At 32.1% G+C, this 41133-nt stretch carries 34 protein-coding genes; 11 read left to right on the top strand and 23 right to left on the bottom strand.

Annotation, left to right across the window (positions count from 1 at the left end; genetic code table 11):
• The 19 genes from KHA98_RS22385 to KHA98_RS22295 form a co-directional block, all read right to left on the bottom strand.
• Positions 1-468: DUF6443 domain-containing protein (locus KHA98_RS22385; protein WP_246522497.1), on the bottom strand; the 468-nt coding region annotated here is incomplete at its 3' end.
• Between the two features lie 12 nt (positions 469-480).
• Positions 481-3882 (bottom strand): RHS repeat domain-containing protein, encoded by a 3402-nt coding sequence (locus KHA98_RS22380; RefSeq protein ID WP_213260220.1) that lies wholly within the window; start codon positions 3880-3882, stop codon positions 481-483.
• Between the two features lie 83 nt (positions 3883-3965).
• Positions 3966-5102: a type II secretion system F family protein gene (locus tag KHA98_RS22375; RefSeq protein WP_213260219.1), complete on the bottom strand. Its 1137-nt coding sequence runs from the start codon at positions 5100-5102 to the stop codon at positions 3966-3968.
• On the bottom strand, positions 5092-5568 hold the full coding sequence (locus KHA98_RS22370) for a PulJ/GspJ family protein (RefSeq protein ID WP_213260218.1): 477 nt from the start codon (positions 5566-5568) through the stop codon (positions 5092-5094). The genes KHA98_RS22375 and KHA98_RS22370 overlap by 11 nt, the downstream gene beginning before the upstream one ends.
• Complete coding sequence (locus KHA98_RS22365; RefSeq protein WP_213260217.1) at positions 5550-5894, bottom strand: hypothetical protein; 345 nt, start codon at positions 5892-5894, stop codon at positions 5550-5552. Before KHA98_RS22365 ends, KHA98_RS22370 begins: the two co-directional genes overlap by 19 nt.
• A complete protein-coding gene (locus tag KHA98_RS22360; RefSeq protein ID WP_213260216.1) occupies positions 5882-7171 on the bottom strand; it encodes a hypothetical protein in 1290 nt (429 codons plus the stop codon). The genes KHA98_RS22365 and KHA98_RS22360 overlap by 13 nt, the downstream gene beginning before the upstream one ends.
• Positions 7168-7653, bottom strand: a complete 486-nt coding sequence (locus KHA98_RS22355; protein ID WP_213260215.1) for a hypothetical protein — start codon at positions 7651-7653, stop codon at positions 7168-7170. The genes KHA98_RS22360 and KHA98_RS22355 overlap by 4 nt, the downstream gene beginning before the upstream one ends.
• A gap of 7 nt (positions 7654-7660) precedes the next feature.
• On the bottom strand, positions 7661-8704 hold the full coding sequence (locus KHA98_RS22350) for a hypothetical protein (RefSeq protein ID WP_246522496.1): 1044 nt from the start codon (positions 8702-8704) through the stop codon (positions 7661-7663).
• A complete protein-coding gene (locus tag KHA98_RS22345; protein WP_213260214.1) occupies positions 8705-9772 on the bottom strand; it encodes a hypothetical protein in 1068 nt (355 codons plus the stop codon).
• A gap of 4 nt (positions 9773-9776) precedes the next feature.
• Complete coding sequence (locus KHA98_RS22340; protein WP_246522494.1) at positions 9777-10484, bottom strand: hypothetical protein; 708 nt, start codon at positions 10482-10484, stop codon at positions 9777-9779.
• Between the two features lie 2 nt (positions 10485-10486).
• Positions 10487-11470 (bottom strand): hypothetical protein, encoded by a 984-nt coding sequence (locus KHA98_RS22335; protein WP_213260213.1) that lies wholly within the window; start codon positions 11468-11470, stop codon positions 10487-10489.
• A gap of 7 nt (positions 11471-11477) precedes the next feature.
• Positions 11478-12446: a hypothetical protein gene (locus KHA98_RS22330; RefSeq protein WP_213260212.1), complete on the bottom strand. Its 969-nt coding sequence runs from the start codon at positions 12444-12446 to the stop codon at positions 11478-11480.
• Positions 12447-12454: 8 nt separating this feature from the next.
• Positions 12455-13516 carry a hypothetical protein gene (locus KHA98_RS22325; RefSeq protein ID WP_213260211.1) on the bottom strand — a complete coding sequence of 354 codons (1062 nt, stop codon included), beginning with the start codon at positions 13514-13516 and terminating at the stop codon, positions 12455-12457.
• A 6-nt stretch (positions 13517-13522) separates the two neighbouring features.
• Positions 13523-14533: a hypothetical protein gene (locus KHA98_RS22320; RefSeq protein WP_213260210.1), complete on the bottom strand. Its 1011-nt coding sequence runs from the start codon at positions 14531-14533 to the stop codon at positions 13523-13525.
• Positions 14534-14541: 8 nt separating this feature from the next.
• Positions 14542-15453 (bottom strand): hypothetical protein, encoded by a 912-nt coding sequence (locus KHA98_RS22315; protein ID WP_213260209.1) that lies wholly within the window; start codon positions 15451-15453, stop codon positions 14542-14544.
• 5 nt (positions 15454-15458) lie between these two features.
• Positions 15459-16412: a hypothetical protein gene (locus KHA98_RS22310; protein ID WP_213260208.1), complete on the bottom strand. Its 954-nt coding sequence runs from the start codon at positions 16410-16412 to the stop codon at positions 15459-15461.
• Between the two features lie 34 nt (positions 16413-16446).
• Positions 16447-17361, bottom strand: coding sequence for a tail fiber protein (locus tag KHA98_RS22305; protein WP_213260207.1), 915 nt, complete (start codon positions 17359-17361; stop codon positions 16447-16449).
• Between the two features lie 49 nt (positions 17362-17410).
• Positions 17411-18346: a hypothetical protein gene (locus tag KHA98_RS22300; protein WP_213260206.1), complete on the bottom strand. Its 936-nt coding sequence runs from the start codon at positions 18344-18346 to the stop codon at positions 17411-17413.
• A 51-nt stretch (positions 18347-18397) separates the two neighbouring features.
• A complete protein-coding gene (locus KHA98_RS22295; protein ID WP_213260205.1) occupies positions 18398-19126 on the bottom strand; it encodes a hypothetical protein in 729 nt (242 codons plus the stop codon).
• Between the two features lie 491 nt (positions 19127-19617).
• On the opposite strand from KHA98_RS22295, the gene KHA98_RS22290 reads away from it, so the two are divergent.
• Positions 19618-20028, top strand: a complete 411-nt coding sequence (locus tag KHA98_RS22290) for a helix-turn-helix domain-containing protein (protein ID WP_213260204.1) — start codon at positions 19618-19620, stop codon at positions 20026-20028.
• Positions 20029-20317: 289 nt separating this feature from the next.
• Here KHA98_RS22290 and KHA98_RS22285 read toward each other — a convergent pair whose 3' ends face one another.
• The 4 genes from KHA98_RS22285 to KHA98_RS22270 form a co-directional block, all read right to left on the bottom strand.
• Entirely contained in the window at positions 20318-20842 is a 525-nt protein-coding gene (locus tag KHA98_RS22285; RefSeq protein ID WP_213260203.1) for an STM3941 family protein, read from the bottom strand.
• Positions 20843-21177: 335 nt separating this feature from the next.
• The gene (locus KHA98_RS22280) at positions 21178-21522 is read right to left on the bottom strand and encodes a hypothetical protein (protein WP_213260202.1); all 345 of its coding nucleotides are present in this window, start codon (positions 21520-21522) and stop codon (positions 21178-21180) included.
• Positions 21523-21524: 2 nt separating this feature from the next.
• The gene (locus KHA98_RS22275) at positions 21525-25472 is read right to left on the bottom strand and encodes a DUF6443 domain-containing protein (RefSeq protein WP_213260201.1); all 3948 of its coding nucleotides are present in this window, start codon (positions 25470-25472) and stop codon (positions 21525-21527) included.
• Positions 25473-25479: 7 nt separating this feature from the next.
• Positions 25480-28386, bottom strand: coding sequence for an RHS repeat protein (locus KHA98_RS22270; RefSeq protein WP_213260200.1), 2907 nt, complete (start codon positions 28384-28386; stop codon positions 25480-25482).
• A 597-nt stretch (positions 28387-28983) separates the two neighbouring features.
• Between KHA98_RS22270 and KHA98_RS22265 the strand changes: the two genes are divergently transcribed.
• The 10 genes from KHA98_RS22265 to KHA98_RS22220 all read left to right on the top strand — a co-directional run.
• Positions 28984-29394 (top strand): type IV pilin protein, encoded by a 411-nt coding sequence (locus KHA98_RS22265; RefSeq protein ID WP_379732470.1) that lies wholly within the window; start codon positions 28984-28986, stop codon positions 29392-29394.
• Positions 29395-29871: a general secretion pathway protein gene (locus KHA98_RS22260; RefSeq protein WP_213260198.1), complete on the top strand. Its 477-nt coding sequence runs from the start codon at positions 29395-29397 to the stop codon at positions 29869-29871.
• Positions 29872-31272 (top strand): GspE/PulE family protein, encoded by a 1401-nt coding sequence (locus tag KHA98_RS22255; protein WP_213260197.1) that lies wholly within the window; start codon positions 29872-29874, stop codon positions 31270-31272.
• A 37-nt stretch (positions 31273-31309) separates the two neighbouring features.
• Positions 31310-33502, top strand: a complete 2193-nt coding sequence (locus KHA98_RS22250; protein WP_213260196.1) for a type II secretion system protein GspD — start codon at positions 31310-31312, stop codon at positions 33500-33502.
• Positions 33502-34695 carry a general secretion pathway protein gene (locus KHA98_RS22245; RefSeq protein WP_213260195.1) on the top strand — a complete coding sequence of 398 codons (1194 nt, stop codon included), beginning with the start codon at positions 33502-33504 and terminating at the stop codon, positions 34693-34695. The genes KHA98_RS22250 and KHA98_RS22245 overlap by 1 nt, the downstream gene beginning before the upstream one ends.
• Position 34696: 1 nt before the next feature.
• A complete protein-coding gene (locus tag KHA98_RS22240; RefSeq protein WP_213260194.1) occupies positions 34697-35218 on the top strand; it encodes a general secretion pathway protein in 522 nt (173 codons plus the stop codon).
• Between the two features lie 337 nt (positions 35219-35555).
• Entirely contained in the window at positions 35556-36419 is an 864-nt protein-coding gene (locus KHA98_RS22235) for a hypothetical protein (RefSeq protein ID WP_213260193.1), read from the top strand.
• 21 nt (positions 36420-36440) lie between these two features.
• Positions 36441-37346, top strand: coding sequence for a hypothetical protein (locus KHA98_RS22230; RefSeq protein WP_213260192.1), 906 nt, complete (start codon positions 36441-36443; stop codon positions 37344-37346).
• 13 nt (positions 37347-37359) lie between these two features.
• Positions 37360-40653, top strand: coding sequence for an RHS repeat domain-containing protein (locus KHA98_RS22225; RefSeq protein WP_213260191.1), 3294 nt, complete (start codon positions 37360-37362; stop codon positions 40651-40653).
• Between the two features lie 12 nt (positions 40654-40665).
• Positions 40666-41133, top strand: a 468-nt coding sequence (locus KHA98_RS22220) for a DUF6443 domain-containing protein (protein ID WP_246522492.1), incomplete at its 3' end; no start/stop codon positions are given.

The following is a 41133-nucleotide window of genomic DNA, read 5'->3' as shown; positions in this document are numbered from 1 at the left end:
ATTTCCCGGTGCTGCCTGTTTAAGGACACGGTTAAGAGGGGAGGCTTCGAGTTCTTTTTTGCTGTAGGGATAGCTAGTGGCCTCCAGGGCAGGATTTCCGTTTAAAGCGGGATTAGGACTGCCATAGTAGGAGGTAACATTCGCCTCGGCTGCAGGATCAAATGTCATCGTGGAGGTTTCTGCCTTAAAAGGAAGATATTCCTGGGTCTGTCTTCCAAACCCATCGTATTTGATATGGGTGATGATATCCTTGCCCGAATTTGACTGCTGACCGGCAATTTGCTGAATGGGTCTTCCCAGTCCGTCAAAGTAAGTGATGTTCTGAGAGGCCTGCAAAATACTAGGCGTCGTTATTTTTACCAAACTTGCTTTTTTGTAGGTAACGGTATTGATATAGTTCTGGGTTTGTGTCTGGCCAATAGCCAATACAGGACATAAAACCAAAAGGATTTTGATTAGTTTTTTCATGCTGCTTCTGGTTTATTGTTTGTAGTTGTACTGGTTCTCTGAAAGGATATTTTCGTCTTTGTCTTTTACAAATTCAAGTCTGCCAGCAGGATCATAAGTGTATATAATTTTATCTCCTTTTGGATCTGTAATGGTACTTACCCCTACAAGTGGCAGATAAGTATAAGTTGTTACCATCGCATTAGGAAATGATGTTCTCAAAGAGTTAAGGGCAGTTAATAAAGAAGCTTCATTTCCTGTATTGGAAATATTTTGCAAATTTGCCACTGTAGAAGCAACCTGACTGTAAGTTGCATTTTCAATTTTGGCAATTGGTTGGGTTTTATTGTAGCCCCAGATAATAGCCACAGGGATACCATTTTCAAGAGAATATTCTAATACATTTCCATTCCCGACTGTAGTTCCATTAATTAAATCTGTGTCGTATAAAGTAAAGTTTATTTTACGGTTCGCATCATTAAATGGAAACGTTTCTACCAGTCCTTTTGAGGAATGAATTTCTTTAGGTAAAAGAACATTTCCTGTTACAGCACTTTCTTCGTATTTTGTCATAGATTCAGAAGTTTGTACATTATTTACAAAAGTCTCTGTTTTTACAGGTTTGTCAATTTTATTTTGGGCTATCAGTTTTTGCATCTCAGTAGTCTGACCAGTTGAAACTAAGTCTTGGGGATAACTCAATTGGGTTCTTAAAACTTCTTTTTTGCTGTTTGTAATCTCGGTTTTTGTTAGCTGATAATGAGCAGGGTTTTCGTAAGCGTAGGTAGTTGTTTTTTGAGTAGTAGGTATTTCATTAGCATCATAATCGGTTTCTATAGTATTTGTTAATACTTTTTTGCCAAATGAAACACTTCCTGTGAAAAAGAAAAATTGATAACTATAAAAATCACCACCCTGATTATAGGGCGTTGTTGGAAAAACAGCACCGAAATCGTATGGTGCATCGTAAATATTAAAGACCACATTATTTGGCATCTTTTTCTCAACTAGTTTCTGATAAGTATTGGTAACACTTTTAACCATTTTGAAAGTGGTTGGTGTATCATTTTTATAGTATTTGGTATTTAAAAGAGATCCATAGTTCCATAAATCATTTTTATAATAAGCAAAATCGGAGATCTTTGATGCAAAAGGAACTAAACCATTCGAAAATTGTGTGGACGTATCATTATATTGTGGATGTTTGAATATCGTTGGAAAAAAATCGATTTCTCTATATGCCGGAATATTTTCATAATAATACTCTATTTTTCCATTTTTTATAGTGGTATCTTTATTTATATCTATTTCAGTCACCTTACCATAAGTCATACTGGGTCCGCCACCAATATTATTGTTGTAAATAGTCGAAGAAGAACAGATTGGCCTCACTATACTTTGATTTTGGACTGAGATTATTTTTCTTTTGTAGGTTCCCATTCCTTCCTGATTAATTAGATTTTCCTGCTCATAAACATATTGTTTTTGAGTTTCTGGTAAAGAGGCTCCAGGCAAATAATTGTTAATTGATTTTATTCTTAGTCCACCTACAAATATTGTAGTTGGTGTAACTATAGTTCCTGTCAGTTCTTTCCAAGATGCCGTAATATTTAAAAAAGGACAACCACTAGGTCCCGTAACACCACTTCTGTAATCTGCTGCTTTCAAAACAAGCCCTGAAACATTTATATTATTAATTGTTCCTGATGAAGTAGGGTATTGTTGCAAATTTGAATCATAAGTAAGTCTGGGTATAGTTGTATATCCCCACTGTGCATTACCATATTGAACATAAGAATTAGGACCGTTTTCATTTTTAGCTGAAGAAAAGTAATATGATATTTTACCACTACCTTGTATATAATTAGGTCCTACTACGACGGTACCTTCACCATAATGGGTTGTACAGGTACCCCCAGTTCCATCTGCTCTTACAGTAAACGATTTATTATCTGTTGTGGTAGATGTTATGTTTTTTACATATCTATGTGGTTCATATTCAAAGACTGAATAACCACCCTCAGGGTAAGTAATTCTCTCAAGAATTCCTGATTTCATAATATTTTCATCCCCAGATCTATTTCCGTTACCAAAAGTTACATCAATAGTAGGCATAGTGCTGTGCTCGATTGACATTGAGGTCTGTGGTATTAATGTCCCGGTGTTACCATTCATATATCCCCAATAATCCTGACTTGTAGTTCCTCTTCTTAGTATAGGAGAAGAATTATACTGAAAACTATATTTTGTATTTGTTTTATTGTTTACAATTTCTTTTAACCTCAAGGCATAGGCTTTACTGCTTTGCACTTTTGCATTGTTGCCTAAAGGATCAGTATAGCTTCCTGAAAAGGCTCCACCACCACTTCGGGAATAATAGTCATAATTAAAACTAGATTTTTGAACCAGAGTGACCTGATTGTTTAATACTGAGTTAACTTCTATAGCATTTAATTTATAGTCATCTACCAGGTCCTGTCGGTCAAGAGTTGATATAAAATCAATTTTTCCGTTAGGGAAAGTAATAGTTTGTAAAAACTGTTTTTTGATCGGAGCAAGGTAACCATTGCCTAAAGGATAATTTGGCCGAATTACAGGGTTTGTTGGGCTATCAAAATCTACGCTTTCACTTGTTATTACTGGATAATCTACACTATCAATAGATTTGTATGTAAATGAAATTATTTCTTTTCCGTTTGGTGAAATTATTTCTGTCAGAGACCATGCAGAAATAAAAGTAAGTCCCCAAGATTGAACTAACTCCGATGGATTTGAGGTTATTTCCAAAACTTCAACACCTTGCAGGTTTTTTCCAAATTTGTAGATTGTTCCATCATCTTTAGTGATTTCAATTTCAGTATTAGAAATGATTCTAACTTTAGTATTCTGAAAGTCTCTAAAATAGGCTTTAGCGGAGTCATTCTGGTCAAAATAGAATGAACCTGATAATCCCGGAGCATTAACAACATACTCATCAGGAGCAGTATCCTTTTCTCCTTTTTGCATTTTAAATAATGCCTTATAATTTTCTTGAGTAAAAGCAAAACTAGCTGATAATTCTGGAATAGACCAATTAATACTACCTAAGAGTGTATCTGGCATTCCTTTTGTATTTCTTACAATTGCTCCGCCTGCGTTTAAATTCCAGCCAAGACCAACCCATGAAGCTGTTTCGTTTAGTTGTATTCCGGAGGTATTATAACTTACAGAAATTGGGACAGTAAGTTCTTTGGTTTTGATAGTGTATATTGGGATACTGATATTTAGTTTTCCTGTCGAATAATCAACAGGATACAAGCCTTGTTTTGCAAAGGAAGCAGCATTAGGGCTTACCGGGAAATAGTTTGGTAAATCTTTTGTTACCTGAGAAAAAACTGCAGATGGAATTACTACCAACAGATACAGCATTAATTTTGAGTTTAAAGTTTTTAGCATAAAGTAATTATTGATTTTTTTTAGAAAATATGGGTTAATATAAAATATAAGTAGATTCTTTTAAAATTGTTTGTATATAGACTTTACCCAATCGCACTACTAAGCTGAAACATTGGTAAATACATCGCCACCAGTAATACCGCAACCAAAACGCCGACAAAAAGTATAATAAAGGGTTCTAAAACGGTTGTCATTACTTTAGACTGTTGTACAACTTCCTGATTGTATTGCTCGCTGAGTTGTTTAAAAACGTATTCGGTTTGGTTGGTTTCTTCTGCAACTTTTACCAATGATATAATTCGGTTGTCGAATAAAGGAGTGTTTTTTAAACTGGAACTCAAACTGTTTCCCTTTAGAATGCTGATTTCAACTTGTTCCAGTGCTTCTTGAAGCGGTACAAACTGAATCATTTTTTTTACCATTTGTATACTGTTTAATAAAGGAACTTTTGCAGTTGTAAGCAGTGTTACTGCCTGAGTAAATTGCGCAAGATAAACCTTAGTCATAAAAGCCCCCAGAATAGGAATTTTGACTAAAAAGTAGTGCAGGGCCCTTTTGTATTTAAGATTATCCTTAAAAAACTGTGTTGAGAATACGAAAGCAATGATGGCTAGAAAAAAGTAAAATCCGTAGGTTTTGGTCCAAACAGATAATTTTACAATAAACTGCGTTAAAAGAGGCAGTTCCATATGATTTTGCTTAAAAATATCCTGAAACATTGGGACTACATAGCTCAACATAAAAATGACGACCAAAACTGCGGTACTTAATACGATAGAAGGGTAGGTAAGTGCTGCAATTATGATTCTTTTTTGTTCATTTTTGCGTTCAAAAAAATGTCCAAGTTCGTGACAAACCTGTGCAGTTGTTCCGGTCTCTTCACCTATCTGAATAGAATAATACTCATATTCTGTAAACGATTTTGAAACCCGAAGCGCATCTGAAAATGGTTTTCCGTTAACAACGTCATTCAGGATATTCTGAATTAAATTTTTATCAGCACTTTTTTTTAGTGATTCAATGATTAAAGATAAACCTTCTTTAAAACTAACACCAGCTTTTAGTAAAACAGCTAGTTCCATATAAAATGCCTGTTTCTTTTTGTTATTAAAACTATCCCCAAAAAGCGTGATTTCTTTTTTTAGGAGTGTTTCTATACTATTTGTGCTTTTTGGCTGATTAGTTTTTTTGTTTGGGGTATTTTCTATTTTAAAAGCCATTTTCCTGATTCATAAGTGTGGTTAAGTCATTTTTTTTTGAAACAAAAATTTGATAATCGGGCAATTCGGTTTCTGCAAATAGGGATAAAGCATCGATAGATCCGGAGTTTATTTCTTTTCCTCCAAAAAAGGCTCGCCCAGGTGTAATTTTTAATTTAATAGTATCCCGGTTTCTCATACTGAATTTTTCCTGAAAAGAATAGGTTACAGTATCAATGTCGGAGGTCATTATTACTATTTGTTTGGTGCGATCATAGATTATTTCATGAGGTTCGTTAAAATCCTGCCAGAGTTTCTGTTCAAAAAGTGCCAGCGTACTGCTTTTTTCAAAATTATTTTGAATGGTATGAATTTGTTTTTGAACAATTCTTAAAACACTAAATGCCATGCCAACTACGATAGCTGTTATAATCATAACTATAAGCAGCTCTGACAATGTAAAAGATTTTATTTTTCCTGCTGCCATATTACCTGTTGTTTTGTGAATTCTTTCTTTGAAACACGATTTACCGCTACCACTGAAATGATTTTTTTTGTTAAAATGGTTTCATAAGCGATAGTAATATTCCAGTCCTTAAAATCTTCTTGATACGGTAGTTTTATAGCATTGTTTTGTACCTCGTATTCCAGTTCGTTTATTCTGGTTTCGACTGCATGAGTATTTTTAGAAAAAGTATTTAAAACTAAATTATTAAGTATTAGACTTGCTATTATAAAGATGATAACAATCAATACTGTGGCTACAACCGCTTCAATTAAAGTCGCTGACTTTATTTTTTTTAGTATAACCATTTTATAACTGTTTTAGGTTGTTGTTCAAATAGTATACCGCCATATAGCTGCGGAATATTTTCATTTTCAATAATAGCATTGTATATATGATTCACAAAAATTGACCCCGCCTGATTGGCTATAAATTGTTTGGTATAGACAGAGCCTGAAACTGTTCCTTTTATTTCAAAATTTCCATTGCAGTATACCTGGCCTTTGATCCTGGAATCTTTTTCTAATATAATTTGAGTTTGAAAATCTGAAGTTTCCTTAGTTTGCAGGTATGTCACACTACCTCTAAAGTTGGAGCCAGTATCGATAAAGATTTTATTATCTGATAAATCACCGGAATTATAATTATCTGAGGGTATATTTTTATTGTCCTGAAATAATACTAAAGCAGAAGGATAGTTAAGATTGCATTTTTTGCCTAATATTATTTTTTTTGAGGCAATAGCCTGAAAATTTCCTGTAGTTTCGTCTTCAATTTCGATTATTGGAGCAATTAGAATAAGATCATTTAATAAAGCATTTCTTTTGACTCTGATCGCTGTTTCAGATTTAATAATGATATTGCCGGAAATTATAATATTTTCTAATGTAATGGCATTTCCAGTATAAAAGCCTTTTGTTTTTTCTTTGAAAGAATTTGTAATTTTTGTTCCAGAATTTAAATTGATATAATCTTCCTGATGATCAATTTTAAATTCTTTAAGGTAAAAATTTATACCATCAAGAGTTGTTTTTTCAAGTTTAGGAAGTTCAGAAGTACTTTTTTCACTTTTACCATAAATTAATTGAGAACCGTAGTAACTATTTCCCGCGATATACCCTGAGTTAACCCCTTGAGTTGGTAAATAGGCAATACCCTGAATTTTCGTGTTTCCAACAAGAGTCAAGGCATTATGCGTTTCCTGAACGTAAAGAGTAGGGGATTTATCTGCTAGTAATACAGAACCAATTATTGCAGTTTTGGTAAACTTCTTTTTGCGAAATTGTGTTATAGTAATGCCTTTTTGGAATATACCCCATTGAGACAGATGGGTTTTTATAATTTGATTTTCTTTTTTAAGGAAATCAGTTTGAAGCGTATCCGTATTTATTTCTTTTTGTTCTAAAAGAGATTGAATTCCAATATCGGCTATTTGAATATTTTCGATGGCTCCTTTTGATTGCTCTTTCATATATAGAAAAGTATAGGCATACAAAATGAGCCCCGCTAAAAGCAAAGCAATCAATACAGAAATGAAAACTGTAAATTGTAAAGCGCCAGACTTAATTTTTAGTTTTAGTTTCAATCCTGAAGCATTATAATATTAAGGTTTCCTTTGTACTTGACATATATAGACTCTTTATCACCTGATTTTAGAAATACGTCATTTTCGGTATCACCAATTTTCATATAGTAATTTTTGCTGTCTATTATGAGCATGTAAATTTTATTTTTCTCTTTCGAGTCAGAAATCAAGCCTTTGTATATGATATTTGGCCAAATTAATGTTTCAGGCTGCTTAACAATTTTCGCTGTTTTAGCTGGTGTTGCTTTAGTTTTTAAATTTGCCTCCGGCGCATACATCTTTCCCAGAAAAGGATCTCTATAGTCTGTGTTTATTGCAAAGGTTTCCCGTTTGTTAATCTTAAGAGGTTTAAAACTAAATTCCGGATTACTTGTTGTTAATGGTGCATCAGTGCTGGTGAATGAAAAAATTTGAAACAAAACTGCACCCCAAACTAATAGAACAAGAGGCATTAAAATATAGATGTTTTTTTTATTCTTCATTTAATTATTATTTCTGTTTTAATTCATCCTCTATCTTTGTAATTCTCAAAGCTAAATTTTTTAATAATTCTATTTCTTTTGATTGTTCTTCAATTTTTTTATTTTGCTGAATAGAGTATAGTGTCAATTCCTCGATTTTCTGTAAAAGTTTAGCATTCATTTCTCCCAGATTTATTCCGTTTTTCAGCACTTCTTCTTCATTAGGAATATTTTTCAAATGACCTTTTTCAGTGATATGTTTTTCAACTTCTGCAAGTGTTGGCAGAATATATTCCTTTTTGAATACAAAATCAGACCAATCCTTCATATCTACCTTTACTTCCTGAGCGTGTACAGTTCCTTTTACATCCAATTTATTTTTTGGGTTAATTGTTCCAATTCCTAAATTGCCATCACTATTCAATGTCATTTTTACTGAAGACCAATCAGTTGAACCTTTTTTTGAAGTATACCAATTGTGGCTATGATCTTCAGTAGCAGGAATACCTTTAGTTTTCCAGTGTCCTGCGTAATAATTTATATTATTACCAAAGCTTCTTATCATTCCATCATAATCACCATCGATTCCTAATTCCAAACTTGAATAGTTTGACAGTCCACCTACTCTTATCCCGGCAATACCATCTAAACCTCCAGAACCGATATTAACATTTAACAAGGTTTCTGGTGCGTTTGTTCCTATTCCTACAAATCCATTTATGATTTGATTTCCTGTAAAAGTATTAGTTCCTCTGATTGCTAATTCATTCCAAGGATTCCAAGTATTGTTATCACCATTTCTGGTTCTATAAGAAATATGATTTCCGCCATTAGGCCCATAATCTGAACTTATTTGCGTATCATAATTATTATATGCAAAGCCTCCATAACTAATCAATGATCCATTCCAAGGTGTTCCTGAAGTTGTATACGCAAATGTATACCCACCTTTAAAAGTTTCTGCCGAACCAGCAGCAGAAATATTGAAAGTGGGATTTAGGCTTTGTCCAATGACATTAGCAACAATAAATAAGCCTAAAATTATTGTAAGCAATAGTTTTTTAATTTCCATTTATTTTGATTTTGATTCAACTTTTTTCAAACGCTTTTCCATTTCAATTATTTTTTTATTTTGCTGAATAGAGTATAGTGTCAATTCCTCGATTTTCTGCAAAAGCTTAGCATTCATTTCTCCCAGATTTATTCCATTTTTTACTACTTCCTCTTCGCTTGGGATATTCTCTAAATGACCTTTTTCAGTAATATGTTTTTCAACTTGTTCGAGTGTTGGTAAATTGTATTCTTTTTTGAATACAAAATCTGACCAGCCAGTTGCCTGCACCTTTATTTCCCTGGCACCTATAGAGCCTTCCACCGCGAGTTTATGTACACCTGTTGTTACAGTACCAATACCTAAACTTCCGTTTGAATTTAAAGTCATTTTTCTGGCCCCGTAAGAATCCCAGCCGAAAAGAGGTCTTGTAATCACAGCCGCATCCATAGTTCTGGCATCAAAGATTGTGATTGGATTAGACCCATTATCACTAGTAACATCAATAGTTCCTGTTAAATACAGAGCCGCCCTATTATCACTCGTATGATAACCTGTTATAGTTGGTATAAATTGTCCACTTGTAAGAGTACCATTAGCAATTTTTAAATAATCCTTAGACGCATCACTAATACTTAATTCTAATAATGCTTCTGCTCCTACAAAAGCAGGGCTCACTATATCCAGATCAGCAGAAGGATTTACTGTACCAATACCAATTTTTCCAGTAGGCGTAATTCTCATTCTAATTTCGGGTGACAAACCAGAACCGTCCCAGGTCAAAAAACTAATTCCTTTATTATAATCAACGCCGTGCGACGTTCCCTGAATCATTAATTCTCCATAATTATTAAAAGGAAAAGCTCCTGAAGCATTATCAGGAAATCTTCTTGCTCTATAAATAAGAGGAGCCGCCCAATATGCGTTTGTTGCCGACCATGTTGCAGTACCAGCATCCGCTTTAGGGATAGTACCTGACGATGCAAAAATTGCATTTACGCTATTATCAGCCGATGTTACAATTCCTTGCGATTTTGCAGCCTGACCGATTAAAAACACCACTAAAACCACTATATTTTTTTTCTTCATTTTATTATTTTTTGGATAAAGACATTTCTTTTTTTAATTCTTCATTCTCTTTTTCAATTTTATCCAGGCGTTTGTTTTGAGCTATAAGATACAAAGTCAGTTCTTCAATTTTCTGAAGCAGTTTAACATTCATCTCTCCCAGATTTATTCCGTTTTTTAAGACTTCTTCTTCATTAGGAATATTTTCTAAATGGCCTTTTTCAGTAATATGTTTTTCGACTTGTTCTAATGTTGGTAAATTGTAATTTCTTTTAAATACAAAATCAGACCAGGTTGTTAGTTGAACTTTAATTTCTCTTGCGCCAATAGAACCTTCTACAGCTAGTTTGTGACTTCCAGTTGCGGTTGTGCCAAGTCCGATACTACCATTTTCATTAGTCATTAATATTTGTCGCCAATTTCCCCATTTAGGATCATTGCGGTAGGCATTTCTGTAAAATAGTCCACCATCATTTAAATTAAGTTGATGGTTTTTGCCTCCAGTATTGTCGGACCATGGAGAAAAAGTCAAGTTTGTGCAGTAAATTCCTGAGCCAGGTACCCCGATAAGTTCTCTTTGTTTAAAATCGGCTTTGATGCTATTTGTAATAGAATTTGGTAGATCATTTATATTTCGTGTATCACTTATAGTAAGTGAAGATGCTGCTTGAGCAGAAAGATTGTGATTGACAAAAAATGTAACAAGCGATATTATGATTATTGTTTTTTTCATTCTTATTTATTTTGCTTCAAGTTTAAAATATCTTTTTTCATATTCTCATTCTCCTTTTTCATCTCAATCATATACAAGGTCAATTCTTCTATTTTCTGCAAAAGCTTAGCATTCATCTCTCCCAGATTTATTCCGTTTTTTAACACCTCTTCTTCGCTTGGAATATTTTCCAAATGACCTTTTTCAGTAATATGTTTTTCAACTTGTTCCAGTGTTGGTAAATTGTATTCTTTTTTGAATACAAAATCTGACCAGCCAAACATATCGACTTTTACTTCCTGAGCATGTACAGTTCCTTTTACGTCCAGTTTATTTTTTGGATTTGATACTCCAATACCTATGTTGCCACTCATCCCAGCAATTGAAAAATAAGGAGTTAAATTTGTTCCAGATGTGTTTTTTGCGCTAATTGTGAATAATCCCGGAAAGTTTTCTGATTCTGGAAAAACTAAATTCAGATTATTAGGTGTAAAATTGTCCATATAGAAACCACATTTAGTTCCCGATAATTCAGAAGTTGCATCGTCGTTATATATAAGGAATTTTGCGCCATTAATTCCGTAACCTTTTCCCAAATCTAATCGCGAATTTGGTGATACTGTTCCTATCCCTACATTTCCAGTGATAATTTGGTTTCCTGTAAAGGTATTAGTTCCTCTTGATGCTAACTCAATCCAATCCGGGTTATTTGATTCAAGAGCACCAGCAATTTTTCTAAAAAATAAACGGTCATTTTGTGAATATGATGATGATAATTGCAGTTGATAATTATTAGTATCATTTGAGTGTCTTATCACAAACAAATGTTGCCATCCAAATATTTGGTCAGGATTCATTCCGTTAGGCAGATACCCTTGATATATACCAGATCTTAATGGAGTAGAAAAATTATTAATTTCCAAAGAACGACCATCGCCAATTTGTTGTGCAGATAAAAACGAAGTAATTAAAATAGAAACTATTATAAAATTTATTTTGATTCTCATTTTAGTTTTATTTAGAAATTAATTTAGTTTGAAGCCTCTCTATTTCTTCATTCTGCTTTTTATTTTGCTTTTCATTCTCCTTTTTCATCTCAATCATATACAAGGTCAATTCCTCAATTTTCTGCAAAAGCTTTGCATTCATTTCTCCCACATTGATTCCATTTTTTAAGACTTCTTCTTCATTAGGAATATTTTCTAAATGGCCTTTTTCAGTAATATGTTTTTCAACTTGTTCTAATGTTGGCAGATTATATTCTTTTTTAAAGACAAAATCTGACCAGTTTTCGACAGAAACTTTTACTTCTTGAGACCGTATAGTTCCTTTTACATCCAGTTTATTTTTAGGATTTGTAGTGCCAATACCAACATTACCGTTTTGTATGTAGTGATCGCCATTTCCTGTAATATTTAAACTAGTACTTAAAGCATTTGAGGCAGAAAAATCACTAATGTTTGTTGCAATAGGATTGTCATCAATTTTAATTTGATTTAAATCTGTTAGGGTATCTACTTTTTGCTGTAGGTAAGTAATTTTAATCCTATAACGGGCGTAGTATCTTACATCAAAATAAATAGATAATTTTTTATTTATATATCCACCGGTGCTTGTAGATAAATCTGCTGGAGTTCCTAATACGATTTTACCAGAATGAATTAATCCGTATGATTCTGTTAATTTAAGTACAGGTGATGTCGTGGTTGTACCTTGTCCGGAGCCAATCTCTAAAATATATTTTTCGTATCCGGTCGCAAAATACTCACTATACAATTCTATCATAACTAAACCCCCTGCTTGCCAATGATAAGAGTTATAACCTATTGATACGATTTCATATCTTTTTGCCTGCTCAGCATTTGCAGATAATGGGCCAATAACAGTTGATTTTATACCATTTAAATCTGCGTTTGTTTGTGCTATAACGGTAAAAGATATAAAGAAAAATAGTACTGCAATTATATTTTTATGAATTGTCATTGTTTAAATTATTTTGATTTTTTTAATAACTGGATTTCCTGGTTTTGTAAGTTAATTTGATCGTTTTGTGCTTTTAATTGGTTATTCTGCTCAATCATATAAAGGGTAAGCTCTTCTATTTTCTGCAAAAGCTTAATATTCATTTCAGATAAATTGATCCCATCCTTCTTCATTTCTTCAGCTGAAGCAATTTCAGGTAAATGTTTATTTTCTTTTATGAAATTATCTATAGATTCTAAGGAGGGTAAATCATAATCTTTATTAAATACAAAATCTGCACCGGCATCTACACTTACTTTTACTTCGCGTGAAGCTATATTTCCTGCCACTGTAAGCATCGAAGTTGCATTAGATGTTCCAATCCCGACATTTCCACTAACTCCATTTATTACCAAAGCATTATTACTTACTAAACCTCCAGACGTGTTGTAAATTTGAAAATGAAGATTTTTATCATAATCATTATTTCCATTATTAATTTGAAAAGCATAAGCATTGTTATCAAATATTTCACCAGTAGCACTTTCTCTATTAAAAGCAATTGTGCCATAGTAAGAGTGAGATCCGGGGGTGCCAGGATGAATGCTTACACCTTTTGTTCCCACTTTAATTGATAGCCTCGAATTTGGACTTGCAGTACCAATACCTACATTTGCATTCGAGATATAACTATTACTACTTCCTTTAATCTGTAAATTTCCAGAAGTTTCAACATCACTTTTCGAGTCTAAAAGATTGCGCCAATCATTCCAGGTGCTATCACCATAAAATGCACTTCTGTACATAATTTGTCCGCCCTCCCAAGTAGCTTTAAAATATAATTGAGATACTAGATGATCTGCCATTCCATATAATTCTAATAATGAGCCATATTGTGATGGGGCATTCACCCCATTATAATTATTCCATAATTTTATAGACATTGGAGTTATTCCAGCTCTTGGAAGACTATTGAAATCTTTTTGTTCAGTACTCCATTTTAAGCTATTAGCTCCTAAGTCACCATTGAAAGTTTGGCCGTAAATCACTGAACAAAATAGATGTAAGGTAAAAAGTATTGTTTTTTTCATTTAATTTTATTTTTGTTCAATATGTGGTAATCCATTAAAAAGAGATTTAAAAGTGTCATTTTCCTTCTTTAATAATTCAATCTGGCTGTATAACTTTTCTATTTTATTCTCTTGTGTATTACTGTTTTTTTTCTGCTCAATCATATACAAGGTCAACTCTTCTATTTTCTGTAATAGCTTAATATTCATTTCAGATAAATTCATTCCGTCTTTCTTCATTTCATTTGCAGAAGCAATTTCTGGAAGATGTTTATTTTCTTTAATGAATTTATCCACAGATTCTAAGGAAGGTAAATTATAATCTTTATCAAAAACAAAATCAGCGCCTGCATCTACGCTTACTTTTACTTCGCGTGAAGCAATGTTTCCTGCAACGGTGAGTTTTGAAGTAGGATTTGCAGTTCCAATACCCACATTTCCATTTTGAATAGCTTTTATTGCAAGAGAGGTGCCATTTGGGGTAAAAACGTTACCAACATATAAATCCCAATCAGATGTCATTGGCAGGAATTGTGTAGTGGTTAGATCATTACCAGTTGAATTCAACGCTGTAAAAGTTCCATTCTGGTTTATAGAGGTAACTTTTATATAAGCTGTTATTGGTGTGTTTATACCTAAAGTATTTATGGCTCTAATTCTAAAACGAGGATTAGTGGATTGAGTATTACAATCTATTGTAAAATTGGTTCCTACACCAGTATACGGATTGTTATTTACACGACCTGTTTCTCTCCATAGTGCCGGATTTGAGTGACTGATAGATGCTATATGTGTAGCGGCGGATGCTACATTTCCTCTGGTGTAACTTATAGATATCTGATAATAGCCGCTTGCACCAGCAGATATTGGATCGACTCTTAAAAATTCAACATAATCACCAATTGAATATCCTGCCGGAAAAGTGACACTGGTTTCATATTCTGTTGTATATATTAAAGCGTTTTTATTAGTATGCGCAGCTGCAATTTTTGTAGTAAATAAAATAATTAATACACTTAAGGACAATATTTTTTTCATAGATTTTTTTATTTTTCGGAGGTAAGAGTTTCAACTTTTTTCTCCAGATTTTTGATTTTCTGATTTTGCTCAATCATATATAAAGTCATTTCCTCTATTTTTTGTAAAAGCTTAATGTTCATTTCAGATAAATTGATTCCCTCTTTCTTCATTTCTTCTGCTGAAGCAATTTCAGGTAAATGTTTATTTTCTTTCACAAATTTATCTACAGATTCTAAGGAAGGTAAATTATAATCTTTATCAAATACAAAATCTGCACCTGCATCTACGCTTACTTTTACTTCGCGTGAAGCAATGTTTCCTGCAACGGTGAGTTTTGAGGTTGGGTTCGTAGTCCCAATACCAACATTGTTAGCTAAAACCAGAAAATTATTTACCTGATGAGTTTCATCCATATTGGGAGCAAAGTCTTGAATATTTGACAGAATATCAGTATTAACGGGCTGACCGTTTATTTCATAATTTACTGATTTCATATTTTCTCCAGTAGATTTTGTCCAGCCTGCAAATCGATAACCTACATTATGGTAAGCAGGACTGTAAGGGACATCTACAGCTAGATATTTTTTTCCGCTATAGATACATGTTTTTAAGGACCAGTTAGAATAGTTATCATTTGTTCTAATTGCTCCATTGATGTTGGAATAGGCTGATGATGTGTTAACTTCTACAATGTTTATTCTATTATAGCCTGCAGAACTACCTCTAAAAGCAGTAATGGTTCCTACTGCATTGTTCATTTCTATTAAAGTACCATTATAGATTTCGTGTAATAAAATTAAATTACGAGTATAATCTCCTTTGTTGTTATCGCCAATATTTATGATTTTGTATTCTTCTGTTACTAGAGTAACTTGTGCATGTGTAAAAAACGGAAGTGATAATACTATAAAATATAATAAAACTGATTTTTTTATCATTGGTTTTACTTTTGTAATTTATTTTCTAGTGACTTTATTTTTTTATCTTGTTTTTCATTCTCTTTTTTCATTTCGATCATGTACAAAGTGAGCTCTTCTATTTTTTGTAAAAGCTTAGCATTTATCTCTCCCAGGTTAATTCCATTTTTTAAAACTTCTTCTTCACTTGGGATATTCTCTAAATGTCCTTTTTCTGTTATGTGTTTTTCAACTTGTTCCAGTGTTGGCAGATTATATTCTTTTTTAAAAACAAAATCAGACCAATTATCTAATGTTACTTTAACTTCTTTAGAACGTATTGTACCATTTACATCTAGTTTGTTTTTTGGGCTTGTAGTTCCAATACCCACATTACCGTTTTGTATATAATGATTGCCAATTCCAGTAATCGTTAAATTAGTATTTAAAGCATTAGTAACTGAAAAGTCTGGGATATTAATTCCTACAGGAGTTTGATTTATTTTAACCTGATTAGGGCCGGTTATAACATCTACTTTTTCCTGTAAATAAGTTATTTTTATAAGATAGTTGGCATAATATCTTACATCAAATAAAATAGGCAATTCCCTATTTACTTTATCTCCTATACTTGTAGTTAAGTCAGTTGGGGTTCCTAGTACTATTTTTCCAGAGTGAAATATACCTTGCGATTCTACAAGTTTAATAGCGGGAGAACCTGAATTTGCACCCTGAAAAAATCCGTTTTCAAGAATGTACTTTTCATATCCGGTTCCATAAGAGATCTGAAATAATTCTATGATAAGAAGTCCTCCAGCTTGCCAGTGATGTGAGTTGTAACCTATAGAAGCTATTTCATATCTTTTTGCCTGCGTATCGGGTGCAATTAAATTGTTAATAACGCTCGTTTTTAGGCCGTTTTGCGTTATGTGATTTTGAGAGTAAGAGCATAACGTTGTAAATAGCAAAAAAAGAAATATTAAATAGTTTTTCTTTATCATAGGATATGTAAGTTTTAAAGGGAATAATTCTGAATTATTTGATATGATTTTTTAGTTTCTTTATTTCATTATTTTGCAACAATAATTGTTGTTTTACATTCGTTAGTTCTTTACTTTGTTCAATCATATAAAGTGTCATTTCTTCCATTTTTTTAAGCAAAGACATGTTCATTTCTGCCAGCATCAAACCATTTTTTTCAATTTCCTGAGCAGATGGAATTTCTGGTAGATGTTTGTTTTCGTTAATATACTTTTCAACTTCTTCTAAGGATTGTAATTTATAATCGTTTGCAAAAACGTAATCAGGAACTAATGGTCCGGCCATATCTACACGAACTTCCTGGGTGTGAATTTTTCCTTTTACGGTTAGTTTTTCGTCTGGAGCGAATGTTCCGATTCCGATATTTCCGCTATTGTTTATATGAAAGAAAGGATTAGTTTGATTATCTGACCAGTTATAGATTGAAAAACTTGATTCAGTGACCATATTTGCTCCCGAACTTATTGCCCAGGTTTTCCCGTAAGGATTACGAAGGAAGATTTTGGTAGTATTGGCATTTACACTTTCACTGCCCACACATAATGCACCAAAAAGATCTAGTTTGTATTGTGGGCTGGGGGTGCCAATACCAATATTTCCATTTGGTAAAAATGTCATGTACCTGGTATCAAAGTCTTTTCCAATAAAATTATTTGTAACTGTTGAAACACCATTTACACTAGAACCTGTAGAAGCAAATGTAAAAAAAGTCTGATTGCCCGATTCATTGGTGATATTATAACCACGAACCCATGTTCCGTTATAACCAATGAAGTTCGTTTTTATTTGTGTTCCGTATACTGGAGTATCAAGGCCTATTGCTACATTATTGAATGTTGTATTTTGTGCAGATAAAAAAGAAAGATTTATGCAAAATAATATGAGAATTAATGAAATTGATTTATTCATGTTAGGTTGAGAATTTTAGTGAATTTAATACAATCTTAAGCTGTTGATTTTAATTTATAGTAAAGTTAAAAACAGTACTTCTGGCACTTTGGTTTCCGGCATCGTCGAATGATTTTACAAACCAATAATAAGTACCCTTAGTTAAGGTCTTACTATACGGGCTATTTCCTAGATCCTTGAAGTTTAAATTGGTCAAGGCACTTTCTGTATAAACATAAATACTGTCTTTCTCTGTAGTTCCTGCAATAGGAGTTCTGTTCCATTGAAAGTTTATACTTGTATTTGTCGTAGTGCTTGCATTAACCGGATTAGATAGGGTAGGAGTATTTGGTGCTTTTGTATCAACGATAATTGTTCTTGATGTATAAAGAGTTTGAGCAGTTCCGTTACTGGCTCTTATCTTCCATGTATATTTACCTTCATCAAAAGTGAAGTTAAGAAATGTTGCTTCTGTATTTTGTTCTTTTACCAAAGTGCTATTCTCATCTAAAACCTGAAGTTGGTAATTTGTTGCTCCAATAATGGCATCCCATGAGAGTTTTTGCAAAGCAGTTTTGGTTGTTAGGTTATTAGTTGGGGTTAATAAGATAACAGTATTATTTTGAAAATCATCATTATTTAAAATTTCGAAGTTTCTTTTGGTATAAACTGTTTCATAAGCACTATTTAACGCCTTAACACGCCATTCATATTTTCCTATATTGAGTTGTTGTGTAAAAGAATTTTTGGCCACTATGGTATCGAGAACTAATTGTTGTGCCGCTTCAAAACTTGGTATTGCAATTTGAATGTGATATTTTTCTGCATTTTCGACAGCCTCCCAGGATAAAGTTACGCCAGTCGATGAGAGTAAACTGTTATTTGCAGGTGCTATAAGAATAACTTCATTTTTAGAGATATTTGGTACGGTAAGTATTTCTTCGCAAGAAAAAAAACAAAGGATAAACAACAGTAAAAATGATTTGTATAAGGTGATTTTATTCATGATAAAAAGGAATAGGCATTTTAATTTTAATAGGATTCTAAAAGTTGAAAATTACATATCAAATAAACTTTTAGATTTTTTCTTTTCGGTTATCTTGTTTTGTGTGATACCGGCACAGTTGCTTTTTTCGTTTACAATATCAGCCAGATACCAGTTTCCGGTATTTGTTGTTGCCCAGCAAAATTTACTTACCTGATAGGCTACAATTGTTTCTGGATTAATATCAATTATATCTACTTTTTTTCCGGACTTAAACAAGGCAATTGTATATTTTTTTAATTGCGAATTGGTTAAGTAATAAGCATCAGATTGGCGAATTTTTGCAATTTCGTCAGTCGATAAGCTGCATGCCAGACTAGAAACTATTTTGGAGTTTTCGGTATTTATTAAAAACTTTAAAATATTGGCATTATAATCGGCATTGATTTCCTGAACCAAACCTGAAACATCAAGAATTTGAATGGTAACCAATTCCGGTTTAATAGGAAGACTGTCTATAAAAGCTACTTTTGTCTGGTTCTGATTGTACTTAGCTTTTGATTTGTAAATTTTGTTTAATTTTTTGTTGTAGGGTACAACTCCAATTTCCACTCTGATATTGTTTTCGAGTTTAGCCAGCGCTTTAGCTTCAAAAGTATTTTGGTTGTAAGATAATTTAGATTCGCCAATGCTTCCTAATTCTATCACTGACGTTGAAAATTTATAGTCTTCATTTTTAATTTTTGTTGTTTGACAAGCAGAACATATTAGTACAGCCAACACAACTATTTTTTTTATCATAACGTTGATTTTTAATTATATAGACTATGCTTTGTTTCAACGAAATAAAGCACAATTACTTATTTAATTTTATTAATATTTTTTTAACAAATCTAATGAAATTGATATAACTTCATGTTAAAAGAATATCTTTATTTTTAAGATATTACTTTCGTTTTGTGATTTGTAAAAATTTGATTTTCCTACTTTTTATTTTGTAAATAGTTTATGCCCTTGTTCGGTTTATTTTCTCTGACAAAGTTGTTTTTTATCGCATATTTACTTTTTGTCATAATTGAAAAGAAAGAGAGCTTTTTGTATAAACTTTTGGATAGCAGTTAGAAAATTTGAATAGCTTCTATAAATTAGATTTTTTAATTGTTCGCTGTCCGAAAAATTGTATTTTTGTTTTACATTGCAGGAAAAAAAATGTATTGAAGTCTATCAAATTGTTTTAAGCTTTGCGATGCATATTTCTTAATTTTTTTAGTTGTAATTATTATCTTTTAGCTATGAGTACATTTACCAAACCAAGCCATATTGGACGAAAAATTAGCAGGATTCGTGAACTTCGCAATATGAAACAAGATGCCCTGGCACTAGCTTTGGGAACCAATCAACAAGCTATATCTGCAATGGAAAATAGTGAAACTATAGACGAAGAAAAACTTATAGAGGTAGCGAAAGCTTTGGGAGTAAATGTAGAAGCGATTAAAAATTTCTCTGAAGAAGCAGTTTTGAATATTATTGGTAATACAGTCAATAATCATGATAATGCCTCTTCTTTTAATTATGGGTGCACTTTTAATCCTATAGATAAATTAGTTCAGGTTTTTGAAGAAAAAGAAAAACTTTATGAACGTTTGCTGGAAGCTGAAAAAGAAAAAAATAGTTATTTAGAAAAATTACTTAAAGACAAGTAATCTGTTATTGTAAGGATTTATATATAAACAAAAAAAGAGACTTTAGTCTCTTTTTTGTTTTTATGGAAGTTCTTTATTTTAAAGCTGAGTAAGCTCATAAGTTTTTGATGAGGAACACTTAGTGGAGCGGGATAAATCAAAAGCCACTCCGTAATTGAAGTGGCTTTTTTTGATTTTGGACAACCCGAAGGTTGTTTTAATTTTACTGCGGTATTAATATAAATCCATGATAATCTGTAAATGTTTGGTGTAATAATTAACCACCAACATATCTGATACATCACCGATATTACCTGTTTTGATTGTAGCTTTCCAAAATCATTTGCTCTAAGTCTTCAAAAGAACACTGCAAGCCTACTGATGTTATTGTAATTGGTGTACCATAGGTTTTTAAGTTTTGTTTTAATAACAATTTCTTCATTTGATTTGCCTTTTGTATATAATCTTCTGGATTACTTACTTTAATCAACAAAAACTGCGTTGACATAACTTTACTCAAACTAATTTCGGTAATGTCTGACCATTTTATCAAACCTATTGAACTAGAATTACTGTTATCTGTTATTCCCTTTTCATTTATAATTAATCCTGGTTTATTGTCAAACATTTTTTTTACTAACAATATAAATGCTAATCCAAAAAAGGGAAGCCCTATAAGTCCTATATTTTTAATTATTTTTTCATTAAAAAAGATAAATGAAATAAAGCGTTCGGGATATAGAATAAACGCAGAACTAATAATAATAAACCCAATTGATGCTAATAAAAGAAGAATTAACTTTCTTTTACTTAATTTAATTTCTTTTTGTTTCATATTTTTTATTTATAAGCGTGCCGATAACAACAATCACAATCTCAAAATTAAAAAGTCTGATAAAATTTTAATAAAGAAAATAAGCGTCTATCCTGCGGAGCAGGATAGACGCTTATTTGTTATAAATTGAATTTAAAATTTCTTTTTTATCAGCATATCTGCAATACGAAGTTGGATTTTAAGCTCATTTTTTTTTCGATTTAAGACATTAAAAATTACCCCAAAGCTGTTTTAATTTTACTGTGACAGTAATGTAAAATATTTGTAATCTGTGAGTTATATGTAAATTAATTAGCTGCCAACACATCTGATACATTACCGATACATTACCCATTTTATATTTGATGAATAAAATCTGTTACACTTTCAAAATTAATAGGATAGCCTTCTATCTCACCTAGATTTCCGATTTTATAAAAAATTGATTCGAGATTACCATCATCTATAACTTCTTTAACAAATTCTTTAATAGTTTCTTTTTTCAAATCTTTAATAATTATCATTGTGTCCGCCCAAAAAAAATTGCTTTTATTTAGTTCCAAAAGCATTTTTATGTTGTCCAAAGTAAAAATTGTAGCGAAAAATATTTCCTTATTTTCCAAAATTACATTAACGTCTAAATTGTCATTGTAATAATTCTTAACATGATACCTTGCAGGTATAACTATTTTAAATTTCATATTTAAAAAATTTTTAATATTCTATCAATTACAGCTTGTTGATTAGATTTCGCAGAATACGCCAAAATTTCTATTTGCTCACCAATTTTTCTAAAATAAACTCTTGCTCCACCAACACTTCTTGCTTCCGATATACTTCCCGAAATAATCTTAGTTCCTATACCTGGATTCATGTTACCATTAGAAAGCTGTTGTAGTAAAGCGTTTGCTTCTTTACTCAGCGTTTTATTTCCAGAAAAAGTTTCCTTTGCCAATTTTAATATTTTTGAATCCGTTTTTACAAGAGAAATTAATTTAATTGCTTCATTTGTCGCTTTAACTTCAGCACCTCCTAAAAAGAATGTTACAGCTTCTGGGAATTGAGCTATTTGTAAATTTTTGTTATTTTTCTGAAGCGTATTTCTTTGTCCACTTATCCATTCCCAGATTGTCTCTGGTTTTGATTTTTTTGCAGGAGGGTCTATCTCATTACTACTCTCATTACTACTTTCATTCCTACTTTCATTACTACTTTCATTACTACTTTCATTACTACTTTCATTACTACTTTCATTGCTGTAACCTCCATTATTGACCCATTGTGCAAATTTCTTATTATCTGCTCGCATTTCTGCAAGTTGTTTCTCATCATAAATGAAACCTTGAGATTCCATTCCGTCAGGGTCAACAAAATAGATTGGGTTATTATATGCATAGTTATATGGTGACCATCTACGAGATTTCTCAGCTAACGGGTCAATATTCATCCAACGGCCAAGTGCAGGGTCATAATTTCTCGCCCCATAATCATATAGATTTAGCTGATTTCCGCCAATATTCTCGTCTTGCATTTCTTTTCCATTGTACTTATACTTATTATCTACACCATTTATAGTACCATTAAATCCTTTTTGAGTCAATCCAAAGGCATAATAGTTATTTTCCTGAACAATTTCGGTATTGTTAACGGTGCCATCATTGTTTTTGTCCTGATAACTTAATCGGTTATTGCCTAGATGATCTTTGTATTGGTAAATATAGTTAAAAGTTCCGGCATTTAGGGTTACATAACCTTCCGGTTGCGAAAACTGTTTTAAAACGTTGTTTTGATAAATATAATTTCCGGCATAATCTGTGCTTTCGCCGGTACTTATGCTTTTACGTTGCTTAACACCTGTGGCATCATACCAATAATTGATCGTACCACCATTTATAGCTATTGAGGTTGGAAGATTTAAATAGTTGTAGCTAATGGCTGTAATGTTTTTATTGGCATCGGTTTTCATGTTGGCGTTTGCATCATAGGTATATTCTGTAAGCTGATCAACCTTGTTGCTAAATCCTTCAGTACTTCCTGATGTATCTTCTACTTTATCAAGTCTGTTTCCGGTATAGGTATAAGTTAAAATATCCATAGTGCCAAATAGTGTGGCTTTAATGTCTCTATGTCCCATTCGGGTTAAATTAGTGATATTCCCGTTTTTGTCGTAATTTAAAATTTCATTATATCTTCCCGGGTTTAGGACAGAACCATCTATGGCCTGTGTCAGTCTGTTTAAATCGTCATAACTATAAGTGTAGTTTTTTAAACTAGTATCTGTATAGGCTGTTCTTGAAAACGTTTGACTTATGTTACCATTAAACAAAGGTGTTCCTGATGCCGGAGTGTTGTAGTTGAGCTGAAAAGCAAATAAATCACTCCCCATTGCATTTACGTTGTTGATGTTTTTTAACCAGCCGCGTATATTATAAGTGTAATCTACAGTTTGCAAACGAGCCTGATTAATTGTCCCTCCAACTCCTTTAGATACCAATTGTCCTAAATTGTCATAGGTATTGTTGGCAATAAATTCCTGATCACGTGTGTTTATTTTTTGTTTTTGTGTCAACAATCTTCCTGCGTGGTCGTATGTATAGCTATCTGCTGTGACAATAGCTGCTGCACCATTTTTTTGGTGTGTTATAGTTGTTTCTACTACTTTGCCAGGAAAATCAAGGTTATTTTGTGTGCTGGTTGTAATGTCTAAAAAGTTATTTTTGTTATAGTTCGAAATCACTCTTCCTTTTGCATCATAATATATTATATTGGTAATCCATTTAGCAGGACTTGTTTCCAGTACACGAACTTTGCTTCCAGTTGCCAGTCCGTTTGCATAGGTAATAGGCGTAGTTCCATACGAAACTGCGTTTTCAGCTGTACTTCCGTCTAAATCAAAATTATAGTCATCATAATAATTGATGGTGAAAATGTTAATATCAGCATCCTTTGGAAAAGCTATATTGCTGTAATAAATAGTAGTGCCATTAATTGTATTAGCAGTTTTTTGTTTTGTTTCTGTAATAGCGGTGCCGCTTACAAAAGTTTGCATAGCAGATCTTTTTAATTGAACTGTATTGGTATAATCTCCAGTGTAAACAGGTCTTCCTAAAAAATCGTATTTAGTAAACAGCCATTTTTTTAACGCTCTGAGATTTCCATCCTGCGTTAAAATTGGCCTGTTACCTCTATCATATATGATGTATTCTACCTCTTTTCCAGGCAATTTTTTTTCGACTAATCGGTTGTATTGATCATATTTATATTGATAACATAAATTATCCAAGATCGAATTGTCAAGTGTTGTACCTGATGACGTGGTGTAGGATAATGGCAAATTTATAGAAAAATTACCACTAAATCCGGTAGAAGTTCGACCAGTAAGACTAGTTAGTTTTAATTTGCCTCCCACAATTGTTACATTATAATCTCCGTTAGAAATTGTTCCTATGGTCATATCTGGTAAACTACAAGGTGAAGTCGGTAAATCCTGCGGAGTTGAATTTAACATTGCCGCATTATAACTTCCGGCAAAGACTATCTTTAGAATATTGTTTGTAATACTTACATCTACAGAGCCTCCACCTGATTTTTGCGAAAATACATATTGATTAATAGATTTGGTAAAATTGGCATATCCTGTAGTTGTAGAACATGTAGTGTTATTAATTAATTTAGTTCGATTGACTAACGGAGGCAATACGTAAGTAAGGTTTCCGTAATCATCGTATACGTACTGTGTATCGTGTGCAATACCATTGTTAAAAGTTCTTTTAAGAATAATTTGCCCCTCTTTATCTTTAAATTCCTGAGTGGTTTTATTATTGCCGTCTGCAGTTTTCCAATTCTCATTTTTGGTTATGGTTTTGTACAATTGACCATTTTCATAGTTTGAATTCAAAAGCAAAGTAGGAACACTTTCTCCATCAGTATTTACTACAAAACCTACTTTGTAAAATCTAATAGAATCTGTAGCTATATTTACCTGATAATCTAATTTAATGGTTTGATTACCGGATAAAGACCAGTCGTTACCAGGTGCTGCCTGCTGTAGTACTCTGTTTAAAGGTGATGACTCTATCTTTTTTTCTGAAAAAGGATTCGGTTTTACGCTATTGATATCATTTGGAAAATTTGCTGCATAATAACTATTAGTATTTGCAAGAGCATTACTTCTGTAAGTAGCTATAGCTCCGGTATTTTCCATATACGGGAGGTATTCTTTGTTTTGTCTTCCTATAGAATCGTAAGAGATGTGAGTAACAATGTCTTTATATAATGGTGATGCTTTTATGGCAATATTTTGTTTTGGTCTGCCAAGCCCATCAAAATAAGTTATGTTTTCTATAACATCACGGTTACTGCCTATACCACTTACAGTTGTCATGGCTTTTTGGAATGTCCTGGTGAAAATGTAATTTTCATTACTGAAAGTTGGAGACGTATAAAGTTCAGAATTTATTGTAGCTAAAAAAACACTGCCCATAGGAATTATGGTAGTTGGTTTTATTGTAATGCTTTCTGTTGCAATAATGGTTTCAGGAGCAGTAACGGTATAATCTTTTATAATAATATTTGCGGTCGTTTGAGCAATTGATTTTGTTGTTATAAAAACCAATAATAAAGTGGTGATATGTTTTAAAATATTTTTCATCGCAGAATTAGTTTTTATAATTATATTGATTTTCAGAAAGTAGATTGCCTTGTGCATCTTTCACAAATTGTAATCGTCCGAAAAGATCATAAGTATAGTATATTGTCTTTCCTGTAGGATCTGTAATACTTGTAATACCTTTATTAGGATCATAAGTGTACGTCGTAATCATATCATTAGGAAATGTAACTCTTAAGTTGTTTAAAGCTGTTCGCAAGTTTTCCTCTGACGTGACATCAATATCTAAATTTGAGAGGTTTTGTAAATTAGAAGCATAGCTGTTAAAAAAAGCGTATGTAATTGTTTTTGCTTTTATTTCGGCTATTGGATATTCTTTATTATATCCCCATATTAAAACAGTTTTTTGGCCATCTGTCGTTTTGTAATATTCTAAAGGATTTCCTTTTTCATCGTAATAGGTAAAAGTTAATTTGCTTTCGAGTGCATAATTACCTTTAGAAGAAAAAATTTCTGAAGGCATTGTATTACCTGAGAAAGTTTTAAAATCTTTTCTTGCAGAATTAACCGTATTTCCATTTTTAGTAGTGCTGCTCGAAACCAGTTCTTGTAATCTATTTGCATTGTAGAGGTCAGTTATATAGCCATTACTACCATTAGATTGACCAGAATATGTTTTGCTTTCTACTATACTACTCCCTCCAGATTCACTGCGTGATATAGATGTAGGCAGATCGCTTATATTACTTGCAGTGTATTGATAATTTTCTGTGTTTATAAAGCTTTGTCCATTAAGGTATTCTGTGGTCGTCTTCTTTTTAAGTAAATAAGACTTTGATGTTAAATTATAAAATCGGTAAAAAAGCATATCAGAGGTGAAATTTTCACTAGAGCTATTATTAATATAGCACTTAACAGTACTGAATGCAGTTCCTTTGATAATTCTCGAATCTGAATTTTCTTCATATTCAAAATCTTCGCTTTTTAAAAGAGTATTGTTTGCATCATAAGTTCTTTCGTAGATTGGTTTACCGTATAAACTATTCTCTTCTGGAATTGAAGGATATTTGTCGAGAGATGCGAGGTTACTTGGTCTGTTAAAAGCATATTCTTTTTTTCCCTTAGCAACGTTATTTTCTAAATTTGTCACGGTTACGTAACCGTATATTGGTGAAGAGAAATTTGGTACTTGCGATGAAAGTATTGGTGCAGATGATAATATATTTAATGGTTTATAATCTATACCGGTTGGTGGAATGTACGATGGGTAAGCTTGTAAATAATGAGTATTATTATAATAACCTGTGCCTGCTGCCCATATTTCAGTTTGGCATTTATTATTGGTTATGGTGCCAACAAGAGTGATGTCTGCAGCAGAAGCTGCAGAAAATACGTAATCATTTGTCACATTTAATAATGTACCTTGGTCATAAGAATAACTATTTTCAATAAGGGTGTTAGAATTAATATCTTTAATAGAAACTTTTTCTAAGCGTAGACCTGCATTATAACCATATAGAAAAGAATGTGTTCCTCCAGTAGGATATTGAACCGTTTTTAACATGAAAGCCTTGGCATTTGTAGGATCTGAATTTCTATTGGCTGGTGATTGACAAGAAGGTAACAAGCGAACATTTCCAAGGGCACCATTATAGAAACCCCATTTGTCTCTGGCAAAAGAAAGTCTTCTAGGTAATGTTAATGTGTTTTCATCATTATAAGTAAAAACATAAGAAGGTAAAGTTTCATTATTAATATTTAATTCGGTTATAGAATTTAAGCGCAGTCGTTTGTGATCATTACTTGCAGTATAGGCTGGCAAATAAGAGGAAACTGTCATATTTGATAGAAAATAGGAATAGTTTAAGTTGTATTTTTTTAAAATTTTATTATGCCATTTATCAAAAATTTCAATCTTATCAAGGACTTTGGCATTATCGTAAGTTTCACTCGTAAATACATTATATTTATCTACATCTTCTCTGTTGGCAGTTCCATTAAACGAAATTTTTAACTTACTGGTATTAATTTCACTTAAAACAAACGTCTTTACAGAAGCCCTACTCAAATTAGATTGAAGTAATAGGCCATTTAAAAAAGCTTCTTTTGCACAAAGATCGTAATTGTTTTGTGCGCGAGAATAAACTTCATCTGTTGTATACTCATAGGAATAATTATGCTGATTGTAATTAAATGTAACTTCAGCTTTAGTTATAGGATTGTATATACGAGTAAGAAACCAACCTGTAACCTCTTCTTTTTTATACAAAAGGTCATCGGTATTATACGCATAATTAAAATTGGTTTCTTTTAAATTGTTTTGCCCAAAATAATATTCAATTCCATCAGGTGTGGTTAAGACCCATTCCTTAATTATTGTTCTGTCTACACTTTTATTAGGATATAATTTTTCTGTTCCTAAAACCTTTGTGATTTTTATATCTTTTCTGCGAGGAAAGAATACCGGTGCAGTATTATCTGAACCAACACCATTTTCAAATATAAATTTTCCTGAATATCCATTAAAATTAAAATAAAAAACATCTGGCTCTAAGTCATAAGGAGTTGAGCCACCACTATATTTATTAAAGCCTTTTACTTGAAAATAATCACATCCAAAAGATAGATCTGTTATACCTTTAGCATGTCTTAAAGTTCCAATGTCAACAGAACTTGCAGCACCGATTAAAGTACTTATGTTGCTAAAATCAGTTTTGCTTTTTTTGGGAGCACTTTCATCCATAATTCCGCGTACAACCCGGGTTATAGATCCTCCTGCAATCAGATTCCAGCCCAATCCATAAGATGAGGCAACTTCATCAACCTTTACACCGCCAGATCCATAATTAAAAGCTATAGGAAAACTTATTCCCGGTTCACTTACAGTATAAATAGGTACAGTCACATCGGGTCTTCCTCCTGAAATATTAATAGGTGCATCAGTATATTTTATCATACTAAATGCTGTTGGGGATGGAAGTGTAACTTGCGGTAATGAAGTTGATATTGTGGTCTGTGCATTACCAATTTGGAGACTAAATAAAAGAACTAAAATAGCCTTAGTTTTTAAGCAATTTTTTTTCAAGAAATAATTCATAAATAAATAGTGTTTTTTTTTGACATACGGTTTTGCTTTCATTTTGATTAGGTTGTTTTAAGAATAAATCTTATAGATTAACTGATAATCAGTAGGTTAAATTTTGTTAAAAAAAAGCAAAATGCGCGGTGCAATAGTAATAAAATATTTAATATTTTTTAGTTAAAATTAACAAATGTTTAAAGGTATATTCTGATATAGTTAATGGTTTTTTTTTTTTTTAGCTTGTTAAAGTTTTGATGCAAAGTGAACTAAAATTATAGACTAGATAATTTATCTTATTCTATTTTCCGAAACTCTTCAGTTGTCAGGTATTTATTTTACAGAAGTGAAAGAAGTTAAGGATGGTTTAGCTTAAAATTTTAAAGAATTATTAACAAATTATTTCTCATGACACTGCTTGTTATTTTCTCAATAAAAAAGATATATTTGTAGAAAATAATTTAGCTCTTAGTCTTGAAGAAAAATCTACTTAAAAAACTGCCGTCATTCAATTTACAGGAAATGTTAATTGTATTAGCTATCATCGGAATCTTGCTTTTAATTGCCTTGCCAAACCTGATGCCATTAATTACCAAGGCCAAAAGTGTTGAGGCACAAGTACAGCTGAAAGCTATTTATAATGCAGAGAAACAGTATTATTTTATGTATTCTAAATACAGTCCTAATTTTACTGAAATAGATTTTGAAGCCCCAAAGACTACCAAAGAAAATGGTAGTGCTAATTATGTATATGAAATTGTTCAGTCAACAAACAATGAGTTTAAAGTAAAAGCTACTGCAATTACCGACTTTAATGGTAATGGTGTTTTTAATGTTTGGGAAATCGATCAAAACGGGGTTCCAAAGCAAGTTATAAACGATTAAATGTGGTATTTTAAATTCATATTAATACTTGTCTTTGCATTAGTTTTATATCAGGATTTTAAAAATCGTCTGGTTTATTGGTTTTTATATCCAGTTATTGGAATTCTGGCTTTTATTATTCAGTTGCATAAATTACCATTGCAGATCGCAATAACTAATCTCGGTTTTAATTTATTATTTATTGGCTTAATTTTAGGAGGTAGTGTTCTATATCTTAAATTTAAAAACTTAGATTTTACTGACATGATAGGACTGGGAGATGTGTTGTTTTTTATTTTTATAGCAGCATCTTTTTCAATAGTTTCATTTCTTATTTTATTCGTATTTTCCCTTGTTTTTTCTTTAATTCTGCATTTGATATTGCATAATAAAAAACAAGAGGTAACAGTACCATTGGCAGGTTTTATGTCACTTTTTTTTGGTGCCGTATATGCAATTTCATTTTGTGTTAACGACACTTTTTTATACGCTTATTAAATGAGGGATTTTGATGTTTCAGTAGAGTTTCAACAGCTTATAAAATCAGAACAAGCTTATTACTACAGAATTATTCCTGTAGAAAAGAAACAGCAAACGGTAGTATTAAAAACAGATGCTACTGATATTGTTAGTCTTCAGAATGAACTAGGTGTGTTATTAAGTTTTCAGGTAGAACTGGAAGTAGATTCTACAGAAAATATAAACCGTTATTTAAGCACAAATTATCGAAAGACTTCAAGTGATGTTTCAGAGATTCATTACACTTCTGATTTTTTAGAGAAGATTGTATTAAATGCAAAAGAGATAGGAAGTAGTGATATTCATTTTGAACCCTATGAAAAAAATGCCAGAGTGCGTTTTCGTTTGGACGGAAAACTAAAAGAACAATTTCATATTTCGGTAGAGGAATATCCTGTTATAGTCAATAAAATTAAAATTCGGGCGCAACTCGATATATCCGAAAAAAGATTGCCACAAGATGGGCGTATTACTATGGTAACCGATTATCAGGATTTTGATGTTCGTGTTTCTGTTTTGCCCACTTTGCATGGCGAAAAAGTTGTACTTCGTATTTTAAGTAAAGATACCAGTCATATAGATATTAATTCTCTTGGTTTTACTGATAAGGAGTTAGCATCTTATCTCGAAAATATAAAACGTCCAAACGGAATAGTTCTTATTTCGGGGCCAACTGGATCAGGGAAAACAACAACATTATATGCTACTTTAAAAAAGCTAAATCAGCCAAATACAAATATTTTAACGGTAGAAGATCCTATCGAATATACATTGGAAGGAATTAATCAGGTTCAGTTAAAGGAAAATATAGGGCTCGATTTTGCGGCTACTTTAAGAACTTTTTTGAGACAGGATCCGGATATAATTATGGTAGGGGAGATACGTGATGTTAATACTGCAAACATGGCAATTCGTGCAGCTTTAACTGGGCATTTGGTTTTGTCTACAATTCATACAAATTCGGCCTGGGCTACTGTTTCAAGATTGGTTGATATGGGAATTCCTTCGTTCTTAATTGCAAGTACACTTAATATTAGTGTTGCACAACGATTGGTTCGTAAGTTGTGTAATTCATGTAAAACGGAAGAATCAATTTCGGCAGAAATTTTCCCGACTGGTTTTGAAATTCCGGGTGATTTAAAATTTCATTATACTGCAGTAGGATGTGAACACTGCTATCATACAGGTTATTCGGGTAGAAAAGCAATTTACGAAATTTTGCCTATTGGGTCTGAATTATCTAATTTGATTAAAAATAATCAGTTAGATATTAATGATTACCTGAATGAAAAAAATATTTTCACATTAAAACGCAATGCATTATTATTAATTAAAGAGGGAATTACTTCTGTTGATGAAGTTTTTTCGTTACTCTTGTAGTAAAAATACTAAAAGGTCTTACAATTCAAATATATTCATGAAAAATATAATTGCCCTAATTTTTATACTTCTTTTTCAAATTTCATTTGCTCAGGAAAATAGAATACAACAGCTTAAAAATCATATAGAATCAATTACCGCTGATGCACCGGGACTAAACGAAAAAATTAATGTAAATATTAAAGAAGCTTCACTATCCAGTTTTTTATTAGCAGTTTCACAAATACATAAATTAAATATTAGCGTTGCTCCTAATTTAAGTCAGACCAATATTGTAAATAACTTTTCGGATGTTACTGTTGGAGATCTGCTACTATTTTTATGTAAAGAGTATAATCTTACAATTGATTTTACGGGAAATATTTTAGCTATTAAATCATATGAAAAACCTATTGAAATTCAAAAAGTAAAAACTATAGATGTGACTTATGATTTGGCAAATAATTTGCTTTCTCTCAATTTGAAAGATGATAAATTATATGACGTTTTCAGAAAAATTATGGACGAAAGTGGTAAGAACTTAGTTTTTGCGCCAGGGTTAGAAAATCAGTTATTGACTGCCTATATAAAAAGTATGCCTTTTGATGCGGCACTTAATAAACTGGCTTTTGCTAATAATCTAAGTGTTACCAAGTCTAGAGATAACTTTTATATTTTTGATAAGGCTGAAGGGAATTATGTAACAGATGGACCAACAGATGCAAATGGAGCTATAAGGCAAAACAAACCACAGCGCCCTAGAAAATCAAATTTTTTCTTTACGATTGTAGATGCTGATAAAAAATTGTTGGATGTTGATTTTGAAAATACTCCAATTTCAAGTATTGTTTATGATATTGGTCATGAACTTGATGTCGATATGTTTATATCTAGTCCTCTAGAAAATGCAGGAAATGGAACAGTTAAAGCTAAAAATATAACATTTGACGAATTACTTGTAAAATTGTTTGAAATCAAAACTGATAATAGTTTTGTACAAAATAACAATTCTCAGCAATTTAATAATAACCCTTCGCAATCGGCTCCCTCGTCTTCTGGAGGTATTTATACGTTTAAGAAAAGCGGGTCAGTTTATTATTTCGGAACTAAAGATCAGTTAATTGTCAGAAATATAAAATCGATAGCCTTGATGCATAGGTCTATTGAGATTTTGAGCGATCCATCAAAAGAGGGCAGGAGTGCAGGAAGATTGAATAATACAAACAGTTATTCAAATTACAGTTCCTACGAGAACAACAATAATAGATCAAATTCAGGTACAAATTCAAACTACTCAAATCAAAATAGCAGTAATAATAGTAATTATGGATCGTCTTCTGGTACAAGTTCTAGTGGCCCGTCAGAATCTATTTTGAGCATAATTCCAGATGAAATAAAAAAAGATTTAGATATAAAAATTGATAAAGAACTTAATAGTTTTTTAGTAAACGGTCCAGATGCCAATATTGAACGTTTTGAATCTTTCGTAAAATATATTGATAAAGCTGTTCCGGTTATTTTGATCGAAGTAATGTTGTTAGAGGTTAACAGAAGCGCTACTGTCGAAACTGGTATTAAAGCAGGGATAGGAGATAAACCAGTAACAACCTCAGGTACCGTTTTTCCTAATGCTGATATTAATTTAGGAGCGACTACAATTAATAAAATTATTGATGGTTTTAGCGGATTTGGTTCTTTAAATATTGGACAAGTGGTACCTAACTTTTATATAAGTTTAAAAGCAATGGAGACCAATGGCAATCTAAAAGTACGTTCTTCTCCAAGATTATCTACTTTAAATGGTCATAAAGCTTATCTCTCAATAGGGGAAACCACATATTATGTTGTTACCAATCAAAATTATTATGGTTCGCAAATCCCTCAGGCTTCTGAAGTTAAAAATTATCAGCCTATCGATGCTGAGCTATCAGTAACCATAATGCCGTTGGTTTCGGGTAACGGTCAGATTACTATGGATATCAAAGTAATTCAATCAAGTTTTAACGGACAAAAAGTTGATAAAGATGCTCCTCCGGGTATTAATTCCAGAGAATTTACATCAATTATTAGGGTTAAAGATCAGGATTTAATTGTTTTGGGCGGGCTGGAAGAATCTGTAAAAAATGATTCAGGAACTGGTGTACCATTATTATCGAGAATTCCTGTTATCAAGTGGTTATTTAGTTCTCGAAAAAGAGAGGATTCAAAGAAAAAATTAAGCGTACTAATTAAACCAACTGTTATTTACTAATGGCATCATTATCCTTAAATAGCTTGTTACTTGGAAAGCGATATATTGGTGTAGAACACTTTTCTTTAAATAATGAAGATAAAGTAGCATTGCTTTTAGTAGAAAAGAAAAAGGAGGGACTAATAATTGCCCAAAAAGACAGAGTTAGTTATAATGGAAAAATAGCAGAAAAATGGGACGTGAAATTGCCTTTTTTTCTAATAATAAATTCTAATCAGGTTATTCAAAAAGAAGTTTTAGGAATTGAACCATCTGATGAAAAGCTATTATACAAATCTTTTCCTAATACAAATTGGGATGAGTTTTATTATGAGATCTGGAGATTAAAAACGAAATCTGTAATTGCGATTGCGAGAAAGTCTTATGTAAATAAATTATTAGAGAATTATGCCAATCAAAAAATAATAATTGCCGGAATAAGTCTTGGTGTTTGTTGCGTTGCTGATATCATGGGTTATACAGAAGAAGATAATCTTTATACGAATCAGCAATGTATATCAAAAGAGGGAAATCAAATAATTTCATTAAATTCTCTTGAATCTACTGTGACTTATACTATAAATGATCTACAAATTGAAAATCGTCAATTGTTGCCTTTTTCCGGGATTTTACGTCTGTTACTAAATAATTCATTAAATACGGGTTCAGTACTATCCTATAGCGAAGAATTATATGATAGTTACAATCAAAAAACATTTTTTAATAAAGCGATTAAAATAGTGATCGGGATAATACTTGGAATATTACTTCTTAATTTTATTTTTTTTACACACTATTATAAATTAGCTCAGGAATCATCAGAAATTTTATTGGTTAATAAATCTTCAATTGAAGATGTTAGTAAAATAAAACAAAGAATTATAGTTAAGGAAGAGAAAGTTAAAAATATAAATGGACGAATGACTTCTAGGAGTTCTTTAATTATAAATGAAATTGCTAATAAGGTTCCATCTTCTATTTTATTAACAGAATTAACTTTTAATCCTTTAGAAAAGAAAGTTAAAAATGATGAACCAATCGTGACAACGGATAAAATTATAGCAATTTCCGGAACTACAGTTACTAATCAAGATTTTACAAAATGGGTTGAGGATGTTGAAAAACTAAATTGGGTTGATAAAGTGTTGATTACACATTTTGGAAAGAATGAAAATAATGAAACAACATTCTCTATTAATTTAACACTGAAGTAATATGAAACTGGATAAAAGAAATAAACTTCTGGTGTTAGGTTTTTTTGTATTACTGTACGTTTGCTACTCTTTTGCGATTGCCAATACAATATCTTATTATAGTGAATATAAAAACAAACAAGAAGAGATAGCTGCAGATAGTGATATGCCAAAATTGGTTGCACAATTAGTTCAAAAAGAAAAGCAATTAGATCAGATACTATCAAATAATGATGTAAAAACATCAGAATCTTTCCAAAATGATTTATTAAAACAACTAACATCTTATAGTGAAAGTTACCATTTAAAAATTATTGATTTTAAAGAACCTCATATTATTTCACAAAAGGGATTTGTAACAACAAGTTATGTTTTTTCGCTTGAAGGATCATTTAATGGCTGTTTGGCTGTTCTCAATAAGGTTGAAAATAATCCAATGTTGGGAAGTATAAAACATCTGGATTTTGTTAAGAAGCACAATTATAAAACGAATATAGACCAGCTTTTTGTGGAAGTTATATTGCAAAAGAATAAAGGTATTTAAGTGAAGATTGTTAAAAAAAAATGCTTAAAGTTTAATGATTATTGAAAAACTGGCTTTGAGCCGGTTTTTTTTATAGCTTTTTTAGATGAATAAAATACTGAATGAGGAAACCCGTAAAGCTTTTTCTTTTGATATGTTTATATTCGCAACAATGTTTTTGGTTTATAAAACTTATTATAAGGGAAGGTTTTATAAATAGGGGACTACAAGAAATAGATTAAAATACCTGAAAAAAGGTGTAATGAAAAAGACGACTAAATGAACTTGTATGTTGGAAAAGCTTGTTTCTAAAGCTTTGGATTTAATTATGTTTTAAATTTTTAAAATAGATAAGAATATGAAGAAAATCGTTTTATTGTTAATGGTTTCTATGGTGCATCGAAATTTTGCTCAAACCTTGCCTGTGGGGCAATTTAAAATTAATAATGACGGCATTTATAATACGAGTTTAAGTAGCGGTGGTGTTTCAGGAATAGATATGGGATTTGATGGGGCAACTGGCTTTGTGAAATTTGGGGCACATACAGGAAATGGTTACCGAAACGATATACTTTATATGAGAGGCAGCGATGGCAATGTGGGCATAGGAACATCAAGCCCCCTACAAAAATTGGATGTAAATGGTCATGCTATAATTAAGGGAGCTATAATTAGTGCTATGGGAGGCGATGAAGGAGGGCAAATTCAAATTAAAAATGATAGTAAGACTTCGAACGGTATTGCGAATTCCTGGGTGGTTTATAACATGACCGGAGGGTATGGTAATAGTTTACAATTTTGGGCCTATGATAATCTTGGTTGCGGGGCTGGAGGACTGTGTAGCAATCGTTTTACAATAATGGATAATGGAAATGTGGGTATCGGAGTTAATAATCCGAACAATAAATTAGATGTAAATGGTACAATCCATTCTAAAGAAGTAAAAGTTGATACGCAATTTTGGTCGGATTTTGTATTTAAAAAAGAGTATGAATTGCCAACGCTTTCAGAAGTAGAAAAACATATTAAGGAAAAAGGACATTTAAGGGATATTCCAAGTGAAGAGGAAGTGATGAAAAACGGAATTAATCTGGGAGAAATGGATGCTAAACTTTTACAGAAAATTGAAGAGCTGACTTTATACCTGATTGAAATGAAAAAAGATATAAACTCTTTAAAAGAAGAAAACCAAGAATTGAAGTCAAAACTTTCTAATAATTAAAATCGAATATCTTAGCCATTTATGAAAGAAAAGTACCTGCATCTTTTAGTATTATTATTTATTTTAAATTGCAATGCTCAGAATTATGACAATATAGTTAATTATTCGATTAGTGGAACTCCTGTTAATGGCGTTAAAATTAAAACTAATCTACCCTTTGTAGCAGCAAGTCAAATGCCTACGATTACCATATCTGGTTTTAACTATGGAACTCTGGAACCAATTAGTTTAACAATTGTTTATTACATCTATTTTATAGGAAATGAATCAGATCCTTCCGGATATTATTTTCATGGCCCAAAAATATCTTCATCAGGTAGTTATACACCATCAGTTTATTTGTCAAATGAAAATGGAAAAGTGGTAATTTTTATAAATGATAAATCTTATTATCAAAGATTCACTGTTAGTGCATATGCACAAGGAATGTCTGAAACCAGCAGTTGGTTTCAAGGATGGAGTGCTGTAGATGAGCCATTGACCGGTACCAAAACTGTTGAGATTCCGTATCAGAACAGATTTAAAGGAAATGTTTATTTGTCAGGAGGAGGTATCTGGAATTCGAGTGGAAACGTAGGAATAGGAACTGAAAATCCAGATGCTAAATTGGCTATAAATGGAACAATTCACTCAAAAGAGGTAAAGGTAGATTTAAATGTCCCTGCACCAGATTATGTCTTCGCAAATGATTATAAGTTAAAAACACTTGAAGAAGTTGAAAGCTATGTAAAAGAAAATAGTCATTTACCAGACATTCCCTCAGCAAAAGAGTTTGAAAAAAATGGAGTTCATTTAACAGAAATGAATATGGCTCTCTTAAAGAAAGTAGAAGAATTAACCTTATATTCTATAGAACAAAATAAGCGTTTGACTAAAATTGAAAAAGAGAATAAGGATTTAATTAAGATTATAAAATCATTTAAATAAATATCAAATGAGAATGAAAATAGTACAACTTGCAATAGTAACGTTTTTTTGGACTATCTCATACGGCCAGCAACCGTTTGATCCTTTAAAAGCGATTCCTTCGTCGCCAACAGCTGCGTCATTAGGTGTTTACGGGAATAATCCTGTTAATTACTACAATGGAACGATTGGTTTGACAATACCGTTATATGAAATAAAGGCAGCGAATCAAACTTTACCCATTAGACTGGATTATTTTTCTTCTGGTATAAAAGTTGCTGATAATGCAGGATGGGTTGGGTTAGGTTGGTCTTTGTCTGCAGGAGGGGTAATAACAAAAGTCGTTAAAGGAGGTGATGATTTATTTGGTTCGGGGTCTAGTAAGATTGGATATTATGATGCAGATCCGTTGCCAAATAAACAGGATGTTTTATCAGGTAATTGGACAAACCTAAGTTCGCATGATCAAGAATATTTGTATAATTTTGATCAGGGATGGGTTGATACGGAACCTGACACATTTAATTATAATTTTGGAGCCTACTCTGGAAGATTTGTATTGGGAAAACTTAGTAATGGCTCGCAGGTTTATGTGGATCAAAAAAACAATCTAAGAATGCAGTATCTTCAGCTAACCGATAATTGGGTGATCACGGATGGTATGGGAGTTAGATATTATTTTAATACGAGAGAGAGAGGTATAGATTATTATAGAAGTTTGACAAATGGTGATATTCCTAATGATTCTCAGATAGGTACTTTTGATAATTATACTCTTAGTGATAATCCACTAATAACAACTTCTTGGTATTTGGATTCAATTGTAATGACAAATGGTGAGACGGTCAGTTTTATTTATCAGACACAGCCACAAATACAAAGTGTAAGTCTTATTGGAAAATCAGAAACTGAATACAATATGGTAACTAGGTCAAACGGTACATATGCTCCTAATGATTCAAGATATTTACCACCAACATTTTCCGGGATCTATCATGAGAATATGGCATCAAAGCAAGTTACTTTGGATGTTTATCTCAAACAAATCAATTTTTCTGGAGGAACAATCCTTTTTAATACAAGTGACAGAGATGATATTGAATACTTGGGAACTCTAAAGCCGCAGAAATTATCTGAAATTGTTATTAAGGATTTAGATAATAGATTGGTAAAGAAATATAATTTTAATTATAGTTATTTTTTATCTAAAACCTCTGCAAGTTTAAGCAACGATTTTACAAATAAAAGAAGACTCAAATTAGATGCTGTAGTAGAAGTAGGAAGTAATGGACAACTTAAACCGCCTTATCTTTTTGATTATTACAACAGCGATGATCTTCCTTATAAGTACACAAAAGCAATAGATCATTGGGGCTATTATAATGGTAAAACAGCTAATACTTCGATATTACCAGGTAAAATAATGCCATCAGAGAATAAGTTTTGGAAAGGAGCAGATCGAGGTGCAAATCAGGTGAGTATTGATATGATTAAAGGAATGCTTTCGTCAATAACGTACCCAACTAAAGGATTCTCTAAATTCAATTACGAGTTAAATGAATATAGTAATTTGAAAAAAGATGACAACTTTATTTTACAGCTAAAATCAGCTTCGGCTAATTCCATGATAGGAAAGTACTCTGAAGTATTTGATATTGCCGTTGCAGACACTACAGTAGTAACGTTGAAAGGTACTTTTAAGAAGTCTGGAGATTTAGTATATATTGGGGATTATGCTCATCTATATAAAGATGGAAACCTTGTGTATCAGTTTTTAGAAACTGCAACACAACCTTCTGGTCAATATTCAAATACGCAGACTTTAGACTTTATAATTTTTCCAGGCCATTATTCAATGGATATTAGAAATATAGAAGGAATAACTTCTTCAATAACGGCAAGTTATACTATAAAATCTTTTGTCGTACAAAAAAAAGGGGCTGGTTTACGAATCCAGAAAATAACTAATTATGATAGCAATAACAGCATAACAGGAGTTAAGAAATTTTTGTATAATAATGCTAATGGTTCTACAACAGGTCGTCTTATTACACCTTTAAAATATGATTTTCCCGTGTCAGTAGTTCAAATCCGATTGCAAACTACTGGGCCAAGTAATCCAGTATGGCAGAATATTTATAACTATAATTATTCTGTTCGAATGTCAAATAGTATTTCTGTAGCAAGTCTTTCGCAAAATGGAGGGGCAATAGGTTATGACAAAGTAACTGAACTTGATGGTGAAAATGGCGAAAATGGAAAGACTGAATACTACTACAATAATTTCGAAGATATTTTGAATCCAATATCAGCACCGTATATTCCAGTGATTCATAATCCAATGAATGGTAAAATGAAAAAGATGATTTATTATAATTCTGTTGGTGATTCAATCAAGAAAGTAGAGTATCAATATGCATTAAAAGATACCCAGTACTTACAAGGATTAACAAAACTTTCAATAATTCCGGAGGCTCAAAATTCGGGTATTGATAATCATTTTGTTGACTCAAAAAAATTAAAATATTATAATATTCCATCATATTGGGTTGTTTCTTCAGGTGAAATAGAAACTCTTTTTAATAAAGGACAAAATGCTACAATTGCGAAAAAAAGCTTTTACTATGATAATTATACACATCTTAATCTTACAAAATCTGAATTAATATCAAGTAATGGAAAAAGAAAGGTAACTAAATATATTTACGCACAAGACTCTGAGGCAAGTGGCTTACCTTTTGTATCTGAAATGATAGCGAACAATATGATAGATATCCCATTAAAAAATCAGACTTTTAATGAAAGTACTAAATTGTCCGAGCAATTAATAATTTATGATAAAAGTTTGGCCACAAGCAATTTATTAGTTCAGAGGCATATGTATGCAAATAAAGGAGTAGATTATGTAGATATGAGCTTAGATAAAAAAATCACTTTCAATCAATACGATAATAGAGGGAATATTTTACAATATACTATTGAAAATGGAGCATCAGTTTCGATCATTTGGGGTTACAACAAAACCCAGCCCATTGCCAAGATAGAGAATGCTACAGCGGTGCAGAGTGCAGCAGCTTTGGGAGTATCGGATATAAGTATTTTAAATGAAGACAATCTTGGGGTAATTAATGCTCTTCGAACAAACGGGGCTTTGCCAAATACAATGATTACAACATACACTTATATCCCGCTTGTAGGGGTAAGCAGTATTACAGATCCAAAAGGAGATACCATTACCTATACTTATGATAGTTTCGGCAGACTTGAATTTGTAAAAGACAAAGACGGAAATATCCTTTCAGAGAACCAGTACAACTACAAACAATAAACCAGAAGCAGCATGAAAAAACTAATCAAAATCCTTTTGTCTTTATGTCCTGTATTGGCTATTGCCCAGACACCAACCCAAAACTATATCAATACCGTTACCTACAAAAAAGCAAGTTTGGTAAAAATAACGGCGCCTAGTATTTTGCAGGCCTCCCAAAACATCACTTACTTTGACGGACTGGGAAGACCTATTCAGCAAATTGCCGGTCAGCAGTCAAATTCGGGCAAGGATATCATCACCCATATCAAATACGATGGGTTTGGAAGACAAACCCAGGAATATCTTCCTTTTAAGGCAGAAACCTCTACTATGACATTTAATCCTGCAGCCGAGGCGAATGTTACCTCCTACTATGGCAGTCCTAATCCCGCTTTAAACGGAAATCCTGCCCTGGAGGCCACTAGCTATCCCTACAGCAAAAAAGAACTCGAAGCCTCGCCTCTTAACCGTGTCCTTAAGCAGGCAGCACCGGGAAAC

The sequence above is a fragment of the Flavobacterium branchiicola genome, from assembly GCF_018383905.1.
GTDB classification, from domain to species: domain Bacteria; phylum Bacteroidota; class Bacteroidia; order Flavobacteriales; family Flavobacteriaceae; genus Flavobacterium; species Flavobacterium branchiicola.
Note: the sequence above shows the minus strand (reverse complement) of the source record. Positions and strands in the feature narration are given on the sequence as shown.

Excerpts from the sequence above, each read along its gene's own strand:
- KHA98_RS22380 (WP_213260220.1), bottom strand. The coding sequence starts at position 3,882 with ATGCTAAAAACTTTAAACTCAAAATTAATGCTGTATCTGTTGGTAGTA.
- KHA98_RS22375 (WP_213260219.1), bottom strand. The coding sequence starts at position 5,102 with ATGGCTTTTAAAATAGAAAATACCCCAAACAAAAAAACTAATCAGCCA.
- KHA98_RS22370 (WP_213260218.1), bottom strand. The coding sequence starts at position 5,568 with ATGGCAGCAGGAAAAATAAAATCTTTTACATTGTCAGAGCTGCTTATA.
- KHA98_RS22365 (WP_213260217.1), bottom strand. The coding sequence starts at position 5,894 with ATGGTTATACTAAAAAAAATAAAGTCAGCGACTTTAATTGAAGCGGTT.
- KHA98_RS22355 (WP_213260215.1), bottom strand. The coding sequence starts at position 7,653 with ATGAAGAATAAAAAAAACATCTATATTTTAATGCCTCTTGTTCTATTA.
- KHA98_RS22350 (WP_246522496.1), bottom strand. The coding sequence starts at position 8,704 with ATGGAAATTAAAAAACTATTGCTTACAATAATTTTAGGCTTATTTATT.
- KHA98_RS22345 (WP_213260214.1), bottom strand. The coding sequence starts at position 9,772 with ATGAAGAAAAAAAATATAGTGGTTTTAGTGGTGTTTTTAATCGGTCAG.
- KHA98_RS22340 (WP_246522494.1), bottom strand. The coding sequence starts at position 10,484 with ATGAAAAAAACAATAATCATAATATCGCTTGTTACATTTTTTGTCAAT.
- KHA98_RS22335 (WP_213260213.1), bottom strand. The coding sequence starts at position 11,470 with ATGAGAATCAAAATAAATTTTATAATAGTTTCTATTTTAATTACTTCG.
- KHA98_RS22330 (WP_213260212.1), bottom strand. The coding sequence starts at position 12,446 with ATGACAATTCATAAAAATATAATTGCAGTACTATTTTTCTTTATATCT.
- KHA98_RS22325 (WP_213260211.1), bottom strand. The coding sequence starts at position 13,516 with ATGAAAAAAACAATACTTTTTACCTTACATCTATTTTGTTCAGTGATT.
- KHA98_RS22320 (WP_213260210.1), bottom strand. The coding sequence starts at position 14,533 with ATGAAAAAAATATTGTCCTTAAGTGTATTAATTATTTTATTTACTACA.
- KHA98_RS22315 (WP_213260209.1), bottom strand. The coding sequence starts at position 15,453 with ATGATAAAAAAATCAGTTTTATTATATTTTATAGTATTATCACTTCCG.
- KHA98_RS22310 (WP_213260208.1), bottom strand. The coding sequence starts at position 16,412 with ATGATAAAGAAAAACTATTTAATATTTCTTTTTTTGCTATTTACAACG.
- KHA98_RS22305 (WP_213260207.1), bottom strand. The coding sequence starts at position 17,361 with ATGAATAAATCAATTTCATTAATTCTCATATTATTTTGCATAAATCTT.
- KHA98_RS22300 (WP_213260206.1), bottom strand. The coding sequence starts at position 18,346 with ATGAATAAAATCACCTTATACAAATCATTTTTACTGTTGTTTATCCTT.
- KHA98_RS22295 (WP_213260205.1), bottom strand. The coding sequence starts at position 19,126 with ATGATAAAAAAAATAGTTGTGTTGGCTGTACTAATATGTTCTGCTTGT.
- KHA98_RS22290 (WP_213260204.1), top strand. The coding sequence starts at position 19,618 with ATGAGTACATTTACCAAACCAAGCCATATTGGACGAAAAATTAGCAGG.
- KHA98_RS22285 (WP_213260203.1), bottom strand. The coding sequence starts at position 20,842 with ATGAAACAAAAAGAAATTAAATTAAGTAAAAGAAAGTTAATTCTTCTT.
- KHA98_RS22280 (WP_213260202.1), bottom strand. The coding sequence starts at position 21,522 with ATGAAATTTAAAATAGTTATACCTGCAAGGTATCATGTTAAGAATTAT.
- KHA98_RS22275 (WP_213260201.1), bottom strand. The coding sequence starts at position 25,472 with ATGAAAAATATTTTAAAACATATCACCACTTTATTATTGGTTTTTATA.
- KHA98_RS22270 (WP_213260200.1), bottom strand. The coding sequence starts at position 28,386 with ATGATAAAATATACTGATGCACCTATTAATATTTCAGGAGGAAGACCC.
- KHA98_RS22260 (WP_213260198.1), top strand. The coding sequence starts at position 29,395 with ATGTGGTATTTTAAATTCATATTAATACTTGTCTTTGCATTAGTTTTA.
- KHA98_RS22255 (WP_213260197.1), top strand. The coding sequence starts at position 29,872 with ATGAGGGATTTTGATGTTTCAGTAGAGTTTCAACAGCTTATAAAATCA.
- KHA98_RS22250 (WP_213260196.1), top strand. The coding sequence starts at position 31,310 with ATGAAAAATATAATTGCCCTAATTTTTATACTTCTTTTTCAAATTTCA.
- KHA98_RS22245 (WP_213260195.1), top strand. The coding sequence starts at position 33,502 with ATGGCATCATTATCCTTAAATAGCTTGTTACTTGGAAAGCGATATATT.
- KHA98_RS22240 (WP_213260194.1), top strand. The coding sequence starts at position 34,697 with ATGAAACTGGATAAAAGAAATAAACTTCTGGTGTTAGGTTTTTTTGTA.
- KHA98_RS22235 (WP_213260193.1), top strand. The coding sequence starts at position 35,556 with ATGAAGAAAATCGTTTTATTGTTAATGGTTTCTATGGTGCATCGAAAT.
- KHA98_RS22230 (WP_213260192.1), top strand. The coding sequence starts at position 36,441 with ATGAAAGAAAAGTACCTGCATCTTTTAGTATTATTATTTATTTTAAAT.
- KHA98_RS22225 (WP_213260191.1), top strand. The coding sequence starts at position 37,360 with ATGAAAATAGTACAACTTGCAATAGTAACGTTTTTTTGGACTATCTCA.